Source organism: Nocardia sp. CC227C, from assembly GCF_030767025.1.
Taxonomy (GTDB): domain Bacteria; phylum Actinomycetota; class Actinomycetes; order Mycobacteriales; family Mycobacteriaceae; genus Nocardia.
This window is the reverse complement of record NZ_JASITE010000001.1, coordinates 629,835-687,092: the sequence shown is the minus strand read 5'-3', so window position 1 is coordinate 687,092 and position 57,258 is coordinate 629,835. Positions and strand designations below refer to the sequence as shown.

Annotated in this window: 54 protein-coding genes and 1 pseudogene (2 of these 55 running past the window's edge); 19 read left to right on the top strand and 36 right to left on the bottom strand. The window is 68.4% G+C overall.

What is annotated here, in order from left to right; all coding sequences use genetic code 11:
• The 5 genes in view from QMO76_RS03080 to QMO76_RS03060 are tightly spaced (at most 20 nt apart) and all read right to left on the bottom strand, a layout consistent with a single transcriptional unit that may run on beyond the window.
• Positions 1–51, bottom strand: the start of a protein-coding gene (locus tag QMO76_RS03080; protein WP_306359582.1) for a transposase. The gene continues 1,107 nt to the left of window position 1, outside the view; only the first 51 of its 1,158 coding nucleotides appear in the window; it begins with the start codon at positions 49–51; the stop codon falls past the left edge of the window.
• 20 nt (positions 52–71) lie between these two features.
• Positions 72–206, bottom strand: a complete 135-nt coding sequence (locus QMO76_RS03075; protein ID WP_306359581.1) for a hypothetical protein — start codon at positions 204–206, stop codon at positions 72–74.
• Positions 207–214: 8 nt separating this feature from the next.
• A complete protein-coding gene (locus QMO76_RS03070) occupies positions 215–835 on the bottom strand; it encodes a bifunctional 4-hydroxy-2-oxoglutarate aldolase/2-dehydro-3-deoxy-phosphogluconate aldolase (protein ID WP_306359580.1) in 621 nt (206 codons plus the stop codon).
• Positions 832–2,493, bottom strand: coding sequence for an amidohydrolase family protein (locus QMO76_RS03065; RefSeq protein ID WP_372341873.1), 1,662 nt, complete (start codon positions 2,491–2,493; stop codon positions 832–834). Before QMO76_RS03065 ends, QMO76_RS03070 begins: the two co-directional genes overlap by 4 nt.
• Complete coding sequence (locus QMO76_RS03060; protein WP_306359578.1) at positions 2,447–3,751, bottom strand: amino acid deaminase; 1,305 nt, start codon at positions 3,749–3,751, stop codon at positions 2,447–2,449. The genes QMO76_RS03065 and QMO76_RS03060 overlap by 47 nt, the downstream gene beginning before the upstream one ends.
• Before the next feature lie 149 nt (positions 3,752–3,900).
• On the opposite strand from QMO76_RS03060, the gene QMO76_RS03055 reads away from it, so the two are divergent.
• The 3 genes from QMO76_RS03055 to QMO76_RS03045 are packed head-to-tail and all read left to right on the top strand — an operon-like array spanning position 3,901 to position 6,124.
• Entirely contained in the window at positions 3,901–4,941 is a 1,041-nt protein-coding gene (locus QMO76_RS03055) for a sugar kinase (protein ID WP_306359577.1), read from the top strand.
• On the top strand, positions 4,938–5,687 hold the full coding sequence (locus tag QMO76_RS03050; RefSeq protein ID WP_306359576.1) for an IclR family transcriptional regulator: 750 nt from the start codon (positions 4,938–4,940) through the stop codon (positions 5,685–5,687). The genes QMO76_RS03055 and QMO76_RS03050 overlap by 4 nt, the downstream gene beginning before the upstream one ends.
• Before the next feature lie 29 nt (positions 5,688–5,716).
• Positions 5,717–6,124: a RidA family protein gene (locus QMO76_RS03045; protein WP_306359575.1), complete on the top strand. Its 408-nt coding sequence runs from the start codon at positions 5,717–5,719 to the stop codon at positions 6,122–6,124.
• Here QMO76_RS03045 and QMO76_RS03040 read toward each other — a convergent pair.
• The 5 genes from QMO76_RS03040 to QMO76_RS03020 all read right to left on the bottom strand — a co-directional run bounded on the left by QMO76_RS03040 (position 6,114) and on the right by QMO76_RS03020 (position 12,525).
• Positions 6,114–6,887 (bottom strand): alpha/beta hydrolase, encoded by a 774-nt coding sequence (locus tag QMO76_RS03040; RefSeq protein ID WP_306359574.1) that lies wholly within the window; start codon positions 6,885–6,887, stop codon positions 6,114–6,116. The genes QMO76_RS03045 and QMO76_RS03040 overlap by 11 nt on opposite strands.
• 130 nt (positions 6,888–7,017) lie before the next feature.
• Positions 7,018–9,519: a phenylalanine--tRNA ligase subunit beta gene (gene pheT / locus QMO76_RS03035; RefSeq protein ID WP_306359573.1), complete on the bottom strand. Its 2,502-nt coding sequence runs from the start codon at positions 9,517–9,519 to the stop codon at positions 7,018–7,020.
• Positions 9,520–9,547: 28 nt separating this feature from the next.
• On the bottom strand, positions 9,548–10,609 hold the full coding sequence (gene pheS, locus QMO76_RS03030; RefSeq protein ID WP_306359572.1) for a phenylalanine--tRNA ligase subunit alpha: 1,062 nt from the start codon (positions 10,607–10,609) through the stop codon (positions 9,548–9,550).
• 188 nt (positions 10,610–10,797) lie between these two features.
• Positions 10,798–11,760 carry a ferritin-like domain-containing protein gene (locus QMO76_RS03025; RefSeq protein ID WP_306359571.1) on the bottom strand — a complete coding sequence of 321 codons (963 nt, stop codon included), beginning with the start codon at positions 11,758–11,760 and terminating at the stop codon, positions 10,798–10,800.
• A 108-nt stretch (positions 11,761–11,868) separates the two neighbouring features.
• Positions 11,869–12,525, bottom strand: coding sequence for a nitroreductase family protein (locus QMO76_RS03020; RefSeq protein ID WP_306359570.1), 657 nt, complete (start codon positions 12,523–12,525; stop codon positions 11,869–11,871).
• A 69-nt stretch (positions 12,526–12,594) separates the two neighbouring features.
• Between QMO76_RS03020 and QMO76_RS03015 the strand changes: the two genes are divergently transcribed.
• Positions 12,595–12,981, top strand: a complete 387-nt coding sequence (locus tag QMO76_RS03015; RefSeq protein ID WP_306359569.1) for a helix-turn-helix domain-containing protein — start codon at positions 12,595–12,597, stop codon at positions 12,979–12,981.
• Between the two features lie 78 nt (positions 12,982–13,059).
• Here QMO76_RS03015 and QMO76_RS03010 read toward each other — a convergent pair whose 3' ends face one another.
• Positions 13,060–13,338 (bottom strand): hypothetical protein, encoded by a 279-nt coding sequence (locus QMO76_RS03010; RefSeq protein ID WP_306359568.1) that lies wholly within the window; start codon positions 13,336–13,338, stop codon positions 13,060–13,062.
• Between the two features lie 92 nt (positions 13,339–13,430).
• On the opposite strand from QMO76_RS03010, the gene QMO76_RS03005 reads away from it, so the two are divergent.
• A complete protein-coding gene (locus QMO76_RS03005) occupies positions 13,431–13,688 on the top strand; it encodes a hypothetical protein (protein ID WP_306359567.1) in 258 nt (85 codons plus the stop codon).
• Positions 13,689–13,925: 237 nt separating this feature from the next.
• Here the strand turns inward: QMO76_RS03005 and QMO76_RS03000 are convergent, their stop codons facing one another.
• The 4 genes from QMO76_RS03000 to infC form a co-directional block, all read right to left on the bottom strand.
• Positions 13,926–14,729, bottom strand: a complete 804-nt coding sequence (locus tag QMO76_RS03000; RefSeq protein WP_306359566.1) for an RNA methyltransferase — start codon at positions 14,727–14,729, stop codon at positions 13,926–13,928.
• Positions 14,730–14,949: 220 nt separating this feature from the next.
• Complete coding sequence (gene rplT, locus QMO76_RS02995) at positions 14,950–15,330, bottom strand: 50S ribosomal protein L20 (RefSeq protein WP_029928952.1); 381 nt, start codon at positions 15,328–15,330, stop codon at positions 14,950–14,952.
• A gap of 100 nt (positions 15,331–15,430) precedes the next feature.
• Positions 15,431–15,625, bottom strand: a complete 195-nt coding sequence (rpmI, locus tag QMO76_RS02990; protein WP_029928954.1) for a 50S ribosomal protein L35 — start codon at positions 15,623–15,625, stop codon at positions 15,431–15,433.
• Positions 15,626–15,694: 69 nt separating this feature from the next.
• Positions 15,695–16,366 (bottom strand): translation initiation factor IF-3, encoded by a 672-nt coding sequence (infC, locus tag QMO76_RS02985; protein ID WP_306359565.1) that lies wholly within the window; start codon positions 16,364–16,366, stop codon positions 15,695–15,697.
• Positions 16,367–16,777: 411 nt separating this feature from the next.
• On the opposite strand from infC, the gene QMO76_RS02980 reads away from it, so the two are divergent.
• The 5 genes from QMO76_RS02980 to QMO76_RS02960 all read left to right on the top strand — a co-directional run bounded on the left by QMO76_RS02980 (position 16,778) and on the right by QMO76_RS02960 (position 23,622).
• Complete coding sequence (locus tag QMO76_RS02980; RefSeq protein ID WP_306359564.1) at positions 16,778–17,149, top strand: DUF1844 domain-containing protein; 372 nt, start codon at positions 16,778–16,780, stop codon at positions 17,147–17,149.
• Between the two features lie 639 nt (positions 17,150–17,788).
• The gene (locus QMO76_RS02975; protein ID WP_306359563.1) at positions 17,789–18,616 is read left to right on the top strand and encodes an LppX_LprAFG lipoprotein; all 828 of its coding nucleotides are present in this window, start codon (positions 17,789–17,791) and stop codon (positions 18,614–18,616) included.
• A gap of 234 nt (positions 18,617–18,850) precedes the next feature.
• Positions 18,851–20,311 (top strand): fatty acid desaturase, encoded by a 1,461-nt coding sequence (locus tag QMO76_RS02970; protein WP_306359562.1) that lies wholly within the window; start codon positions 18,851–18,853, stop codon positions 20,309–20,311.
• Positions 20,312–20,401: 90 nt separating this feature from the next.
• Positions 20,402–21,601: a type III polyketide synthase gene (locus QMO76_RS02965; RefSeq protein WP_372341887.1), complete on the top strand. Its 1,200-nt coding sequence runs from the start codon at positions 20,402–20,404 to the stop codon at positions 21,599–21,601.
• A gap of 35 nt (positions 21,602–21,636) precedes the next feature.
• On the top strand, positions 21,637–23,622 hold the full coding sequence (locus tag QMO76_RS02960) for an ATP-binding cassette domain-containing protein (protein ID WP_306359561.1): 1,986 nt from the start codon (positions 21,637–21,639) through the stop codon (positions 23,620–23,622).
• A 111-nt stretch (positions 23,623–23,733) separates the two neighbouring features.
• On the opposite strand, the gene QMO76_RS02955 is transcribed toward QMO76_RS02960, so the two are convergent.
• The 3 genes from QMO76_RS02955 to QMO76_RS02945 form a co-directional block, all read right to left on the bottom strand.
• Entirely contained in the window at positions 23,734–24,603 is an 870-nt protein-coding gene (locus tag QMO76_RS02955) for a helix-turn-helix transcriptional regulator (protein ID WP_306359560.1), read from the bottom strand.
• 97 nt (positions 24,604–24,700) lie between these two features.
• Positions 24,701–24,967, bottom strand: a complete 267-nt coding sequence (locus QMO76_RS02950) for a hypothetical protein (RefSeq protein WP_306359559.1) — start codon at positions 24,965–24,967, stop codon at positions 24,701–24,703.
• Positions 24,954–25,283 carry a hypothetical protein gene (locus QMO76_RS02945; protein WP_306359558.1) on the bottom strand — a complete coding sequence of 110 codons (330 nt, stop codon included), beginning with the start codon at positions 25,281–25,283 and terminating at the stop codon, positions 24,954–24,956. The genes QMO76_RS02950 and QMO76_RS02945 overlap by 14 nt, the downstream gene beginning before the upstream one ends.
• Positions 25,284–25,461: 178 nt before the next feature.
• Between QMO76_RS02945 and QMO76_RS02940 the strand changes: the two genes are divergently transcribed.
• The 3 genes from QMO76_RS02940 to QMO76_RS02930 all read left to right on the top strand — a co-directional run bounded on the left by QMO76_RS02940 (position 25,462) and on the right by QMO76_RS02930 (position 28,666).
• Complete coding sequence (locus tag QMO76_RS02940; protein WP_306359557.1) at positions 25,462–26,802, top strand: helix-turn-helix transcriptional regulator; 1,341 nt, start codon at positions 25,462–25,464, stop codon at positions 26,800–26,802.
• Entirely contained in the window at positions 26,799–27,695 is an 897-nt protein-coding gene (locus QMO76_RS02935) for an aminoglycoside phosphotransferase family protein (protein ID WP_306359556.1), read from the top strand. The genes QMO76_RS02940 and QMO76_RS02935 overlap by 4 nt, the downstream gene beginning before the upstream one ends.
• A 185-nt stretch (positions 27,696–27,880) precedes the next feature.
• The gene (locus QMO76_RS02930) at positions 27,881–28,666 is read left to right on the top strand and encodes a glucose 1-dehydrogenase (protein ID WP_306359555.1); all 786 of its coding nucleotides are present in this window, start codon (positions 27,881–27,883) and stop codon (positions 28,664–28,666) included.
• 330 nt (positions 28,667–28,996) lie between these two features.
• Here the strand turns inward: QMO76_RS02930 and uvrA are convergent, their stop codons facing one another.
• Both uvrA and QMO76_RS02920 read right to left on the bottom strand, forming a co-directional pair.
• Entirely contained in the window at positions 28,997–32,074 is a 3,078-nt protein-coding gene (uvrA, locus tag QMO76_RS02925) for an excinuclease ABC subunit UvrA (protein WP_306359554.1), read from the bottom strand.
• Between the two features lie 110 nt (positions 32,075–32,184).
• A complete protein-coding gene (locus QMO76_RS02920) occupies positions 32,185–33,030 on the bottom strand; it encodes a hypothetical protein (RefSeq protein ID WP_306359553.1) in 846 nt (281 codons plus the stop codon).
• A gap of 191 nt (positions 33,031–33,221) precedes the next feature.
• Here QMO76_RS02920 and QMO76_RS02915 point away from each other — a divergent pair, with 191 nt between their 5' ends.
• Positions 33,222–34,952, top strand: a complete 1,731-nt coding sequence (locus tag QMO76_RS02915; RefSeq protein ID WP_306359552.1) for a GAF domain-containing sensor histidine kinase — start codon at positions 33,222–33,224, stop codon at positions 34,950–34,952.
• A gap of 263 nt (positions 34,953–35,215) precedes the next feature.
• On the opposite strand, the gene QMO76_RS02910 is transcribed toward QMO76_RS02915, so the two are convergent.
• Complete coding sequence (locus QMO76_RS02910; protein WP_306359551.1) at positions 35,216–36,406, bottom strand: beta-ketoacyl synthase N-terminal-like domain-containing protein; 1,191 nt, start codon at positions 36,404–36,406, stop codon at positions 35,216–35,218.
• Positions 36,407–36,602: 196 nt separating this feature from the next.
• On the opposite strand from QMO76_RS02910, the gene QMO76_RS02905 reads away from it, so the two are divergent.
• Both QMO76_RS02905 and QMO76_RS02900 read left to right on the top strand, forming a co-directional pair.
• The gene (locus QMO76_RS02905) at positions 36,603–37,937 is read left to right on the top strand and encodes a diguanylate cyclase domain-containing protein (protein WP_306359550.1); all 1,335 of its coding nucleotides are present in this window, start codon (positions 36,603–36,605) and stop codon (positions 37,935–37,937) included.
• A 156-nt stretch (positions 37,938–38,093) separates the two neighbouring features.
• Complete coding sequence (locus QMO76_RS02900) at positions 38,094–40,391, top strand: ATP-binding domain-containing protein (protein WP_306359549.1); 2,298 nt, start codon at positions 38,094–38,096, stop codon at positions 40,389–40,391.
• 110 nt (positions 40,392–40,501) lie between these two features.
• On the opposite strand, the gene QMO76_RS02895 is transcribed toward QMO76_RS02900, so the two are convergent.
• The 5 genes from QMO76_RS02895 to QMO76_RS02875 form a co-directional block, all read right to left on the bottom strand.
• Positions 40,502–40,954, bottom strand: a complete 453-nt coding sequence (locus QMO76_RS02895) for a universal stress protein (RefSeq protein ID WP_029928987.1) — start codon at positions 40,952–40,954, stop codon at positions 40,502–40,504.
• Between the two features lie 447 nt (positions 40,955–41,401).
• The gene (locus QMO76_RS02890) at positions 41,402–41,818 is read right to left on the bottom strand and encodes a DoxX family protein (RefSeq protein ID WP_306359548.1); all 417 of its coding nucleotides are present in this window, start codon (positions 41,816–41,818) and stop codon (positions 41,402–41,404) included.
• A 57-nt stretch (positions 41,819–41,875) separates the two neighbouring features.
• Positions 41,876–42,742 carry a helix-turn-helix domain-containing protein gene (locus tag QMO76_RS02885; RefSeq protein WP_306359547.1) on the bottom strand — a complete coding sequence of 289 codons (867 nt, stop codon included), beginning with the start codon at positions 42,740–42,742 and terminating at the stop codon, positions 41,876–41,878.
• Positions 42,739–44,904, bottom strand: coding sequence for an excinuclease ABC subunit UvrB (gene uvrB / locus QMO76_RS02880; RefSeq protein WP_306359546.1), 2,166 nt, complete (start codon positions 44,902–44,904; stop codon positions 42,739–42,741). Before uvrB ends, QMO76_RS02885 begins: the two co-directional genes overlap by 4 nt.
• Positions 44,905–45,042: 138 nt before the next feature.
• Positions 45,043–45,483 carry a hypothetical protein gene (locus QMO76_RS02875; RefSeq protein ID WP_306359545.1) on the bottom strand — a complete coding sequence of 147 codons (441 nt, stop codon included), beginning with the start codon at positions 45,481–45,483 and terminating at the stop codon, positions 45,043–45,045.
• A 171-nt stretch (positions 45,484–45,654) separates the two neighbouring features.
• Between QMO76_RS02875 and QMO76_RS02870 the strand changes: the two genes are divergently transcribed.
• On the top strand, positions 45,655–46,179 hold the full coding sequence (locus QMO76_RS02870) for a DUF402 domain-containing protein (protein WP_306359544.1): 525 nt from the start codon (positions 45,655–45,657) through the stop codon (positions 46,177–46,179).
• Positions 46,180–46,204: 25 nt separating this feature from the next.
• Here the strand turns inward: QMO76_RS02870 and coaE are convergent.
• A pseudogene (gene coaE / locus QMO76_RS02865) lies at positions 46,205–47,146 on the bottom strand (dephospho-CoA kinase); the annotation flags it as partial.
• 290 nt (positions 47,147–47,436) lie between these two features.
• Between coaE and QMO76_RS02860 the strand changes: the two are divergent.
• Positions 47,437–47,649 (top strand): hypothetical protein, encoded by a 213-nt coding sequence (locus tag QMO76_RS02860; RefSeq protein ID WP_306359543.1) that lies wholly within the window; start codon positions 47,437–47,439, stop codon positions 47,647–47,649.
• Between the two features lie 7 nt (positions 47,650–47,656).
• Here the strand turns inward: QMO76_RS02860 and QMO76_RS02855 are convergent, their stop codons facing one another.
• The 3 genes from QMO76_RS02855 to rpsA form a co-directional block, all read right to left on the bottom strand.
• Positions 47,657–47,962, bottom strand: coding sequence for a hypothetical protein (locus QMO76_RS02855; RefSeq protein ID WP_306359542.1), 306 nt, complete (start codon positions 47,960–47,962; stop codon positions 47,657–47,659).
• Complete coding sequence (locus QMO76_RS02850) at positions 47,959–48,183, bottom strand: hypothetical protein (protein ID WP_306359541.1); 225 nt, start codon at positions 48,181–48,183, stop codon at positions 47,959–47,961. Before QMO76_RS02850 ends, QMO76_RS02855 begins: the two co-directional genes overlap by 4 nt.
• 506 nt (positions 48,184–48,689) lie before the next feature.
• Entirely contained in the window at positions 48,690–50,150 is a 1,461-nt protein-coding gene (rpsA, locus tag QMO76_RS02845) for a 30S ribosomal protein S1 (RefSeq protein ID WP_143980399.1), read from the bottom strand.
• A gap of 283 nt (positions 50,151–50,433) precedes the next feature.
• Between rpsA and QMO76_RS02840 the strand changes: the two genes are divergently transcribed.
• Positions 50,434–51,306: a class I SAM-dependent methyltransferase gene (locus QMO76_RS02840; protein WP_306359540.1), complete on the top strand. Its 873-nt coding sequence runs from the start codon at positions 50,434–50,436 to the stop codon at positions 51,304–51,306.
• A 292-nt stretch (positions 51,307–51,598) separates the two neighbouring features.
• Here QMO76_RS02840 and QMO76_RS02835 read toward each other — a convergent pair whose 3' ends face one another.
• The 6 genes from QMO76_RS02835 to QMO76_RS02810 form a co-directional block, all read right to left on the bottom strand.
• Positions 51,599–51,763 carry a toxin-antitoxin system HicB family antitoxin gene (locus QMO76_RS02835; RefSeq protein WP_306359539.1) on the bottom strand — a complete coding sequence of 55 codons (165 nt, stop codon included), beginning with the start codon at positions 51,761–51,763 and terminating at the stop codon, positions 51,599–51,601.
• Positions 51,764–51,765: 2 nt separating this feature from the next.
• A complete protein-coding gene (locus QMO76_RS02830) occupies positions 51,766–52,650 on the bottom strand; it encodes an SPFH domain-containing protein (RefSeq protein ID WP_306359538.1) in 885 nt (294 codons plus the stop codon).
• A 212-nt stretch (positions 52,651–52,862) separates the two neighbouring features.
• Positions 52,863–54,587, bottom strand: a complete 1,725-nt coding sequence (locus QMO76_RS02825; protein WP_306359537.1) for an ABC transporter ATP-binding protein — start codon at positions 54,585–54,587, stop codon at positions 52,863–52,865.
• Positions 54,584–55,549 carry an ABC transporter permease gene (locus tag QMO76_RS02820; protein ID WP_306359667.1) on the bottom strand — a complete coding sequence of 322 codons (966 nt, stop codon included), beginning with the start codon at positions 55,547–55,549 and terminating at the stop codon, positions 54,584–54,586. The genes QMO76_RS02825 and QMO76_RS02820 overlap by 4 nt, the downstream gene beginning before the upstream one ends.
• A 53-nt stretch (positions 55,550–55,602) precedes the next feature.
• Positions 55,603–56,616, bottom strand: a complete 1,014-nt coding sequence (locus QMO76_RS02815) for an ABC transporter permease (protein WP_306359666.1) — start codon at positions 56,614–56,616, stop codon at positions 55,603–55,605.
• Between the two features lie 83 nt (positions 56,617–56,699).
• A protein-coding gene (locus QMO76_RS02810) for an ABC transporter substrate-binding protein (RefSeq protein WP_306359536.1) crosses the window boundary here: on the bottom strand, positions 56,700–57,258 show its 3' end. The gene runs 995 nt beyond the window's last position; only the last 559 of its 1,554 coding nucleotides appear in the window; its start codon lies beyond the right edge, outside the window; its stop codon occupies positions 56,700–56,702.

Sequence of the window (57,258 nt, the reverse complement as noted above, 5' to 3'; positions counted from 1 at the left end):
GACGGCTTGCTCCGGAGTAGGCAGGAGCTTCACTGACACGACCAACTTCACCCAGACACAATAGCCTCTACCTATTGCACCCGATGGGGATTTCCACTCCCGGCGTCCGCCGATATCGAGGCGCTGCTATGAAATTCGATGGCGAGCCCGCACAGCACCAGCAGCCCGGGGGTGGTGCTGCGCAGCCAGTCGACGGTGGCGCCCATGGGTTACCTCACTTCAGGGATCGAACGAACGAGGCCGCGCGCGCGGCGATGGCGGACCATCGACCCGCGGCGACATCGGCGGGTGCGACGACATCGGTTCCGGCCGCGACGGCCACCGCGCCGTGCGCGAGGAAATCGGCGGCATTGGCCGCGTTGACGCCACCGGAGGGAATGAGATCCACCGCCGGGAAGGGACCGCGCAGATCACGGAGGTAGCCCGGCCCGAGAGCGCGGGCGGGGAAGATCTTCACCGCCGCCGCGCCCAGGTCGAGCGCGGCCATGACCTCGCTGGGCGTGAAAGCGCCCATGACGACCGGGATATCGCGACGCAGCGCCACGTCGGCGACGGCGGGGCGCAGTCCGGGGGTGACCAGGAAGTGCGCGCCGCTGTCGATGGCGGCTTCGGCCTGTTCGGCGGTGAGCACCGTGCCAGCACCCACCACCGCGCTCGTCGAGGCGGCGGCCTTGCGCAGGCAGTCCAGCACGTCGGGGGTGGTGAAGGTGAGTTCCAATGCTCGAATCCCGGCCCCGGCCAGGGCATCCGCGAGCGCGAGCGGGTCGGGGATCTCGGGTGCCCGCACCACCGTCAGCGCGCGGTCGGTGCGGATCACCTCCAGGGCGGTGGTCACCGGGTCTCCTTCCGCTCGGAATCCATGCGCAGCGCGCGACCGGCCAGCGCGCCGGTTGGTTCGCCGGCGTCGAGGGCGAACACGCCGTTGACGAGCACGTGGGAAATGCCGCGCGCCTGCTGTTTCGGCTGTTCGAAGGTCGCGGTGTCGGCGATGGTCGCCGGATCGAAGATCACCAGATCGGCGGCGTAGCCCTCCCGGATGAGCCCGCGGTCGCGCAGTCGCAACCGCTCGGCGGGCCGACCGGTGAGGTGGTTGACGCAGTCCTCCAGTCCCAGGTGCCCGAGTTCGCGCACGTAGTGCCCGAGGTAGCGCGGAAAGGTGCCCCACGCCCGGGGGTGCGGCCGGTCCCCGACGAGCAAGCCGTCGCTACCGCCCATGTGGCGGGCGTGACGCATGATGGCGCGCACATTCTCCTCGTGGCCGACGTGCTGAAGAATGGTGGTGCCCAACTGGTCTCGGGTGAGCAGGTCGAAGAACACCGCCACCGGTGGCAGGTCGCGGTCGGCCGCGATCTCGCTGACGGTGCGGCCGACGTACTGCCCTAGCGCGGGATCGCGCACGCCGCTGAGCTGAATGGTGTCCCAGTCGACGGTCACGCCGTGGCAGCCGTCGGAGCCGTTCACGGTGACATCGGCGGCGATCCGCACCCGCTGTACCGGGTCGGCGATGCGCGCCAGCGCCGCATCCGGCCCACCCGACATGACCCAGCTCGGCAGCAGCGCCGACAGCGTGGTGGAGCCGGGCAGATACGGATAGCTGTCGAGGCTGATATCGCAGCCGTCGGCCAGTGCCGCGTCGATCATGGCGAGCAGTTCCGGTGCGCGCCCGCGGTTCTCGCCGAGGTTCATGGTGGCGTGGGTGAGGTGCACCGCACAGCCGGTGCGCCGGGCCAGCCCGATCATCTCCGCGTAGGCGTCGAGCGCGCCCTTGCCGTAGGAGCGGGTGTGCGGAGCGTAGAAGCCGCCCGCATCCGCGACCACCTCGCACAGGGCGGCCAATTCGTCGGTGTCGGCGTACATTCCGGGCGTGTAGGTGAGGCCGCTGGACATGCCGACCGCACCCTCGGCCAGGCTCCGCGCGAGCAGTTCGCGCATGAGGTCGATCTCGGTGGGTGTGGCGGACCGCTGCTCCGGGCCGACGACGAGCAGCCGCAGCGTGCCCTGCGGCACCAGGTAGGCGGCATTGGGGGTGATGCCCCGGTCCAGCCGGTCCAGATACTCCCCCACCGTGCGCCAGTCGAAGTCGAGGTCCGGATCACCGTTCCACCCGGCGATCTGGCGGCGCACGATGTCGAGGGCGCGGCCGTCGACGGGCGCGTAGGACAGCCCGTCCTGGCCGATGACCTCGGTGGTCACCCCTTGGCTGAGCTTGGGAAAATGCTCCGGCTCGGCGAGCAGGTGCAGATCCGAGTGGGCATGCATGTCGATGAAACCCGGTGCCAGCACCAGGGATTCGCCCTCCACCACGCGGTCGGCTCCGGCGAGCGTGCCGGGGTCGGCCAGGGCGGCGATGCGGCCGCCGTCGACCAGGACGTCACCGCGGCGGCGCGGCGCACCCGTCCCGTCGATGATGTCGATATCGCGAATGAGTAGTTCGGTCACGGTCGCCTCAGAAGAAGGTGTGCAGCAGGTCGACCACGCGCGGCCGGTCGGCATCGGCATTGTCGATCACGGGGATGAGCCGCCATTTGTCGAAGGCGGTGCAGGGATGCGACAGCCCCAGCCGCACCACGCTGCCGACCGGCACGTCCTCCGGTCCGCCGCCGGGCAGCCGCAGGAAGGCGTGCTGGTCGTTGAGCGCCGACACCAGTGCCCGGCCGGGCGGTTCGCCCGCTGCCGGTCCCGCGATACGCTGCGGGACCGGCAGCCCCTCATCGAACGGGAGATCGCGCTTACCGGCATCGAGCAGCGCCAACTCCGGTTCCGGCCGGGAGACGGTGCGCGCCCACCCGTGCATGGCCGAGCGCAGCGGACGCTCGGCGTGACCCGCGCCGAGCGGGGAGATTCCGGCGTAGAAGCCGTCGTCGTGGATCAGGTACGCGCCCGAGCGCAGCACCACCGTGGTCGCGACGCCACGCGCGGCGTCCTCGTCCGCGAGTCCGGCGAGATGCTCGACCACCAACTCCGGGTAGGCGCTGCCGCCCGCGGTGACCACCGCCGCGCCGGGATACAGTCCGGCCGCGGCGATCTCGCGGTGCAGCCGGGCCAGATCGTCGAGGTAGTCGTGCACCGCGGCCAGCGCGTCGTCGGTTCGATCGTGGGCGAGCGCGCCCTCGTACCCGCCGACACCGCCGAGGCGCAGCCGCCCCGACGCGCTGATCGCCGCCGCGATCTCTAGCCCCCGCTGCACCGAGCGCGCACCGGTGCGGCCGTGCGGCCCGCCCAGTTCGACCAGGACGGTGAGCCGGTCGGTGTCCGGGGCGGATCGCAGGGCGCGATCCATGAGTTCGACCGTGGCGACGCTGTCGGCCCAGCACAGGAATTCGAACTCCGGGTGGACCGCCAGTTCCGCCGCCACCCAGCACAGGGCGACCGGATCGACCAGGGCATTGGCCAGCAGCACGCGGTGTACGCCGAAGGAGCGGGCCACCTGCGCCTGCCATCCGGTGGCCAGGGTGATTCCCCAGGCCCCGGCGGCGAGCTGCCGCTCCCACAGGCGCGGGGCCATGGTGGTCTTGCCGTGCGGAGCCAGCCGCACCCCGGCGGCGCGGGTCCAGTCCGCCATGACGGTGAGATTCGACTCCATGGCCGCGGCGTCCACCGTCAGCACGGGGGTGGCGAGGTCGTCGAGATGTGGTGCGGTGTCCAGGTATTCGCGCACGGTCAGCCCCCACGCGGCGGGTGGGAGGGACTTGTGTTCCGGCCCCAGCCTGCGCTCGTCCAGCGCGGCGACGGCGTCGGAGTCGATGGCCACGGAACTCCCTTCGGATATTCACGGTCAGGACAGTGCAATGCGATAGCCATATTGCATTGCATATTTTGCAACCATTGTTGCGTAATGCGTAAGTGGTGGTTAGTCTGCACGGCATGGCCGAAAGCCGCAAGGGTTCGAAGGGAGTTCGTGTGATCTGGCCGATGCCGACCCGTCCGCAGGCGGTCACCGTGGGCGAGGGACTGGCCGTCCTGGTGGCCGAGCCGGGACCGCTGGAGGATTCCCCCGTCTTCGAGCGCGCCGCGGGCGGCGCCGAGGCGAATGTGGCGGCCGTGCTGACCCAGCTCGGGGTGGCGACGGCCTGGATCTCCCGGGTCGGCGACGACGGCTTCGGCCGGTATCTGATACGGCATCTGGCCGAGCGCGGCGTGGACGTCTCCGCCGTGGCCGTCGACGCCGAGCGACCCACCGCCGTGTACGTCAAGGAGCGCGGCGGCGGCTCGGACACGCCCGGCGATCTGGCGGCGGGTGCGAGCCGAATGCTGTACTACCGCACCGGTTCCGCCGCCAGCGCGCTGTCGGCTGCCGATCACGACGCGGCCGCCGACCTGATCGGCGGCTGCGACCTCGTCCACTTCACGGGTATCACCACGGCACTGTCGGACTCCGCCACCGCACTCACCGACACCCTGCTCACCCGCCCCCGTGGCGACCGACTGCTCAGCTTCGATCTGAATTACCGTCCGGCACTGTGGCATCGCCGCACCGTCGACGCCGCCGAGGTGCTGGCCCGCCATGTGCGCGGGGCCGATGTGGTGTTCCTCGGCTCCGATGAGGCCGAGGCGGTCTTCGGCACCGGCGATCCGGATCGGCTGCGCGCGCTGTTCCCGCAGCCACGGCATCTGGTGGTCAAGAACGACGCGCACGCGGTCATCGGATTCCTCGGTGAGCGGCGGCTCGAGGTGCCCGCCCTCGCCTTGAACGTGACCGAACGCATCGGCGCCGGAGACGCTTTCGCGGGCGGCTACCTGGGCGCGCTGCTCCGAGGCCGGCCGCACGAGCAGCTGTTGCGCTTCGGACATCTGTGCGCGGCGGCGGCGCTCACGGCGGTGGGCGACGGCGCCGAACTGCCGCCACTCGCACGCATGGAGACACTGGCCGCGCTCGATGCCGCGGAATGGGCCCGACTGCGCTACCCCGACGCCGTCGTGACCGAGAATGTGGCCTCATGAGCCAGAGTCTGCAGCGCGCGCTGACCATCCTCACCGAACTGGGCGAGGATTCGAAATCCCTGGACGAGTTGGCCGCTCGGCTGGGCGTGCACAAATCGACGGTGCTGCGGCTGTTGCAGACCATGGAGGGCGAGCGCTTCGTCACCCATGACGCCGGACACCGCTACCGCCTGGGATCACGGCTGTTCGAGCTGGCCAACCGGGCACTGGAGAGCCGCGATATCCGCACGGTGGCGCGGGGGCATCTCACCGACCTCAATGCCGCCACGGGGCAGACCATCCACCTCGCGGTCTACGAGTCCGGTGAGGCCGTCTACATCGACAAACTCGATGCGACACAGAGTGTTCGGATGTACTCGCGCGTGGGCCGTCCCGCCCCGCTGCACTGCACGGCGGTCGGGAAGGTGCTCGTCGCCGCGCAGCCGCGGGCGCGGTGGCGGGACATTGCCGAAGGCATCGAGTACACGCGGTTCACCGATCGCACCATCGCCGACCCGGACGCCTACCTCGCGGAGCTGGAACTCGTTGCCGCACAGGGCTATGCGGAGGACCACGAGGAGCACGAGAGCTTCGTCAACTGCATCGGCGTTCCGGTCCGCGACGGCACCGGGGCGGTGGTGGCCGCGCTGTCCATGTCGGTGCCGGACATGCTCCTCGATCACGATCAGGTGCTCGCCCGGTTGCCCCGGGTGCGCGCCGCCGCCGACGCCGTCTCCGCCGAACTCGGCTGGAGCCCGAGTCCTTGACCTCACCATCGACACCCGAAAGGTTCACCATGAGCGAGAAGATCGCCATCCGCACCACCGCCGCGCCCGCGCCCGCGCACACCTTCTCGCAGGGGGTGCGCAAGGGTCCGTTCGTGCAGGTGTCCGGGCAGGGGCCGGTCGATCCGGTCACCGGCGAATACCTGTACCCGGGCGATGTCGCCGCCCAGACCACGCGCACCCTGGAGAATGTGAAGGCCATCGTGGAGGCCGGGGGCGCGAGCTTCGACGATGTGGTGATGCTGCGCGTATACCTCACCAAGCGCGAGGATTTCGCGGTCATGAACGACGCCTACGGTGCCTTCGTCACCGCGCACACCACCGGCGACGTGCTGCCCGCTCGCACCACGGTGTTCACCGGACTGCCGCGGGAGGAGATGCTGGTGGAGATCGACGCGGTGGCGATCGTCAGCGCGTGATGCCGAGACTGGCCGTGACCCACGCGGAGAGGGTCGCGTCCCACTCCGGATCCGCCACCACCTCGTTGTGGCCCGCACCGGGGAACACCACGAACTTCTTCGGTTCCGGTGCCGCCGCGTACAGCCGCTCCCCCATCCACAGCGGCAGCAGTTCGTCGTTGTCGCCGTGCATGATCAGTACCGGCGCGCGCAGGTTCCGGATGCGGCGCAGGCTCGGGTAGGCGTCGGGGACGAAGATCTTCGGCAGGATCGGATAGACCGCGGCGGCCGCGTCCCGCAGGCCGGTGAAGGTGGAAATGAGTACCAGGGCGGCGGGTGGGTAGCCCGTCGCCAGTTCCAAAAGCACCGCGCCGCCGAGCGACTTCCCCAGGTAGACAATCCGATTCGGATCCACTCCGGGCCGCTCCAGCAGGGCCGTCCGAGCGGCCCGCGCGTCCAGGTACGTGCCCTGTTCGCTCGGCCTGCCGGTGCTGCGCCCGTACCCGCGGTAGTCGAAGATCAGCACATCGAACCCGGCCCGCGACAGCAGCGCCAGGATCGGCGAACGGTCCCCGATATTCCCCGCGTTTCCGTGCGCGAACAGTATGTGCGCCACCGGTTCTCCCCGCGCGGGCACCCACCACGCGTCGATGGTCTCGCCGTCCCCGGTCCGCGGCCGCAGCTCCTCGTAGTCCGTCCCGTACACGTCGGGCGTCAGCTCGATCCGCCGCTGCTGCGGCATGAACGTGAGCAGATTGAGCACGGGCCGGGCGGGATGCTGCATGGTCCCTTCCTACCAGGAGGATGGTGCCTGCGATTCCGCTGCCCGCCGGAGTGTCCACCGAACAGTGCAGGTCACCGCGATGACGACGGCCCGACTCCCTGCGTACCCCGGGCCGTCGTGCACCTATGTGTCAGCCGCGCAGGACCGCTCCCACCGCACCGGCCGCCGCGGCGACGGCGGCGTCCCGGGCGGCGCTGGCCTCGTCCTCGGTCAGAGTCCGGTCCGGGGCGCGGAAGCGCAGAGCGTAGGTGAGGGATTTGCGGCCCTCGCCGGCCTGCGCGCCCTCGTAGACGTCGAACAGCGCGATGTCCTCGAGCAGATCGCCCGCGCCGGTGCGCAGGGCCGATTCCACGGCGGCGGCCGGGGTCGACTTCTCGACGCTGACCGAGACGTCCTGCAGCACCGCCGGGAAGGCGGAAACCACGGGGGCGGGCCGGTTCTCGCGCAGCGGCAGCGCGTCCAGGTCCAGTTCCAGGGCGCAGGTGCGCGGCGGCAGTCCCGAGCGCTCCAGCACCGCGGGGTGCAGTTCGCCCGCGTGGCCGACGACCGTGCCGTCCACCACCAGTTCCGCGCAGCGGCCCGGATGCCAGGGCAGGTACGCGGCGGTGCGGCGCTCGATCACCACACCGGCGGCGTCGGCGATGGCCTCGACCAGGGCGAAGGCGTCGGCGGCCTCGACCTGGCGGCCCTGGCCCCACGGGCCGCGCGGCTCACGCTTGCCGGTGAGCACGGCGGCGACGTGCACCGGCTGTTCCGGCAGCGAGCGCAGCAGGGTGCCGATCTCGTCCTCGGTGGGGCGGCGGTCCACGGGCAGCGGATCCACGGCTCCGGTCTCGGTGCCCGGCAGCACCACCTGGGCGATGCCGTAGACGGCGATATCCCGCGCCCCGCGCGAGATATTGCGGCCCGCCACCTCCAGCAGTCCGGGCAGCAGGGTGGAGGCGAGGTCGGGGCGCTCCGCGTCCAGCGGGTTGAGCACCTTCAGCGTCTTCCGGCGCGGGTCGTCGGCGTCCAGTCCCCAGGTGTCGAACACGGTGGCGGACATGAAGACCGGCGCGGGCACCTCCACGGCCCCGGAGAAGGCCAGCGCCTTGCCCACGGCGCGGCGGCGTCGCTGGTCGGCGGTGAGACCGCGCCCGGCGGGGGCGGTGGGCAGCACCGACGGGATCTTGTCCAGACCCTCGAGGCGCAGCACCTCCTCCACCAGATCGGCGGGCTGCACCAGATCCGGTCGCCAGCTCGGCGGGGTGACCACCAGCTGACCGTGGCCGGACTCGCTGACATCGACGTCCACGGCGCAGCCGACCTGCTGGAGGCGGCGCGCGGAGGTGCCGGGCTCGTAGGTGACGCCGGCGGTGCGGTCGGCCAGATCCAGATCCATGGCGATCGGGGCGGGGGCCGGGGTCGGCACTCGCACGTCGGTGAGCACGGGTTCCACGGTGCCACCGGCGATTTCGGCCAGCAGCGTGGCGGCGCGGTCCAGCGCGGCGAGATTCAGCTCCGGGTCCACCACCCGTTCGAAGCGGCGGCTCGCCTCCGAGCCCAGCTTGTGACGGCGCGCGGTGCGGGCGATGGCGACCGGATTCCAGGTCGCCGCCTCCAGGAGCACGTCGGTGGTGTCGTCGCCGACCTCGGTGCTGGCCCCGCCCATGATGCCCGCGAGCGAGACGACGCCCGAATCATCGGCGATCACCACGTCTTCGGCGTCGAGCACCCGCTCGGCCTCGTCCAGGGTGCGCAGCGTCTCGCCCTTGTTGGCGCGGCGCACCACGAAGCCGCCGGTGACCTTGGCGGCATCGAAGGCGTGCAGCGGCTGGCCGAGTTCCAGCATGACGTAGTTGGTGACGTCGACCGCCGGGGAGATGGGCCGCACGCCCGAGAGCAGCAGTCGCCGCTGCAGCCACCACGGGCTGACGGCCTTCGGATCCACCCCGGTGACCCGGCGCACCGCGAAACGCGTGCACAGCGAGTCGGGTTCGATCTTCACCGACCAGGCCGGTTCCTCGGTGTCGGGCAGCAGCCGCACGGCGGGATCGGCGTATTCCAGATCGAAGCCGCAGGCCAGTTCGCGCGCCAGGCCGCGCGCCGAGAAGGCGTAGCCGCGGTCGGGGGTGATGGCCAGTTCGATGACGGTGTCGTCCAGGCCCAGCAGTTCATTGGCGTCGGTGCCCGGTTCGGCGGTGCCCGGTTCGAGCACCAGGATGCCGCTGTGGTCTTTGCCGATGCCCAGTTCGGCGACCGAGCAGATCATGCCATTGCTGGTGTGCCCGTAGGTCTTCCGCGACGTGATCTTGAATCCGCCGGGCAGCACGCCACCCGGCAGCACCACCACGACCAGATCGCCGACGGCGAAATTCCGCGCGCCGCAGATGATCTCCTGCAGCTCCGGATTGCCGACATCGACCTTGCAGAAGCGGATCGGCTTCTTGAACTCGGTCAGTTCGGTGATCTCGGCGACCCGGCCCACGACCAGGGGCTTGTCGATCTCACCGCCGACCGGCTCCAGCCGGTCGACCTCTTCGACCTCCAGCCCGACCCGGACGAAACCGGCGTCGAGCTCCTCCGGCGTCACGGACCACTCCGGGGTGGTGCGCCGCAGGATTTCCGTCAGCCACGACTGCGCTACTCGCACTTTTTCGCTTTCCTCGTTGGATCGGGTCTCAGGACTGGATGCCGAACGGCAGCGTGAATCGCACGTCGCCCTCGACGATGTCGCGCATATCGGGCAGGCCGTTGCGGAACTGCAGCGTCCGCTCCAGGCCCATGCCGAAGGCGAAACCGGAGTACACGTCGGGATCGATGCCGGAGGCGATGAGCACCTTCGGGTTCACCATGCCGCAGCCGCCCCACTCGACCCAGCCGGGCCCGCCCTTCTTGTCCGGGAACCACACGTCCACCTCGGCGGACGGCTCGGTGAACGGGAAGAAGCTCGGCCGCATACGAGTGGTGGTGTCCGGGCCGAACAGCGCCCGCGCGAAGGCGTCCAGGGTGCCCTTGAGATGCGCCATGGTCAGACCCTTGTCCACGGCCAGGCCCTCGACCTGCGAGAACACCGGGGTATGGGTGGCGTCGAGCTCATCGGTGCGGAAGGTGCGCCCCGGGCACACCACGTAGATGGGCAGCTCCCGCGACAGCATGGACCGCACCTGCACCGGCGAGGTGTGCGTGCGCAGCACCTGCCGCGAACCCTCCGGCGCGATGTGGAAGGTGTCCTGCATGGTGCGCGCCGGATGATCCGGCAGGAAGTTCAGCGCGTCGAAATTGAAGTGCTCGGTCTCGACCTCCGGGCCCTCGGCGACCTCCCAGCCCATCCCGACGAAGACATCGGCCACGCGCTCGGACAGCACGGTGATGGGATGGCGCGCGCCGACCGCGGCGCGCCGCGCGGGCAGCGTCACGTCGATGGTCTCGGCGACCAGCACCGCGGCGTCCCGCTCGGCCAGCAGCTCCCGCTGCCGCGCCTCGAACGCCTGCGACACCCGCTGCCGGGCGACATTGACGCGCTTGCCCGCGTCGGCCTTCTCCTCCTTGGGCAGGGCGCCCAGCGACCGCTGTGCCAGTGCGATGGGCGATTTGCCGCCCATGTACTCGGTTTTCGCGGCCGCCAGTGCCTCCAGGTCGGCGGCCGCGGCAAACGCCTTCTCGGCTGCTTCCGCGGCGGCGGCGAGCGATTCCTCGCTCAATGCCGCGGTCTGCTCGGCACGGTCGATATCGTCGGCCACGATGTCCGTCTCTCCCCTGGCTGGTACGAGTAGGGCGGATGCCCACCAAACATTCTTGCTGGTGGAATCCTAGGCGACGCACGCAGCCCATCTCACCCGCGTTTGCCCGCGCCACGGCCGACGTGGCGCGGACCACCTACCGCGCGGGCCAACGCGGTGGTCGAGAGACGGTGGACGACACCGGGAGCTCAGTTGCGGCCGGTGACATCCTGCGCGATCGCCGCGAGCCGGGTCTGGGCCGCGGAGACCACGCCGTGGCGGTTCTTGTGCGCCTCCTCGTAGGCCACCACGGCGCGGACGTCGGCGGGATCGGTCAGCCCCTTGACCGCGGCGACGGCCTGCGAGACGTTCAGCTCCTCGTAGTCGTCGATCGGCAGTTCGTCGGGCTCGAGCACGCCGGTGGAGGTGCGCAGCGCGTGCAGGGCGTCGGCGGCGCTGTCGGCCCCCTCTCGGCGGGCGACCCGCTCGGCCGTCTCCAGGGCGGCGTCCCGGGAGGCCGAGAGCGTCCTGACCGCGACGTCACCGGCGTGCACGCCACGCTCGAGCAGGTCACCCAGCGCGGGCGGGGTGGTGCGGAAGGCGTCCAGCGCCCGGTCGATGCCGCGGGTGGACCAGATGACCGGGATATTGACCAGCTTCACCGTGGCCCCGGTGGCGGCCTGCAGCGGGGTGCGACGCAGTGCCGCCGGGCCGCCCAGCGCCTCCTCGGCGAGAACGGTGGTCAGCCACTCCACGGTGGCCGAGTGCGCGGTGATCAGCCGATCCGCCAGCGCCACCACATCGGGGCGCTGCGCGGCGGTCGCCAGCGCCTTGATGTAGCGGGCCCGGTCGAGGAGCTGGTGCTCCAGGGTGAGGTCGCCGAGCAGCGCCTCGTCGAACGGCTGCGCCTGTTCGACCAGCGCCTTCACCGCGGCGGCCAGCCGACCCAGGAAGGGGCCGACCAGCTGCGGCACGCCACCGAGCTCGCGAATGGCGGACTCGATGGCCTCGACCCGACGGCGGCCGTTGTCGGCGTTCTCGGACAGCTCGCGGCGCACCGCCTCCGTCCGGGCCTGCGCGACACGGGTTTCGGCGATCTGAATCTCGGTGTCGGTCAGGTCGCGGACGGTCCGCAGCTGTGCCAGCAGGGTCGTGATGTCGCGTGTGCTCATGGTTTTCGTCCTTAGTCGCGTAGACATCGCATCGGCGCACCATTGCACCGCTGTGATGACTACCCCGCTGTGGCGTCCGAAACGTCGCGCCGCGACGCGAATCCGGCCTCATCGGCCGCCGCGCGCCGGATAGCGGTCGCGGAACACCGTCGCGGTCACCGGACGGCGGCCGGGATGGGCGCGCTGCTCCGCGGGCCGCCCCACGGACATGAGCAGGGCGATGGCGAGGTCGTCGCGATCCTCGATGCCGATGGCCTTCTTGACCCGGCCTTCGTCCCAGCCGTTCATGGGCGAGGTGGCCAGGCCGAGTTCGGTGGCGGCGAGCATGGTGTAGGTCGCGGCGATCATCGCGTCCTTGACCGCGTACTCGCGCAGCAAGTCGCGCTCGTCCAGTGACTTCTGGAATTCGGTTGCCGCCGTGGCGAATCCGGCGATGAACTCATCGGACCAGGCGTGATTGCGGCGCGCCCGGTCGAAGATGTCTGCCCGGTCGGCGCGCCACGCCTGCGGTTCGGCGACGAAGACCAGCATGACGGGGGCCTCCCGCGGCTGCGGCTGTCCGTCGGTGGCCCAGGCCAGTTCCGCCCGGACCGCCGGATCGGTGACGACGACGAGCGAGCGGTCCTGCAGGTTCCAGCTGGAGGGGGCTTCCATGGCCAGTTCGGCCAGGGTGTCGAGGGCGGCGGCGGGCACCGGGTCCGGCCGGTAGTGGCGGATGGTGCGGCGGGTGCGGATGGCGGTGGCGACGGACATCATGTTGGTCATGGCACTCACTATTGGAGAGTTACCGCCCGCTGGGAAGTAGGCACTAATTGGTGCGTTACCCTCCTCGAGGTGACAACCCTGGTGGAATCGTCGGGACTGATCGCCGACTGCTACTCCGAGAAGTGCCCGACCCGACAGGTCCTCGACCACATCGCGGGCAAATGGACCGTGCTCATCGTGGACGCGCTCATGGCGGACGGCACCATGCGCTACACCGACCTCAGCCGCCGCGTCGGCGGAGTCTCACAGAAGATGCTCACCCAGACGCTGCGCATGCTCGAGGCGGACGGATTCGTCACCCGCACCGTCCACCCCACCGTTCCCCCGCGCGTCGAGTACGAGCTGACCGAACTCGGCCGCAGCCTCGCGGAACCGATCGCGGCACTGCGAGACTGGGCCGAGCGGAATATCAACGAGATAGAGCGGGCGCGGCGCACGCACGCCGCACGCGGCTGAGCGGGACACTCACCCCGGCCGCCCGGAGCGCGATCGCGATGGAGACGATCGGCTCGGGCAGCCGGAACCACAGCGGGGTCAGGTCGCGAATTCCGCGGCGGGAGTGCGCTCTTCGACGGGGACGGGGCGGGGACGGCCCGGCAGCAGCAGGGCGATGAGGCCGCCGCCCGCGACAGTGGCCGCGCCGACCCGCACGGCGGGCACCAGCCCGTCGGTGTACTCGGCGGGGCTCAGATACGAGCCGTAGGAGGAGAACACCGACGCCAGCACCGCGATGCCCATGGCCACGCCGACCTCGCGAATGGTGTTGTTCGTGCCGGAGGCCATGCCCTGATCCGCGGGATCGGCGCTGGCCATCACTGGGAATCTGGACCCGCGAGCCGACACTGGACGAGGGCGAGACCGTCAGCTGGCGGCGGCCCGCCAATCGCAGCCAGGGCGGCCGCGCCGTGGGCGGAACGCTCTATCTGACCTCAGCCCGACTGTGCTTCGAGCCGAACCGGCTGGACGCGCTCATGAGCGGCCGCTCCTGGTCGGCCGCACGCGCATCCGTCATCGCGGTGGGCACCGAGGCGCGCAGCGGCGGCCTGTTCGACGGAGGTCTGCGCGCCCGGCTGCGCATCGACCTGCGCGAGGGCGCGCCGGAACTGTTCGTCGTCGGCAAGCTCGACGAGACGGTCGCCACCCTGCGCACCGCGCTCGGGTAGCGACCACCGGCGAGGGTTCGCGACGGCTCGGGCTCACGACCGCTCGGGCTCGCTGACGACTCAGCCACGCGACGACTCAGCCACGCGACGACTCAGCCACGCGACGACTCAGCCACGCGACGGCTCGGGCTCGCAACGGCAAGTGTTGGTGCGCCGGCCCGAGCGCCACCCCACCGCCGCGACCGGACTTCGGCGACCGTGCCCGAACGCTCGGCCTCCGGCCGACGCCCCGGACCGTCACCGACCGTGCTGGACCCGGGCGCTCGCGTAGAGGCAGATGGCCGCCGCGGCGGCCAGATTCAGGCTTTCGGCGCGGCCGTGGATGGGAATGCGCACGCGGTGGGTGGCGCGGGCGGCGACGGCGCGGTCCAGGCCGTGCGCCTCGTTGCCGAACAGCCAGGCGACCGGGCCGCGCAGGATGCCGTCGGCCTCGTCGAGGTCCACCTCGCCCCGGGCGGTGGTCGCCAGGACGGCGATTCCGGCCGCCTCCAGCGCGTCGAGGGTGGCGTCGATATCGCGTTCACGGGTGAGGGGTACGTGGAAAAGGCTTCCGGCGCAGGCGCGGACGCATTTGCCGTTGTGCGGGTCCACCGAATCACCGGCCAGCACCACGCCATCCGCGCCGACCGCGTCGGCGACCCGGATGAGGGTGCCCGCATTACCGGGATCGGCCATCGCCACCGGTACCGCCAGCATGCGCGGCGACGCGTCCAGCACCGTGCGCAGCGGCACGTCCACCTGACGGCAGACGGCGACCAGGCCCGGCGGGGTCACCGTCTCCCCCAGCGTTTCCGCCGCCCGATCGCTCACCAGCGTGGTGCGCACGCCCATGGCGGCCGCACCGGCGACCAGTTCGTGCTCACGCCCGGCGGCCTTGGCGGAGTAGAAGAGTTCCTCGACGCGCCCGGTATCCAGCGCCGCCGCAACCGAATTGGCGCCCTCGGCGAGGAAGAGTCCGCTCTTGCGTCGGGTGTGGGCGCGGTGCAGCTTCACCGCGGCGACGACCCGGGGATTGCGCCAGTCGATCGCTTCGGCGTTCACGACGGCCCGATCCTTGCCACGGGGCCACACCCGGCGCCGGGGCCGGAGCCACGCCGGGCACCGGCGCGCAGGCCCGGATACCCGGCGCGCGAACCGGGAACCGCGGACCGGCCCGTCGCACGACCGCGCACCGGCTTCGACAGAGCGACGACCCGCGGAATGCGCTCGGGGAGCGCGTCCACGGGTCGTCGCGAGTACTCGGTTGTCACGCAGCCGCGAATCAGGCGGCGGGGGCGTTGACATCCTCCGGCAGCGCGGCCTTGGCCACGGCCACCAGACCGGCGAACGCCTCGGCGTCCGAGACCGCGATCTCGGCGAGGTTCTTGCGGTCCACCTCGACACCGGCGGCCTTCAGGCCCTGGATGAAACGGTTGTAGGTGATGTCGTTCAGACGCGCGGCGGCGTTGATACGAGCGATCCACAGCTTGCGGAAGTCACCCTTGCGCGCGCGGCGGTCGCGGTAGGCGTAGGTGAGCGAGTGCAGCTGCTGTTCCTTGGCCTTGCGGTACAGCCGCGAGCGCTGGCCGCGGTAGCCCTTGCTGGCCTCGAGGATGGAACGGCGCTTCTTCTGAGCGTTGACGGCCCTTTTGACGCGTGCCACTTGTCAGTCCTTGTTCGAATCGTGGGCGCTGCGGTCGCGCCCGGAGTTGGTCGGTGAAAGCGTCCGTAAACGGATCGCGGACGGCTGCCTCAGCCGGAGATCAGAGGCCGAGCAGCTTCTTGACGCGAGCGACGTCCGCCTTGGCGACGACCTCCACGCCGTCCAGACGACGAGTCCGACGGGTGGGCTTGTGCTCGAGCAGGTGGCGGCGGTTCGCCTGCTGACGCAGCAGCTTGCCCTTGCCCGACAGCTTGAAACGCTTCGACGCGCCGCTGTGGCTCTTCATCTTCGGCATGGAATCCTCGTATCTGTCTCATACCGGTGGGACACAGTCGTGTCCCACCGGTGCTACCTGAATCGTTCGTTACTGCGGTTTGTCCGCCTGCGCCGGAGCCGGCGCGTCGGCGGAGGCCGCAGGGCTGGAGCTCGGCGCGCTGCCGGCCTGAGCCGTCTTCTGCGCCTGCACCCGCGTCTTCGCACCCTTGTGCGGCGCGAGGACCATCGTCATATTCCGGCCGTCCTGCTTGGCCGAGGTCTCGACGTAACCGAACTCGGCGACGTCGGAGGCCAGCCGCTGGAGCAACCGGTACCCGAGTTCCGGACGCGACTGCTCGCGGCCGCGGAACATGATCGTCACTTTGACCTTCGAACCCGCCTGCAGGAACCGAAGGACGTGACCCTTCTTGGTCTCGTAGTCGTGATCGTCGATCTTGGGCCGGAGCTTCTGCTCCTTGATCACGGTCTGCTGCTGGTTCTTCCGCGACTCGCGCGCCTTCTGCGCGGTCTCGTACTTGAACTTGCCGTAGTCCATGATCTTGCAGACCGGCGGGCGCGCGTCCGGTGCGACCTCGACGAGGTCGAGGTCCGCCTCCATGGCGACGCGAAGTGCATCTTCAACACGCACGATCCCAACCTGCTCACCCCCCGGTCCGATGAGTCGGACCTCCGGGACACGGATGCGATCGTTGATGCGGGTCTCAGTGCTGATGGGGCCTCCTAGGTCAAGCGGTGTCGTCCAACGACCGCAAACGCTCAAACTGCAACCCCAATTTCAACACGAAAGCCCCGTGCCGGTATTTCTCCAACACGGGGCCCGAGTCGACCGGTCCGCGACGCAAACAGCTCGCATCGCACCTGTGCAGGGCGAACCCACACGAGGAACCCATCAGAAAAAGATGGGCGACCGGACCGTCGAGCCTGGTAGTGACCGGCTGACGGTGGGAGTCGGGCTCCACTTGAAGCCCCGGGTCGGTCGCAGGAACCGGTCCGGGACGGTCGTCGCAGGTCAGTCTAACAGCCACGCCGCGATCCACCGAATCGGTCCCCCCGAGACCATTGACAAGCCGCTCGGTGCCATGCTCATAGCTATGAGCGAGCGAAGCGCGCGACCAGAGAACACAGCCGAGCTCTCGCTCGTGACGCCGCCGAGCGCCAGCGAGGCAGCGGCATGAGCGAGGCGACCACGAATCCGGATACGGACCTCATCGACGGCGAGTTGAGCGTACGCGAGCTGGCCGAGATCCCGGCCGTCGAGGTCATCAGCCGTGCCGCCGTCATGCTGATGAGCTCCGCCGCGGAGAAGCTGGGGCTCGGCGAGGCCGATCCCGCCGCCAGCCCGCACCTCGATCTGGACGAGGCCCGCCGCGTCATCACCGCCCTGGCGGGCCTGGTGACCGCCTCGGTCGAATACCTGGGCCCGCATGCCGGTCCCATCCGTGATGGTCTCCAGTCGCTGCAACGCGCCTTCCGCGAAGCCTCCGAACATCCGGACGCCCCGGGCGCGGGTCCGGGCGAGAAGTACACCGGCCCGGTCTACTGACCGCGACCGCGGACATCCGGGCGCGGCCGGAAGCGATACGACGTTCTCGACGAGGCGGCGCTGACTCGCTTCCGGGAGCGCGCGGTGCCCGGAACCCGCTCGCCCGGTGTCGGTGCCGGTGACACTCGGCGAACGCCCGCGACGGTTCGCTGTCCCCTCGACCATGATCCGCAACCGCTGCACCGCCGAGGTAGCGCAGCGGTTGCGAGGTGCCCCGGAGGTCAGCCTCTTCGAACGAGCTGGCGCATACCGACGCCGACTATGCCGCCCTGCCCACGGGTCACTGGCCCATGTTCTCGCGGCCGCAGGAGCTGGTGGAGCTGCTACATGCGATTGCCAACCGCTGACCGGGCATTAACACTGTCGCATCTCGAACCGATTGTCGAACAGCGCTGCCGACGTGGCCGCGCTCGAATATTGCTCGAGATTAGCTATTCGACGACGCGAAGTGAAACGGCAACTATGAACAAAGTTGCCTGGGAATAATTCTCGCTGCGTGGCCGACTCGATGTGCGTAATGTCTTGCGCGGCCTACGATCATGCCCAGCATATGCCGGGCCGGACATAGGCCACAAACCGTTCCGGGCAGCCCACTGCCCGCCAACCGGGTCGTACGAGAACTCTCAACGGGGGTTGAACATGATTGAACTGTTGACGCGCCAGCGGACTTCGCGCCGCTCGCGCACACGGGCCGGGCTCGCCCCGGTAGTGCTGGCGGCATCGGTCGTCGCCGCACTGGTCTCGGGCTGCTCCGGCGGCTCCGATGATCCCGCCACCACCGCGGCCGCCCCGCCGCCGACCGAACTGCCCGACGGCGCGCAGATCGTGCAGGAATCCGCCCGCACCACTCAGACGCTGCAGTCGGTGCACCTCACCCTGAACGTGAACAACATCCCGAACCTCCCGGTGGAGATGGTGGACGCGGACGTCACCAACCAACCCGAGGGCTCGGGCCAGGCCATGGGTGAGGCCAAGGTCCGCACCGCGGAGAACGAGCCCTTCATCGAGACCAAGTTCCTGGTCGTCGACAAGACGCTGTACGCGGCGCAGGACGGCGTCAAGTACGCCCCCGTCGGCCCCGCCGAGAAGATGTACGACCCGGGCGTCATCCTCGACAAGGACAAGGGTCTGGCCAATGCCATTGCGCAGGTGCAGAATCCGCAGGTCGAGAAGCGGGAGACGATCAACGGCGTCGAAACCGTGAAGGTCACCGGCACCATCAGCGGGTCGGTCATCGACCCGATCGTGCCGCGCGTCGGCGACGGCATCGGCGAACTGCCGATCACCCTCTGGATCCAGGACGTCGCGCCGCCCACCACCTCCGCCGCCCCGCTGCCGTCCAGCGCCGCTTCGCCGGGCACCGGCCCGAATCTGATCAAGGCCGAGGTCACCAAGGACCAGGGCAGCGTCGAGCTGGAGCTCTCGGACCACGGCAAGCCCGTCACCGTCGCCAAGCCCGCGGGCTGACGACAGTCCCGAGCCCCCGCGCTCGTGGATCGGAACCGGTCCGGGAAAGCGCCAGGGCGGCAGCGATTGCCGCCCCGCGCCCCGGACCGGCCGTCGTTCCCGGGCGGCGATAACCGTGCGAACCGCACGTCCCGCCCGGCCGTTCTGTAAGAGATTGTTCAGTGGAATGCAAGGCGCGGCAAGGACGATACGGTCCGAAGGCTATCGACTTGCTGGCGCTCGTGGAGGAATGACATGACCGACCGCCCAGACGTAGAGGAGCGGGAATTCCGTCGTCCTCCCCGTCCCGAGGGCCCGCCGCCGGTCTCCAATGTGTGGGTGTACAACGGTCGAGCCTACGACCTCAGCGACTGGATTTCCAAGCATCCGGGCGGCGAGTTCTTCATCGGCCGCACCAAGAATCGGGATATCACGTCCATTGTCGGTTCCTATCACAAGAATCCGGAAGGAATCGCCAAACTCATCGAGCGCTACGCACTCGACCGCGAGGCGCTGCCCGAGGACATCCACCCCAAGGCCAACGCACCCGACTTCCTGTTCACAGAGGGCTTCGACAGCTGGCGGGACACCCCGAAATACCGCTTCGACAACAAAGACGATCTGCTGCACAAAGTGAAGGCGCGGCTCAAGGATCCGGAGCTGGCGGCGCGCATCAAACGGATGGACCGCTACTTCGACATCGTCGTCGCGATCCTGGCCGTCGCCTATTTCGCGGTGCAGGGGCTACGACTGTGGGACACGAGCTGGATGCCGTTGCCGCTGTTCGTCGTGCTCATGGTGCTGCTGCGCAGTTCACTGGCGGGCTTCGGCCACTACGCCATCCACCGTGCCCAGAAGGGCATGAACAAGATCTACACGAACGCCTTCGACCTCAACTATGTCGCGCTGGCCTTCGTGACCGCGGACGGGCACGCACTGCTGCACCACCCGCACACCCAGAGTGAAGTCGATATCAAGAAGAACGTCTTCACGATGATGATGCAGGTCCCGCGCCTGTACCGGGTGCCGGTGCACACCGTGCACAAGTTCGGGCACACCGTGACCGGCATGATCATGCGCCTGCTCGACGTCTGCCGCCTCACCCGCAAGGTGGGCATCAAGGACATGTACGGCACCTGGGGCGGCGCACTGCCGCACTTCATCGGATCGTTCGGGGTGCGCTTCCTGCTGGTCGGCGAGCTGGTGGTGTTCACCCTGGCGGGCGACTTCTGGGCCTGGGCACTGCAATTCGTGATCACGCTGTGGATCAGCACCTTCCTGGTGGTGGCCAGCCACGACTTCGAGGTGGAGACCGAGGAGATCGAGTCGAACACCGAGGACTGGGGTATCAACCAGCTCGAGCAGGCATACGACCTGAAGGTGGTCGGAAACCGCTATGTCGACTGTTTCCTGTCCGCGGGGCTGAGTTCGCATCGAGTGCATCACGTACTGCCCTATCAGCGCAGCGGATTCGCCAATATCGCGACCGAAGACGTGTTGCGGGAAGAGGCGGCGAAATTCGGGGTCGAATGGCTGCCCGCCAAGAGTTTCTTCACCGATCGTTTTCCGAAGCAGATTCGCACGTACATCCTCGCGCCCTCGGACGAGGCGAAGGACAAGAACTGGGGCATGGTTCGCGAGCACTGCTCGCCGTCGGCCTTCACAACGTGCGGCATCTACATGGTTCAAGGATTCACCGGGATCGGGACGGTCTGAGCCGATTCCGTTGCGGGCGACCGCGCCAGCCGTCCGGAACGGCGGCCGGTCACCCGATTGATATCGAAAGAAGGGGAGAATTTCGTGTCCATCGCCATTGATGAGGGGGGCATCGAACCCACGGGGGCCGCTTCCCGCCGTGCCGAGGGCGAAGGCTTCGCCTACGACCTCGTCGAATTGCTGCCCGCTCCGCCCACCACGGTCGGCGTGATCGAGGGCATCGCGACCGGATCGCCGAGCGGGGTCTTCGATCAGGCCGAGGCGGCCGACCGGGTGGCCGGACTGTTCACCGATCCCGCCCAGCGAGCTCGCATTCCACGGGTCTACCAGAAGACCCGCATCGACACCCGCCACCTGGTGGTCGATCCGCTGGACGACCGGTTCCTGCCCTTCAGCCGCCGACCCGGCACCATCCGGGAGCGCATGGACCTGTTCTACGAGCACGCGGTGCCGCTGGCCGTCGACGTGGCCCGGCGCGCGCTGGCCGGGGTCGCGGATCCCGCCGCCGAGGTCGGCCAGCTCATCTTCGTGACCAGCACCGGGTTCATCGCCCCGGGCGTGGATGTGGCGGTGGTCAAGCAGCTGGGACTGTCGCCGGCGGTCGGACGCATCGTGGTGAACTTCATGGGCTGCGCGGCCGCCATGAACGGCATCCGCACCGCCACCGACTACGTTCGGGCGCATCCGGACAAGAAGTCGCTGGTCATCTGTATCGAACTCAGTTCGGTGAACGCGGTCTTCGACGACGACGTCAACGATGTGATCATTCACAGCCTCTTCGGCGACGGCTGCGGGGCGGTGGTCATCGGCGCGAGCCAGGTGCATCAGCCGCTCGCGCCCGGCCGGGTCGTCATCCGGGACAGCTTCAGTCGGTTGTTCGACGACGCCGAGGACGGCATCGTCCTGCGCGTCAATGACGACGGCATCACCTGCGAGCTGGCCGAGAGCCTGCCGCGGTACATTCTGCGCGGCGTCGATCCGGTGGTCACCGAGGTGCTGCATCGCAATGGACTGCGCAAATCGGATGTCGACCTGTGGGCCATCCATCCGGGTGGGCCCAAGATCATCGAGGAATCCGCGCGCTCGCTGGGCATTCCGGTGGAACGGGCGGCGCTGAGCTGGGATGTGCTCGCCGAGCATGGCAATATGCTGAGTGTTTCGCTGATCTTCGTGCTGGAGCGGATGATTCAGCGGTCCGAGACCGCCGCCCGGATCTCCACCGGTGTGGCCTTCTCCTTCGCGCCGGGTGTCACCCTCGAAGGCTTGATCTTCGACATCATCCGCGGCTGACCGGCGTCGTCGCTTTCGAAAAGAGCGCAATAGCAATGCAACTCATCAGATTCCTGTTCTCGATCTCCCGGATGCGGATCGCGGCCGTCATCGCCGCGGGCCTGATCTGCGGTGTGGCCAACACCTATCTGCTCACCCTGATCCGCGGGGTGGTCTCCCCCGAGCCGCACCCGAACGTCACCCTGCGGGCCTTCGTCCTCACGGCGATGGTCATCCTGGTCAGCGGGGTGGCATCCCAGGTGCTGCTCATCCGGCTGGCCCAGGACGCCATCTACCGGCTGCGCGCCGACCTGAGTTCCGGAATCGTCTCGGCCCCGCTGGAACACCTGGAACGGCTCGGCATGCACCGCCTGATGGCGACGCTCACCGAGGACGTGCGGTCGCTGTCGCAGGCCGTGACCGCCATTCCGAGCATCTGTATCGACGTGGCCACCATCGTGGGCTGCTTCGTTTACCTCGCGGTGGTGTCCGGACCGATCTTCGCGGTCACCGTGGCGGGCACGCTGATCGGCATCGCCTGCGTGGAGATGTTCCTGAAGCGGGTGCGCCGGATCTACCAGGAGGCGCGGGAGAACGACGACGCGCTGCTGCGCTCCTTCCAAGCGGTCACGCTGGGCATCAAGGAACTCAAGCTGCACCGGGGCCGCCGCCGCGACTTCATGCACAAACACCTGGTGGGCACCGCGGAGCGGCTGCGTTCGCAGCATGTCGAGGCCGGGTCGAAATTCGCGCTGGCGCAAGGGCTCGGGCAGATCCTGCAACTGGCGACCATGGCACTCATCCTGTTCGTGCTCGCCGCCGCCATGAACCTGCCCGAGGAGGTCATGGTCGGGTATGTACTGGTGACCACCTTCCTGTCCATGCCCATGCAGAACTTCATGCACCGCATTCCGGACCTGCTGCGCGGCGATGTGGCGCTGGCCAAGATCCGCACCATGAATCTGTCCATGGCGACCATGCACGACGAGGAGCGGCTGCCGTTCAACGACCGGCCGCCGGTCACCGAGGCGCGGCTGGAATTGGTGAATGTCGGCTACAGCTATGTGGCCGAGCGGCCGCCGCTGTTTCCGACGCCGGGGGCCGAGGGGCCGCCGCCCGTGCCGGGCCGAAAGGCGGGGAGTCCGGGTGGGCATCCGGCCCTGCCGGGCGGGCCGCCCCCGCCGGGCGGACGGCCCGGCAGCCCGGCCGGACATCCCGGCGGGCAGGTTGGACCAGGTGGTCATGGGGGTCCGCCGCCAGCAGGTCCGCACGCCGGTGGCCCCGGTCCGCTCGGCGGCGGGCCGGGAGCGCACAACGGGAGGCTGCGACCCGATGTCAATGGCAAGCAGCGAATCGTCCACGGCGGTAGTGACGGTCGGCCCGTTCCGCTGGATGCGCAACCGCCCGAACTCGCTTCCGGGGACGGGGGCGGGTTCCGCCTCGGCCCGATCGACCTGACCTTCGAGCCGGGCCAGATCACCTTCATCGTCGGCGGCAACGGCAGCGGCAAATCCACCCTCGCCAAGCTGATCACCGGGCTCTACGTGCCGCGCACCGGGTTCCTGGAACTCAACGGCGAGCAGATCAACCACGAGAACATCGAGTGGTTCCGGCAGAATTCCTCGGCCATCTTCACCGATTTCCACCTGTTCGACGACTATCTCGGTTTCGACCGCCCCGGTATCGACGACGAGGTCCGGCACTACCTCGAGGAGTTGCAGCTCGCGCACAAGGTGACGGTGCGCGACGGGCAGCTGTCCACCATCGACCTGTCGCAGGGACAGCGCAAACGACTGGCGCTGCTGACCGCGCTGCTCGAGGATCGAGCCGTCTACCTGTTCGACGAATGGGCCGCGGATCAGGAACCCCGCTTCCGCGACGTGTTCTACCGCGAGATCCTCACCAAGCTGAAGGAGCGCGGGAAGACGGTCATCGTGATCACCCACGACGACCGGTACTTCGATCTCGCCGATCAGCTCGTGAAGCTGGATTACGGGCGGCTGGAGGAGATGTCGACCCCGGCGGCGGTAGCGGCGGAATAGGAAGCGGCCATTCGAACGGCGCTCGGACCGGAGGTCGAGCGGGCGGGCGGGCGACCGTCCGGGCCGAGCGCAGCGCTGTCATCGGGTCCGCAGGCGTGTCGGTGGCGACCCTCAGACCGTGGTGAGTTCCGCCCCACGCAGCAGTGCCCCGAGCCGCTCGGCGGTCTCGGTTCCGGGCCTCGGATTGTAGAGCTCCAGGTACCAGTCCGGGTGGTCGATGACCGCCAGGGTGGTCTTGTCGAAGATCAGCTCACCGGCCTCCGGATGTTGGGCCGCCTTCACCGACCGGGTGGGGGCGGCCACATCGTGACGCTCCCACAGCCGCGCGAATTCCGCGCTGACCGTGAGCAATTCGTCGATCACGCGGGCGAAGGAGGGATCGCCCGGGGCATGCGCGGCGTCCGCGCGGTAGGCGGCCACCACCTCCGGGGCGATGGCCGCCCACTCGATGTGCCGATCGCGGTAGCGCGGATTGGTGAAGAACGAGATCAGGCAGTTGTGGTCGCCGTCGTCGTAGCCGAACACCGCGGTCGATCCCGCGTTGACGGCCAGGATGTTCCAGTAGCGGTCACGCAGGATCGCCGGTCGCGGCGACCAGGCATCGAGCAGCTGCCGCAGTTCGGGCTCGATCGCGGTGGTGGTCCCGCGCGGTAGCGGCGGACGCAGTCCGGCCAGCACGAACAGATGCGCGCGCTCGGGTTCGGACAGCCGCAGCGCCCGACTCACCGCATGCAGGATCTCGTCGGACACATTGATATCGCGCCCCTGCTCAAGCCACGTGTACCAGGACACGCCGACCCCGGCCAACTGCGCCACCTCCTCGCGCCGAAGCCCAGGAGTCCGCCGCCGCCCCGAGTACACCAGACCTACATCGCCGGGTGTGAGCCGCGCCCGCCGAGTACGCAGAAACTCCCGCATCTGCGCACGCCGCTGCTCTTTCGCTGCCGAGGATTCGCTGACCATGCCCAGAGACAACACCATCACCCCCTCCGCTACTCCCGGCCCGGGGATACACAGTCTTCCGTACCCGCTCCGGAGCCGCGGCCGTCCAACCACACCGAACTCGGTCAGCACGCACTCAGCCCTCTTTCTGGAATGGCGGCCAGTCCTCACGGTTCTCCGTATCGAGAACGTCGACCGGCTCGACATCGATCACGACGCTGGCGACTCCGCCACCACCGAGCATTGCGACGTCCGCGCCAGCGAGCCGGATCAGCTCGGCGATCGTGAACGGAGGGCCCACAAGCCCGTCCCGCCAGACGGGAGCCCACGACCCATCGTGGTACTGAACCCAGCCGCCGGGGCGATCTTCCCCGATCAGCACCACCGCGTCATCGATGTCCATCGGAACCGGTCCGCGGGTAGAGGTTATCGGGGCTCACGGTCACCACGTCCACCACCCGACGCAGGCCCGACGGCACCGTGCCGCCCTCGAAATGTGTTGCGCTCGGAACGAATACGGCTGCGACGTCGATTCGGGCGATCGTGGCCTTCAGCCCCGCGAGGAGTGGTTTCCCGGTTCGGCCGTCGATGACGATCATCTTGGCGAAGTCGAAGCCACGCAGCGCCGCCGCACTACGGACCTCGGCTTCGTCCCACGCCTGCCGTGCGCCACTGATGTCGGATCGGACGTAGCCGATCGCGGTCGGCCGAAATTTCATACTGCGTATCCGTTCTGCTGAGTACCGGGAACGCCGTAGCGGGTCGGTGTGGTCACGCCTCATGCCTCCTGATTCGCGGTCGTCCACCGAGCAAACCGCTGCGACTGGGAGGCAAGGAAGGTGGCAAGTAGCCCGAAAGATGGCTTGCCATACCCGTGTGGTAGGCCAGAATGAACCCATGAGCAGGGGGCCGATCGACAACCTGAACACGGACGACGAACGGCAGCCAGCCACGGTCGCCGATCAGTTGGCTCGCGAGATCAAGCGCCTCCGGAACGCGGCCGACCTGTCGCAGCGCGAACTAGCGTCCAGGGTCGGCTACTCACGCCAGTACGTAACGATGACCGAATGGGAGGATTCCAATCTCCCGTCACGGGACATGGTCATGGCGATCGACAGCGCTCTCGGTGCAAACGGCGCCCTGATCGCCCTTCGCGACCAGGCGGATAACGACCGTAAGGCGAAACGACGCAGCCGCACGACGTCGCCCGACACCACACACGAGCCCGGCGGATCGCTTTCGGCCAACGTGTTCAGCCCCTTCGATCTGGCGTCTGTGTCCTCCAGCTACGCGCCGGATTCCCCGTCTGCCTACCGAGTTGGAACATCCGACGTCGAAGAGGTGAGGGAAGCAACCCGCCGTGCCGCGAATACGGAGAACCTTCGCGGCGGCGGGTCGGCCAATACCATCGCCAGTCAATATCTTTACTCGTTCGCGCCGCTCTTGAGAGGAAAGGCCACACCCGGAACCCGCCGGGCGTTATTCGAGGCGGTCGGAAATCTCAGTGGCGTCGCTGCCTTTACCGCCTTCGACATCGCTGATTTCGCCACCGCAGAGCAGCACTCCCGGTTCGCTCTCTGGTGCGCGGAATCCGCCGAGTCCTGGGAGCTGCGAGCGAGCACGCTCGCGGACCTGGCGCGAATGACGGCTTACACCGATGGCGCTGACAACGCGCTGTCATTGATCGAACTCGCTCAGGTGCGTTCCGACCGGGTCTCGGCCACCACCCGCGCCATGCTCAGTGCGTTACGCGCCCAGTTCCTCGGAACTCTCGGCCGCACCGACGATACCTTGAACGAAGTCGCACGCTCCGATGAGCATTTCGCCAATAGCACACGCGGCGAAGGTCCTCCTTGGATGTGCTTCTACGACGAAGCCGAACATCTGGGCAGTACCGGTAAGGCCCTCATTCCAGTCTCACTGGCACGACATCAGATCGGGCTGGCCGCACTCCGGATCGCACAGGCCATCCGGCAACAAGGCGAGGGCTATCCTCGGTCCCGGACGTTCTCCCTGACACGACTCGCCACGCTGACCATGCGCATCGGCGACCCGCGCGAAGCAGCCGAGATCGGCGCACGGGCAGCCAGCAGGGCGAAAGAATTTCACTCCCAACGCATCCGCGATGAATTGCAGACGCTGACACGCGTCTCCATCAAACACTTGGAAATTCCTGAGGTGAAGGAACTGTACGCGACCCTCACGGACGATCAGGAAACGTTCGAGGTGCCAGTATGAACCACCACTCCGGACTGCACCACAATGCCTACGAGATTCTTTCTCGCGCAGCGAAGCTCAGTGGCATCGACACCCATGGCGCTGTGATGATTCGCGACGGCTCCCATGCTGTCATCGAGTTGCCCAACGGGATCGTGGCCCGGATAGGCGAACCTCACAGCTACCAGACCGCACAACGGGAACTCTGCATTTCCCAATGGCTCAATCGAAACCGAATTGCGACAGTGCAGGCGGTGGACTCGATCCCCCAACCTGCGGTGGTCGACGAAAGACCGGTGACCTGGTGGAAACTGATCCCCGAACACAGACCGTCCACCCCCGAAGAGCTGGGCAACGTGCTACGACGGCTGCATGCTCTGGCACCACCAACCGATTTCCAGCTACCGAGCTACACGCCATTCGACGGATTGCGAGAACGCATCGAGTCCGCGATCACCATCGATGCGGGCGATCGTTCATGGCTCTTGGACCATTGCACGCGACTTCGACAGCAGTACAACGAAATCGACTACCCGGCAACGGAATGCGTGATACACGGCGACGCATGGCAAGCGAACCTCGTGGTGCCCTTCTCCGGCGAGCCCACCGTACTAGACCTCGACAAGGTCTCCGTGGGCTGGCGTGAGTGGGATCTTGTCCAGCTGGCCGTCGACTACACCGATTTCCGGCGGATCACCGATAGTCAGTATCACAGCTTCGTCACCGCTTACGGCGGCTACGACGTGACCCGATGGCCCAGCTATCGAGTGCTCGCCGACATCCAAGAACTTCGATGGGTTGGCTTCGCGATCAGCCGATCGGATGCGAGGCACACAGCCGCAATCGAATCCGATCACCGCATCGCGTGCCTCCGGGGACTTGTGCCGAGGCCCTGGACATGGACAGCTCTCTGAGCCACGTACAAGCTGCGGACCAGGGGGCTCGTCGTCGCGACCATCACGACCTGTCTCGTCATCACGGTGACGGCCTGCCTAGTTGTCCTTCTCGACCGAGACGTGCGCAGCCGCAGCCTGGTGGTGGCAAACCCAGGTTGTATGGGCACTGTTTGCCCCGCCGTGACATCGGCAGAGTCGACACCATGACGCACAGCACTTCCCGATTCGAGAACAAGGTCGCGCTGGTTACCGGCGGCACCAGCGGTATGGGGCTGGCCGCCGCGCGGCGGCTGCTGGCGGAGGGCGCGATGGTTGTCATCACCGGACGCGACAAGGCCCGCTTGGACGCCGCCGTCGCCGAGCTGCGTTCCGTGGCGGGTGGGTCCGGGGACCATCTGCTCGCGGTGCGGGGCGATGTGGCCGAACTAGCGGAGATCGACGCGCTGGTGGACGCGATCCGCGAGCGCTACGGGCGGCTCGACGCGGTCTTCGCCAATGCGGGCGTGGCCTCGTTCCAGCCCAGCGGCGAGATCTCCGAAGCCGAATTCGACCGTGTGGTGGACGTCAACTTCAAGGGCGTGTTCTTCACCATCCAGAAGACGCTGCCGCTGCTGGCCGATGGCGGCGCGATCGTGATCAACGCCTCCTGGACCCTGCACCGCGGGATGCCCGGCGGCGCGCTGTACGCGGCCACCAAGGCCGCCGTCCACAATCTGGCCCGCACCCTCGCGGCGGACCTGGCCCCCAGGGGAATTCGGGTGAACTCGGTGAGCCCCGGCTACATCGAAACCCCCATGTTCCACGACAACGTCTCCCCCGACGCCGCCACCGAGGTGGTGGCCGCGGTCGCCGCGGGCCGCACCGGAACCGCGGACGAAGTGGCGGCAGCGGTCGCCTTCCTCGCCTCCGACGAGGCCGCCTACATCAACGGCCAGGACCTGGTCATCGACGGCGGCCTGGTCGCGGCCATTCCGGGCGCGATGGTCTGATACGGCCTGTCGCGCAATCCAGGTCGACAGACAATTCGCCCGCCAGGACACTCGTCGACTGCGCCGATCCGGCCAAGGGATGCGAACGGCGGGATTCGAACGCGGCGATCGACTTCGTGCGATGGCCGCCCCCGCCGGGGCATTCGTGCGATGGCCGACCACAGCCGGGGCGCACCGAGGCCGGGCACGGCGACCAATCGTGGGGTGTCGCCGTCACCCGAAGAAGCGGGCCGAGGCCCCCGGCGGCTGAGCGGCCCGGGGCCGAAAGGCTCCGGGCCGCTCGCCGTTCGCGGCACCGATCGTCGCGGCGGCGCACTCCACGTGTGCTGGCTAGCGCAGGGCGGCGGCCTTGCGGCGGGCGGCGGCGGCCTTCTTGGCGGCGGCCTGTTGTTCCGGGGTGGTCTCGGACTTCGTGGTGGCCCGCTTGGTGGTCGACTTCTTGGCCGCCGGGGCGGCTTTGGCCTTGGCCGGGGCAGGTTTGGTCGCGGTCGTCTTGGTCGCGGTCGCCTTCTTCGCGGGCGCGCCGTTGGTGGTTGCCTTGGTGGCGGCGGTGCTCTTGGCCAGCACCTCGCGCAGGAACTGGCCGGTGTAGCTGTCGGGAACCGCCGCGACATCCTCGGGGGTGCCCTGGGCCACCACCATGCCGCCGCCGGAGCCGCCTTCAGGACCCATGTCGATCAACCAGTCGGAGGTCTTGATGACATCCAGGTTGTGTTCGATGACGATGACCGTATTGCCCTTGTCCACCAGGCCGTTGATGACCGCGAGCAGTTTGCGGATGTCCTCGAAGTGCAGACCCGTGGTGGGCTCGTCGAGAATGTAGACGGTGCGGCCGGTGGAGCGCTTCTGGAGTTCGGCGGCGAGCTTGACGCGCTGCGCCTCACCACCGGACAGCGTGGGCGCGGACTGGCCCAGGCGCACATAGCCGAGGCCGACGTCGACCAGGGTCTTGAGGTAGCGGTGGATGGAGGTGACCGGTTCGAAGAACTCCGCCGCCTCCTCGATGGGCATGTCGAGCACCTCGGCGATGGTCTTGCCCTTGTAGTGCACCTCGAGGGTTTCCCGGTTGTAGCGCGCGCCGTGGCAGACCTCGCACGGCACGTACACGTCCGGCAGGAAGTTCATCTCGATCTTCAGCGTGCCGTCACCCGAGCACGCCTCGCAGCGGCCGCCCTTCACATTGAAGGAGAACCGGCCGGGCTGATAGCCGCGCACCTTGGCCTCGGTGGTGGCCGCGAACAGGGTGCGGATCTTGTCGAACACCCCGGTGTAGGTGGCCGGATTCGAGCGCGGAGTGCGGCCGATGGGCGACTGATCCACCTGCACCAGCTTGTCCAGATTGTCGAGCCCGTTCACCCGCTGATGACGGCCCGGCACCTGCCGCGCGCCATTGAGCTTATTGGCCAGCACGGTCGCCAGAATGTCGTTGACCAGCGTGGACTTACCGGAACCCGAGACGCCGGTGACCGAGGTCAGCACACCCAACGGGAAGCTCACGTCGATGCCGCGCAGATTGTGCTCGTGCGCGCCGACCACGGTGAGCTGTTTCTTCCTGTCGATCGGCCGCCGCACCAGCGGCACCTCGATCCGCTCCCGCCCCGACAGGTACGCACCGGTCAGCGAGGTCTTGTCCGCCAGCAGCCCCGGATACGGTCCCGAGTACACCACCTGGCCGCCGTGCTCACCGGCCATCGGGCCGATGTCGACCACCCAGTCCGAGGAGTGGATGGTGTCCTCGTCGTGTTCGACCACGATCAGCGTATTGCCGAGATCCCGCAGCCGCGTGAGGGTTTCGATGAGGCGGCGGTTGTCGCGCTGGTGCAGGCCGATGGACGGCTCGTCCAGCACATACAGCACGCCCACCAGACCGGAGCCGATCTGGGTGGCCAACCGGATGCGCTGTGCCTCACCGCCGGACAGTGTGGCGGCGGCCCGCGACAGCGTCAGATACTCGAGACCCACGTCGAGCAGGAAGCCCAGTCGCGCCTGGATCTCCTTGAGCACCTGCGCGGCGATGGCGGCCTGGCGCTCGTCCAGGGTCAGCGCGTTGAGGAAGCCCGCCGCCTCGCCGATGGACAGGTCCGACAGGTCCGCGATGGATTTGCGCTCCGCGCCGGTCTTCAGCGTGACGGCGAGGATTTCCGGCCGCAGGCGCGCGCCGTTGCACACCGGGCACGGCACATCGCGCATGTACCCGTCGTAGTGCTCCTTCATCTGTTCCGATTCGGTGTTCTCCATGCGCCGCTGCAGGAACGGCATCACACCTTCGAAATCGGCGTAGTACGAACGCTTGCGGCCGTAGCGGTTGGTGTAGGAGACGTGCACCTGATCGGAGCTGCCCTCCAGCACCGCCTTGCGCGCCTTGGCCGGCAGGTCCTGCCAGGGGGTGTCCATGGAGAAGCCGATGGCCTCGGCCAGGCCCGACAGCAGCCGGGTGAAGTATTCGGCGGTCTGCCCGCGCGACCACGGGGCGACCGCGCCTTCGGCCAGGCTCAGCTCCGGATCGGGCACCACCAGTTCGGGATCGACCTCCTTGCGGATGCCGAGGCCGGTGCAGTCCGGGCACGCGCCGTAGGGCGAGTTGAAGGAGAACGAGCGGGGTTCCAGATCCTCGATATCGAGCGGGTGGCCGTTGGGGCAGGCCAGCTTCTCGGAGAAGCGGCGCTCCCGGTCGTGCGCGTGCTCGTCGCGGTCCACGAAGTCCAGCACCACGATGCCGTCGGCCAGCCGCAGCGCGGTCTCGATCGAATCCGTCAGGCGCTGCTTGGAACTCGGCTTCACGGCGAGGCGGTCGACGACCACCTCCACATCGTGTTTCTCCTGCTTCTTCAGCTTGGGCGGATCGGTGAGCGGGTACACCACGCCGTCCACCCGGACGCGCGAATAGCCCTGGGTGTTCAGCGATTCGAACAGGTCCACGAACTCGCCCTTGCGGGTGCGCACCACCGGCGCGAGCACCTGGAACCTGATGCCCTCCGGCATGGCGAGCACCTGGTCGACGATCTGCTGCGGCGTCTGCTTCTGGATGTGCTCACCGCAGACCGGGCAGTGCGGGGTGCCGGCGCGGGCATAGAGCAGCCGCAGGTAGTCGTAGACCTCGGTGATGGTGCCGACGGTGGAGCGCGGATTGCGGTTGGTCGACTTCTGGTCGATGGACACCGCCGGGGACAGCCCCTCGATGAAGTCCACATCGGGCTTGTCCATCTGGCCGAGGAATTGCCGGGCGTACGCCGACAGCGATTCCACGTACCGGCGCTGTCCCTCCGCGAAGATGGTGTCGAAGGCCAGCGAGGACTTGCCCGAGCCCGACAAACCGGTGAACACGATCAGGCTGTCGCGGGGTAGGTCGAGATCGACCCCTTTGAGGTTGTGCTCCCTCGCACCGCGCACAGTCAGGCGTTCCGCCACAGGGCTGTCCTTCCAACGTTTCGGCATCCAGAGTTACCCCCGACGCCATGCTATGCGCGCCCACCGACAAGTTTCGCGACGCGCACTGCGACGCTGGTCAACGACGTAATTCAGTCGAGGATGGGGAGGCGCCGCACCGCGGTCGCGCTCTGCACCGTGGGTCGGAAGCAGGCGCTGCCCACGATACGTGACTGCGCGGCCCGGTCGCCGCAGCCGCGTTCGTCGGTGGCGGGCGTCACCAGTCCGAGATCGCCGTCGAAGCGGCGGTACAGCAGCCGCCCCCGGTCGGTGTCGGGAAGGCCGTAGAACAGGTACGGGAGTCCACGACGGCAGAGCCGTTCGGCGGCCTCGTCATCGGTGAGGACCGGTATGCCGTCCCGCTGCCGCAGTGTCCGCACGCCGAGCGGCCCGGTCCAGCACACCATCGCGTCCGATCCGGACTCGGCGTCGGTGAACAGGTGCGCGTCGTAGTCCATGGCGTCCAGGACGCGGGCGGCGTGCGCCGCCGAGATCACCTGGAGTCGGCGGTCCTTGCGCCGCACGATCGGTCGCGGCTCGCTGACCACGGCGAGTGTGGGCCGGGCAGGGTCGGGCCATGGTCGGGATGGCTCCTCCGGCCCACACTCTAGGCGCAGATCGAGGCGTTCCAGCGCGAATGTCACCGCGAACCGCCCCGGTCCGGCGACCTGCACCCGGTATTCCGTGCCCACCGCGCGGCCCACCCAGCGCAGCACCACCTGCACCAGGGTGGGTGCGTCGGTCGTGGACCACTCCAGCCGCGCCCGCACCGCGCCCTCGACGCCATGCCTGCGCAGGATTCGGCCCACGCCGCGCACCACCCTGGTGACCTCGGTGGCGGGCGCCGGACCGCGGGTGGCGACTACGAAATCGGGATCGATACCGCTCGACCACACGTCGTATGCGCCCATCGCCGTCCCCGCTTTCTTGTCGATCACGACTGTTGATCTCGATCCGGCAACCCTCGTCTATGGCAGCACTCCGACCGCGGAGCGTGACAGGGCCTAAAGTCCTCACTCGGTCATATTTCAGCAAAATTTTCCTGCAAAACCATGGCGAACCACCGATGGACCCCCGCGACCGCTCGTAGGATTCCGGTACCGAGTGCGTCACCGCCGGAGGACCGCCCATGGCCGACCATTCCCGCACCGGCTCCTACCGGGTACGGGAAACCTTGTCGCAGTTGCGATTACGAGAACTACTCACCGAGGTCAAGGACCGGGTCGAGCAGATCATCGACGCCCGCGACCGCATCGACGGACTGGTCGAGGCGATGCTCACGGTCACCGCCGGGCTCGATCTGGACGACACCCTGCGCACCTTCGTCGGCGCGGCGACCGAACTGGTCGACGCCCGCTACGGCGCGCTGGGCGTGCGCGGACACGGCGAACGGATCACCCGCTTCATCGTGCACGGCATCGACGAGCGCACCCGCGCCCGCATCGGCGCGCTGCCCGACGGACACGGCGTCCTGGGCGTGCCGCTGCGCCGACCGGAATCGCTGCGGCTCGAGGACCTGGCCCGCCACCCCGCCTCGGTCGGCTTCCCGCGACACCATCCGCCCATGCACAGCTTCCTCGGCGTCCCGGTGACCATTCGCGGGGAGACGTTCGGAAATCTGTACCTCACCGAGAAGTTCGGCGGCCACCCGTTCACCGAGGACGACGAGGTGCTGGTGCGGGCGCTGGCGGCGGCGGCCGGCATCGCCGTGGACAATGCCCGGCTCTACGAATCGGCCCGCACCCGGCAGGCGTGGATCGAGGCCACCCGCGATATCGCCACCGACTTCCTGGCCGGCACCGAACCGGGCCGGGTGCTGGCCCAGATCGTGTCGCACGCACGGGAACTCACCGGCTCGGACCGCGCCGTCCTGGCCATCGTCGCCGACCCGGAAGCACCACCCGAGGAGGACACCGAGGTGGTGGTGGCGCAGTGGTCCGGTCCGGGGGCCGGGTATCGCGGCCGCACCGCGCGCACCACCGGCACCGTTCTCGGCGAGGTGCTCACCGATCGGATCCCCGTACGCTGCGACGACACCCGCCGAGTCGATCTCGGTATCCCGCACGGCGATGCCGGGCCCGCCCTGGTACTGCCGCTGCACACCGCCGATTCCACCCTGGGCGTGCTGATCACGGTGCGCACGGCCGGATCCGCGCCGTACTCCGACGAGGTGACCGACCTCATCGCCGCCTTCGCCGATCAGGCCGCACTCGCCATGCGACTGGCGGTGGCGCAGCGGCGCGTGCGCGAACTCGACATCCTCACCGACCGCGACCGCATCGCCCGCGATATGCACGACCACGTGATCGGGCGGCTCTTCGCCATCGGCCTGTCCCTGCAGGGCATCGTGCCGCGCGCCCGGGAAGCCGCGGTGCGACAGCGGCTTTCGGATGCCGTCGGCGATCTGCAGGAGGTGGTGGAGGAGATCCGCACCGCCATCTTCGACCTGCACGGCGGCGCCGAGCACAGCACCCGACTGCGCCGACACCTCGAACGCGCGGTGCGGCAGTTGACCGCCGCCACCGGGATCCGCGCCGAATTGCACGTGAGCGGACCGCTGTCGGTGCTCGAGCCCGGCCTCGCCGAGCACGCCGAGGCCGTGGTGCGGGAGGCGCTCGGCAATGCCGTCCGGCATTCCGGCGGCGACCGCGTCACCATCGACATCGGCGTCGCGGACGATCTCACCATCGTGGTGGCCGACAACGGCCGCGGCATCGCCGAGCAGATCGCTCCCCGCGGCCTCACCGATCTCGCGCGGCGGGCCGAGAAGTCGGGCGGCCGCCTGGCCGTCTATCCGCGCCGCGATGCCGACGGAATCCGCACCGGCACCAAACTGCACTGGTCGGCGCCACTGCACTGAGCCCCGCCACCGCACTGAGACCACCACCGATGGGCACACCCGGGGCTGAGTGGCAGCGCGAGCCCGCGGTCGGCACCTCCGCACCGCCCGTACGGCCCGCCCAGGAAACAGGCCGCCGCCACACACGAGGGGCAAGCCGCCCGGCGCTCAACCCGGCGTGGACGGGGCTCACGTCGTGCTCGACAGGGCCGCACCCCAGCGGACCGCGACGGACCGGTGTTCGGCGCTCTCGCCGACGGTGCGGCGCAGCCGGTGCCGCGGCCTCAGCGTGCCGGGCCGAGCACCACCGCGGAATTGTGCCCGCCCATCCCGAGCGCGGTCTTGAGCGTGATACCGCCGCTCATGGGGGTCGGGCCGTCGAGTAGTCGGGCGTGCGCGGCCGCCACGATCGGGGCGGCGGCCACGATGCCCCGGTCGTAGCCGATGGCCGCGGCCGCGACCTCGACGCCCGCCGACGCGGCCTGGCAGTGTCCGGCCAGCGGCTTGAGCGCGGTGACCCGGGGCCGGCCCCCCAGGATCCGCTCCAGCACCGCGGTCTCGGCGTCGTCGCACTGCTTGGTGCCGGAGCCGTGGGTGTTGAAGTAGTCCACCTGCTCCGGGCGGATTCCGGCATGCTCGAGGGCACGGTGCACGCAGTCGAAGATCTGCTCGTGCGAGGGCTCCACCGAGAGCACGTGGTAGGCGTCATTGGACATGGCGCCGCCCAGCACGCTCGCGTACGGCCGTTCGGCGGTCCGGGTGAGGACGAAGCCGACCGACGCCTCGCCGAAGCCGAAGCCGCGACTGCCCGCCTGGAAGGGGCGGCACGCCTGCAGCGGTTCGGCGTCCACCACCGCCGCGCCCAGCTGCACGAACGGCTCGACCATATCCGGCGTGGCGGACAGGTCACTGGCCACCACCAGCACGTCGTCGGCGAAACCGCTGTCCAGCCACAGCTGGGCGGTGATCAGGGCGACATTGCTGGAGCTGCACGCCGCGGTGACGTTCATGGACGGGCCGTGAAATCCGAACTCCCGCATGAGCATCGCGATGGGCGTGGAGGGCAGCAGGCGCAGATAGTCGCGATTGCGGCGGCGAGCACCGTCGACGACGTAGAAGTCGCGCCATTCGTAGACGTCGCCGAGCACGATGGCGTGCAGCAGTCCCACCCGGCGGCCGGGCCGCCAGCCGCGCTCGGTGGCGTCGGCGACGGCCTCGCGCGCCGCCTGCTGCACAGCACGCCCGTAGCGACTCGGGCTCACCTCCGGATCGCCGCCGTCGGGGACACGCGCCACCCATCCTTGGCGATCGCGATCCGGCCCGTACCCTGGAAAGAGTCGGGCGGCGGGCTTACCGCTCAGCAAACCTTCCCAGAGGGTCTCGCGGCCCCAGCCGTAACCGGTGACCGCGCCTATCCCGGCAATGGTCATATGATCTTGGTGCTGTGCCGCGGACTTCGACGTACTACTGGTCATGCATCGCTCCTTCGCGAGCTGGTGCCTGTAATGATCGCCAATCGGGTCCCGATGCAGTGCGGGATTGTGATTCATTCAATACCGCCGGGACCGTGCACCGCCGCCACCCGGCACACAGTGATCCCGTGCTCCAAGGACAATGATCCCGTGCTCCACCGACGTGAGTCGACGACGATCAGGGGGTACACACGTGGAAGTGGGTAACGATCGGGCAAATGACCCGACCGATGCCGAACAACTGGCTCAGCGGTACCGATCCCTGGTCGAGCACAGCCCCGACGGGGTGGTGGTGCACGAGCGGGGCATCCTCGTCTACGCCAATCCGGCAATCGTCCGGTTACTAGGCGCGGACAGTACCGAAGATCTCGTCGGCCAGCCGGTGACCCGCTTCGTCGATCCCGCCTCGGTCCCCGGCATGCTGGCGCGCATCGGCCGCCTCACCGAGGCCGGGGCCGCCTCCGAACCCGCCGAGATGACCCTGGTCCGCGCCGACGGCACGCTGCTGGACGTGGAGACCGTCTCGGTGCTCACCGCCTGGCACAACCGGCTCGCCTACCAGGTGGTCATTCACGACCTGACCGCCCAACGGGCCGCCGAGGCCGCGCAGCGCCGGGCCGAGCAGCACTTCACCACCGTGGTCTCGCAACTCGAGGAGGGCGTGGTGGTGATAGACCGGCGGGGCCGCATCGAATCCATCAATCCGGCGGCGCTGCGCATCTTCGGCCACGAGGGCGAGGATCTGGTCGGCACCCCGATCTACGCGCTGCCGCTGACCCTGCTCGACGCCAACGCCATGACGCTGCCGCCCACCCGCCATCCGGTGGCGCGCACCCTGGCCACCGGGGAGACCGTGGTCGGCTACGTGTTCGGCGTGGACCGGCCGGACGGGCAGCGCCGCTGGCTGTCCGGATCGAGCCGCCTGCTCAATCCCGGCGACCCACAGTCCTCGGCGGTGTCGTCGTTCAACGACATCACCGAATTCCGGGCCAGCCGAAGGCAATTGGAGTACCAGGCCACCCACGACCCGCTCACCGGGCTGGCCAACCGGGCGCTGGTGCTCTCCCGCCTGGCGGCGGCGCTGGGCACCACCGAGGATCTGCCGGTGTCCACCGTGCTGTTCATCGACCTGGACGGCTTCAAAACCATCAACGACACCCTCGGCCACGCCATCGGCGACACCGTGCTGCAGATCGTGGCCCAGCGCTTGCAGCGCGGCCTGCGCACCGACGACATCGTGGGGCGGATCGGCGGCGACGAATTCCTGGTGCTGCTGTCCGGCCGCACCCTCGGCGAGGATCTGGAGGCGCTGGTGTCCCGCCTGCGCCAGGCCATGGCCGAACCGATCATCGCGCGCGGTCACCGCATCCAGGTGGACGCCTCCATCGGCATCACCCCGCTGCACCCCGGCGACTCCCGCACCCCCGAGGCCGTCCTGCACGACGCCGATGTGGCGATGTACCGTGCCAAGCCACCGGGCCACCGCGACAGCTCCCCCGTGACCCGGCGCCCCAACAGCACCCACGCCTCCTGAGAGCCGTGTTCGAACTCACCGCCGACGTCTCACCTGCGGATACGGCGGGGTCGGCCGAGGGGAACTAGACTCGACTGCTCTGTTCTCGAACGTTGCGCGTGTATCCGCGCGGTGACAAGGAGTTCCGCTTTGCCCGACCTCACCGAGGAGCGTCCTGTGTCCGCGACCGACTCCGATACCGCGGAGCTGGAGCGGGAACAGCGGCATCTGACGCTGCTGTACGAGCGGCTGGACGGGATGCGCCGCTACGCGCAGCGCCGACTACGCACCGTACTGCTGGAAACCGGCGGCACCCCGCAGGCCCGCAGCGAGCGCGAATCGTTCACCCAGCTGTACCACGAGGACCTGGCCAAATACGATGCCGCCGAACACGGCCTGTGCTTCGGGCGCATCGACCTGGCGGCCACCGCGGACGGTGAGCCGAGCGGCGACGGCGACGGCGAACACCGCTATATCGGCCGCATCGGCATCCTCGACGAGGACGCCGACTACGAGACCCTGCTGCTGGATTGGCGCGCGCCCCTGGCCCGGCCGTTCTATCTGGCCACCACCGCCGCACCGGACGGGGTGACCCGGCGGCGGCACATCCGCTCGCGCAATCGCAAGGTCACCGCCGTCACCGACGAATACCTGGATCTGGAGGCCGCCCAGCGCGCGGGGGCCATCGACTCCGACGGCGGCGTCGGCAGCGAGAGCGCCCTGCTGGCCGCGCTCAATGCCGCCCGCACCGGGCATATGAACGACATCGTCGAGACCATTCAGGGCGAGCAGGACGCCATCATCCGGTCCGAGCACAAGAGCGTGCTGGTGGTGCAGGGCGGGCCGGGCACCGGCAAGACCGCCGTGGCGCTGCACCGCGCCGCCTATCTGCTGTACACCTACCGCCAGCAGCTGGACAAGGCGGGCGTGCTCATCATCGGGCCGAACTCCACCTTCCTGGACTACATCGGCCAGGTGCTGCCCTCGCTCGGCGAGACCGGCGTGCTGCTGTCCACCATCGGCGATCTGTATCCGGGAGTCCGTGCGACGCTGGAGGATTCGCTGCGCGCGGGGGAGCTCAAGGGCTCGCTCGACATGCTCGACGTCTTGAAGAAGGCGGTGCGGGACCGGCAGGAGGTGCCCGGGGAGCCGATCCGGCTGCACTTCGACGGCCACGATCTGATCCTGGACCGCAAGATCGTCACCAAGGCGCGCGGGCGGGCGCGGTCCTCGCGGCGGCCGCACAATCTGGCCCGGCCGGTGTTCGCCGCCTCGGTGGTGGACGCGCTGACCGACCAGCTGGCCGAACTCATCGGCACGAATCCGCTGGGTGGGCGCAACCTGCTGTCGCAGACCGACCTCACCGAGATCCGCGACGAGATGCGGGCCGATCCGGAGATCCAGCGGGCCATCGCGCGGCTGTGGCCCATCCTCACACCGCAGGAGGTGCTGGGCGGGCTGTGGGCCGATCCCAAGCGCCTGGCCCGGGCCGCCGGAAAGCTCTCCGAGCAGGACCGCCGGGAACTGCTGCGCGGTGACAGCGGCGAGTTCTCCCCCGCCGACGCGCCGCTGCTGGACGAACTGGCCGAACTGCTCGGCGTGGACGATACCGAGGAGCGCGAGCGCGCCCGCCGCCGCTGGCGCGCCCAACTGGCCGAAGCGCAGGACGCCCTCGACATCCTCACCGGTTCCGCACCGCAGGATCTCGAGGACGAATTGGATCCCGAGATCCTGATGGCCTACGACCTGATCGACGCCGGCCAGCTGGCCGAACGCCAGCGGGTGGGACGCCGCGAGACCACCGCCGAACGCGCCGCCGGTGACCGCACCTGGACCTACGGCCACGTCATTGTCGATGAGGCGCAGGAACTTTCGGAGATGGCGTGGCGAATGGTCATGCGCCGCATCCCGAATCGCTGGATCACCGCGGTCGGCGATGTGGCGCAGACCGGCGATCCGGCCGGGGCATCGTCGTGGCAGCAGGTGCTGGAACCGTATGTGGCGCGGCGGTGGAAGCTCACCGAACTCACCGTCAACTACCGCACCCCGGCCGAGATCATGGCGGTGGCGGCGGATGTGCTGGCCGAGATCGACCCCGGGGCCAGTGTGCCGCGCTCGGTGCGCGACTCCGGATTCGCCCCCCACGCCCAGCGCGTGGAGCCGTCCGGGCTGGCCGATGAGGTGAAGCGGCTCGTCGCCGCGGAGGCCGAACATCCGGGCACCACGGCGGTGATCGCGCCGCACGACCTGGTGGCGGACCTGTCGGAGGTGGCCGACGACTCGGTGCGGGTGCTCACCGTGCACGATGTGAAGGGCCTGGAATTCGACGCGGTCATCCTGGTCGAGCCCGGTCGGCTGCTCGGCGAATCGCCGCGCGGACTGAACGATCTCTACGTGGCCCTGACCCGCGCGACGCAGCGACTGGCCGTGGTGCACACCGAGGACCTGCCCCCGGTGCTGCAGCGACTCGCCTGAGTGCGCCGGTGCGGACAGCGCCGCGGCCCGTACCGGTCCGGTACGGGCCGCTCGCGTGATCGGTGAACCGGGTTCGGCGACCTCGACGGTACCGAGACGCCTCGGCCGACTCAGCGCACGGTGTGCACGATCAGCACGTCGGTGCGGGACTTGCGCGCCACATCCGACGGGACCGAACCGAGCAGGCGGCCGGTGATGGTGTTGAGGCCGCGGTTGCCGACGACCAGCAGATCGGCCTCGACTTCCTTCATCAGCGACAGCAGCGATTCCACCGGCTCGCCGACGACGGCCTTCTCCACCACATTGGCGGCACCGGCGGCGACGGCCTTCTCGCGGGCGATCCGCAGGATCTCGCTGGTGGGCGCGGAGCCGCGCACCTGGTAGGCCTCGTCCTTGAGCACATCGGCGGCCGCGGCCACGTCCCGGTCGTCGGTCGGGTAGTACGCGCACGCGATGTACAGGGTGGCGCCCTCGTCACCGGCCAGTGCCGCGGCCCGCTCGACGGCGACGTACGACGAGTTCGAGCCATCGGTACCGACGACAATGCTCCGGTAGGCGGTCATTCTCTCCTCCAACGTGAGTCGGGTGCGGACACCGATACGTGGTGTCACGGCAACTTCGCCTGACAATAGCGGCATATCCGGCGGAACTTTTCAATATCGCAGCACATCACACTTGTGTGCCGTCACAGCATCAGCGCACATTTCGCTGTGTCGCATCGACACGACCCGCGCTACCAGCGGTTGCCGCGCGACTCCCGACGCCGCCGTACATATCCGAACGTTATTGCGGCCGTGGGATATTCATCACAAATGGCAATCGGACCCGGATAAGGACCGGCCCGTCCGCCGGGGGGTTCCGGATCGGACGGGCCGGGTGATCAGCTCGTGGATCAGGGCCACGGGCGGTGATCGGCCCAGAACAGCCCCAGAATCCAGCCGATGAGATCCATGCGTTTTCACTCCCTGTCGAACCCGATAGTGCGGTGCGATACTAGCGCGCCGCCACGCTCAGCCGAGGTGGAAAAGAGGCTCGGTCACCGTGATTCCGAGTTCGGGAGTGTGGGCGAAGAAGGCGAACAGCATGAGCGCCGCACCCGCCAGCGCGATGTCCTTGTTGAACTGGATCATCTCGGTCTGCTTGGCCGTGGCATCCGTTTCTTTCCAGAAGGCGTGCATGAGGAAGGCCGTCGGCACCAGGAACAGCACCAGCAGCAGCGCACCCAGGTCCGCGAAGACGCCGAACAGCACCATGAGCGCGCCGACCAGCATCAGCACTCCCGAGCCCGCCACCGCGAGCTTGGGCGACGGGATTCCTTTCGCTTGCGCGTATCCGGCCATGGCGTCGGCCTGCGTGAGATGCCCGATGCCCGAGCCGAGGAAGAGAACGACGAACAGGACCCGTCCGATCAACACCACAACGTCCATTGCCACTCCTCTGTCGGGTTGACTGCCGAGTACCCGTTCGGGTGATATGGCAACCAACTAGCCGTGGGATGTGTTCTCCTGCGAGGAGGCTAGCGAGGCGCGGGCGTATTCCAGCGGAGGCATACCGATCTCCGCGGTGAACTCCTTGCAGAAGTGGGCCTGATCGAAATAGCCCAGCTCCACGGCCAGTGCGGCGAGGTCGGTGGTGCTCCCCCGGGCGAGCAGATGCGCCCCGTCCTGCAACCGGTAGCGGCGCAGCACCCATTTCGGGCCCGCGCCGACATAGCGGCGGAACAGGCGCTGCAGGGTGCGGATCGGGACGTCGAAGCGGTCGGTGACCTGGTCCACCCGGGTGAGCTCCGGGTCGTGCTCCATGGCGTCGACAATGCGCAGGACGAGTCGGTAGGCGGTATCGTCGGCGATCGCCCGGCGCTGGGACACCTCGAGAAAGAAGTCCTCCACGAGCAGGCGGCGGTCGTCGAGGGTGGTGGCGGCGAGCACCTTGTCGGCGAGCCCGACCGCCTCCGGCAGTACCGCGGTCAACTCGACGGTCGCGTCCCGGATAGACCCGACATCCATTCCGGTGAACGCGCCGAACCCGCCGGCCCGGAACTTCACCCCGAACGTCTCCCCCTCGCCCGCCAACTCGCGGACATACTTGCTGGTGGTGACGCCGGTGACGAACCCGCCGCGATGGCCGGGCTCGCGCTCAAAGGTCATATTGACGGCCGGATAGGAAAGGATCTCGGCGTGGTAGGGCGGCAGCCCGCGCCGATCCCACCGCACCGCCCAGTACCACTCGACATACCGGCTCACCCGCGGCCCAGCCGCCAGCCGCTCATGGCGGTATACCCGCAGTTGCTCCCGCGGCCGCAGGATGCCCTTCGCCGTCTCGGGCGGCGGCGGGGTCGCCCGGCCGCTCACGACAATCCGGCGGCGTCCATACCGCGTAGTTCCTTCTTGAGGTCGGCGATCTCGTCGCGGAGGCGGCCCGCGAGTTCGAACTGCAGTTCGCGGGCGGCGTTCATCATCTGGTCGGTGAGCTCCTTGACCAGGTCGGCGAGTTCGGCACGCGGCATGTTCTTCACATCGCGACCCTCGTAGACGCCCGCCGAGACGGCGCGACCGGGTTCGCCCTGGGCGCGGCGGCCGCGCGAGGCATTGCGGCCCGAGCCGCCGACCTCGACCTCGGTCTCCTCTGCCTCGCGGTAGACCTGGTCGAGGATGTCGGCGATCTTCTTGCGCAACGGCATCGGGTCGATGCCGTTCTCCTCGTTGTAGGCGACCTGCTTGGCGCGGCGGCGTTCGGTCTCGTCGATGGCCTGACGCATGGAGTCGGTGATCTTGTCGGCGTACATGTGCACCTCACCCGAGACATTGCGGGCGGCGCGGCCGATGGTCTGGATGAGCGAGGTGCTCGACCGCAGGAAGCCCTCCTTGTCCGCGTCCAGAATGGCGACCAGCGACACCTCGGGCAAGTCCAGACCCTCGCGCAGCAGGTTGATGCCGACCAGCACGTCGTATTCGCCGAGCCGCAGCTGTCGCAGCAGCTCCACGCGGCGCAGCGTGTCGATCTCGGAGTGCAGGTAACGCACCCGGACACCGAGGCCGAGCAGGTAATCGGTGAGGTCCTCGGCCATCTTCTTGGTCAGCGTGGTGACCAGGACGCGCTCGTCGCGTTCGGTGCGCAGCCGGATCTCGTGCACCAGGTCGTCGATCTGCCCCTTGGTCGGCTTCACCACCACCTGCGGATCCACCAGTCCGGTGGGGCGGATCACCTGTTCCACGAATTCACCGCCGGTGCGGCCCAATTCGTACGGACCGGGAGTGGCCGACAGGTAGACGGTCTGGCCGATGCGGTCGGCGAACTCCTCCCAGGTGAGCGGCCGGTTGTCGATGGCGGACGGCAGCCGGAAACCGTATTCGACGAGATTGCGCTTGCGCGACATATCGCCCTCGTACATGCCGCCGATCTGGGGCACGGTGACGTGGGATTCGTCGATGACGAGCAGGAAGTCGTCCGGGAAGTAGTCGAGCAGGGTGGCGGGCGCGGATCCGGCGGGGCGGCCGTCGATATGGCGGGAGTAGTTCTCGATACCCGAGCAGAAGCCGACCTGTTTGATCATCTCCAGGTCGTACTGGGTGCGCATGCGCAGCCGCTGCGCCTCCAGCAGTTTGCCCTGCTTCTCCAGATCGGCCAGCCGTTCGTCGAGTTCGGCCTCGATCTCGCGCACCGCGCGCTCCATGCGATCGGGCCCGGCGACGTAGTGGGTGGCCGGGAAGATGCGCACCACGTCCACCTGCCGCACCACATCCCCGGTGAGCGGGTGCAGGTAGTACAGCGCCTCGATCTCGTCGCCGAAGAACTCGATGCGCACCGCGAGTTCCTCGTAGGAGGGGATGATCTCCACCGTATCCCCGCGCACCCGGAAGGTGCCGCGGGTGAAGGACATGTCGTTGCGGGTGTACTGCACGTCCACCAGCAGCCGCAGCAATCGGTCGCGGTCCACCTCGGTGCCCACCTCGAGCTGGATGGACCGGTCCAGGTACGACTGGGGCGTGCCGAGACCGTAGATACACGACACCGACGCCACCACCACGACATCGCGCCGCGACAGCAGGCTGGACGTGGCCGAATGCCGCAGCCGCTCCACGTCGTCGTTGATGGAGCTGTCCTTCTCGATATAGGTGTCGGTCTGCGCGATGTACGCCTCGGGCTGGTAGTAGTCGTAGTACGACACGAAGTACTCGACCGCGTTGTTCGGGAGCATGTCCCGCAGCTCATTGGCCAGCTGCGCGGCGAGTGTCTTGTTCGGGGCCATCACCAGTGTCGGCCGTTGCAGCCGCTCGATGAGCCACGCGGTGGTCGCCGACTTGCCGGTGCCCGTGGCGCCCAGCAGCACCACATCGCGCTCCCCCGAGTTGATCCGCCGCTCCAACTCCTCGATGGCCGCGGGCTGATCACCGGCGGGCCGATGCTCGCTGACCACCTGAAACCGGCCGTCGGCCCGCTCGATCTCACCGATGGGCCGGAACTCCGAATGCGCCAGCGGCAGATCATCGGGGATCTCGGTTGCGAAAGCCATGCTCACCAGCCTAGAACCAGCCACCGACAAAGTCCGCCGGAGCGGTCCGCGACCGGCCCGCCGACACCGGGAAGCCACCCGGCCCGAGTCGGACTCGGACCGGGTGGCTCTCTCGTTCCCGGACTGCCAGACCTCCGACTAACCGGACAGGCTCGGGAGCAGGCCGCCCAGACCGCCGCCACAGGCGCTGCCCGAGGCGCTGCCGGAACCGCCGCTGGATTCGGCCACCTGCACGGTGATCGAATCACTGATCAGGATCTGGCGGGCCTCCAGTCGGTGACTGCCCGCGGTCTGCGGGGTCCACCGGAGGCTGACCTTGTTGCTGAGCAGTGACGGGCTGACCGGGCTGCCCGGGATCTCCTTGCCGTTGTCGGTGAACTTCACCGTGCTCACCCGATCCACCTCGACCGAGGCGGTGAGGGTGTAGGTGCAGCCGACCCTGTGGTCCTTGCCGGACACCTCGAGATTGCCGACCCATGCGCCGGCCTGGGGCGCGGCCAGCACGATGGCCGCGGCCACGGCGCCGAAGGTGGTCAGTCCCATGCCTACCCGCCGCGCGCGGGTCCCCTGTGCGTTCATACTCTGCTTCCCTTGTCGTACCGCTCACCGGCGTGAGCTAGGCGCACAGTATCGAAACAGCCATGTTTCAGATCGAGTTTTCCGGGAAATCGCTGCGCGAAATCTCACGCCGCGAGCGACGCGACCCACACTCCCCTGGACGATCTCCACGCGAGCAGCGATGCTGAGTGCATGACCCAGGCGCCCACGGTGGACCTGCACCGACCGAAGGTGGAGTACTTCAACGTCGACGAACTCACCAATATCGACCCCAAAGGCTTCGTGCGGAGCGTCGAGCGTTACCACGTGGAGCCCTGGGGGCTGTACATGGCCCGCACGTCCGACCATCCCGAGTTCCACTACATCGAATCCTGGCTGCTGCCGAAGCTGTCCCTGCGCGCCACGGTGTTCCACTTCACCCCGGCCCATCTGCGCGACCAGGACTTCTACGTCGACATCGGCGAATTCGGTCAGGTGGAGCCGACGAAGTGGAAGTCGGTGGACCACTACCTCGATCTGGTGGTGCGCACCGGACGCGAGGTGGAACTGCTCGACGTGGACGAACTGCTCGCCGCACACGCCGCCGGCTACCTGGACCTGGACCAGGCACAGCGGGCCGTCGCGATCGCCACCTCCACCATCGACGGAATCGCCAGGCACGGACATGATTTCGAAGCCTGGCTGGGCACACACGGCATCAAGCTCAGCTGGCTGTAACCCCGGATCACCCGGCCGAGATCAGCACCCGCGCCGGACGACCCGGATCCGCATTCGCGTGCAAGCGTTCCCCTTCCGCCACCTGGGCTCCGGTGGAGGCTCCGGTGACCGCGGGGAACCCGATGTCCGCCAGGCGATCCCGCAGCCCATCCGCCACCCCCGGACCCGCCACGGTGATCCGGATGTCGATGACGTCCTCGGCGGGTTCGCCGGGCACGGCGGTCGGGCCGACATGCTCGATGGCCGACGCGTCGGCGGCGCAGGCGACGGCGAGGCGGGCGATGATGCGCCGCGCCTGCGCACCCCACTCCGGATCCGCCTCCACCACCGGCGGATCCATCGGCAGCGCCGGTGTCCGCGCGCGCAGGTTGCGTTCGAACGGCACCAGACGCTCCTCCCAGAGGCGGTGCACTTCGGCGATCACGTCCTCCTCCGCGCCATTGTTGTCCAGCAGCACATCGGCGGTGGCCCGGCGCTGCTCGTCGGTGGCCTGAGCGGCGATACGGGCGCGGGCGTCGGCCTCGTCCACCCCGCGGAACTCCACCAGTCGGCGCACCCGGGTCTCCTCGGCCGCGTCCACGATCAGCACCAGATTCATGAACGGCGCCAGGCCGTTCTCCACCAGTAGCGGAATATCCTGCACCACAATGGCATCCGCCGGTGCGGCAGCGATGAGTTCGGCGGTGCGGCGGCCCACCAGCGGATGGGTGATGGAATTGAGCGTGGTCCGGGCCGCATCGTCGGCGAATGCCTTGGCCGCCAAGGCCGGGCGGTCGAGACTGCCGTCGGCGGCGAGGATATCGGAACCGAAGGCCCGCACCAGGGCGGCCAGCCCCTCGGTGCCCGGCGCGACCACCTCCCGGGCGATCACGTCGCTGTCCACCAGTACCGCACCCCGTTCGACGAGGCTGCGCGCCACCGTGGACTTGCCCGCTCCCATGCCTCCGGTGAGACCGATTCGCAACATTCGACCAGTCTCGCATCCGGCATACGATCGGTGCGCAGCGGGCCTTTACCAGCCGAAAAAGGGGATTACCCACCGGGCCCGGCAATTCCACTTCACCGCACCTATTTTTCCCATTCCGTGATAATTACGAGACCGGCCCGCAACTATTTCCACCAATCCCGACCCCCCGTCGGCAACATTCCGACACGCCAGGGAGAATGTCACGGAAAATCCGGTACAGCACACTTTTGTTCCGCTAAGGTTCGCCGGAGGCGATACCCGGCCGGTAACACGCAAGCAAAGGAAGTTCAGTGGGCACCAAAAACATCCAGACGGGTCGCCACCGTCTGGGCCTGGCGGGCACAGTGCATTGCATCGAGATCCCCGCCGTCGCAGCCGCTCTCGCCGAGCATCGCCGTTCGTGGCTGACCGCGCTGATCAGCCCCGCCCGTCACAGCTTCGCGGCCATGCGCAAGCGCTCCGCCGCGGCCGCCGCGCACTGGGTGCCCGCCACCGCCAGCTGAAATCACTTCAGTCGTGCAATTCGAATACGGTCAGCAGTACCGACTTCACATCGGCCATCTGCTCGGTCGTCGCCACCCCCAGCCGTTCCACGAACCGTTCGGAGGGTGCGACACCAATGATATGGCCGTAGCCATAACCGAATTCGCCGAGGCTCACGCTCACCATGCCCCGCCGACCCGGCGGCTCGATATCGAGGATGTCGATCACCAGTACACGCCCGTCGTCATTGAGCGGATCGCAGGAAACGACAAGCACCGTGCGCTCCCGCATGATCGCCTGATACCGCCAGATTTCGCCCCGGCGGACCGTCACCGACCGAGTTCCGACAGGTAGGCGTCCACGGCGGCATCGTGCTCGTCGGCGATCTCGGACTCCACAGCGGCCAGGCGCGGATCGGCGCGCATCTCGGCCAATTCCTCCCGTAGCAGCTCATGCCGAAGTGCCCGGGTGACGTAGGCGCTGAGGTTGCCATGCCCGGCTTCCTTGGCCTTCGCGGCCAGTTCATCGTCCAGCCGCAGGGAAATCTTCGCCATAGGGCCAGGATACGTGCCGTCGGGCATGCTGTCCGACAATCGCCGGGACATAGGGCCATACCGCCTCGGCGACGCGAGGACCGGCCACGTCGTCGACGAACTCCACGATCCGCTGCGCAACCAGCCGTTCCCCGCGCCCTGCACCACAGGCGGCGTCAGCAACGGTCCCGGACCGCGCGGACACCACGGACAGCGTCAACCGCGGACAACGAGCACTGCGGAGCGCCACCAATCCCGGACGACGCAGACCGCCCCGGCAGCGCCACCAACCCCAGACCGTACAGGCAACCCGGCAGCGCCGAAGCACCCCGCGGGTAACCCGGGCGGCCGCGCGCCGCGAACAGGCGGTGCGGACGGCGTATAGGTGTCAGCGCGGACGAACGCGCCCGGCGGTGCGCCGACTGTGCCGAGTTGCCCGGAAACGCGATGTCCCCCGGATCCGTCCGGATCCGGGGGACATTCGGCTCGGTTCACGCCATCAGGCGCGAATCAGGCTCACGCGTGAATCAGGCGTTGCCCGACAGCTTCTCGCGCAGCGCGGCCAGCTGGGCATCGCTCGCCAGCGAGCCACCGGCGGACTCGTTGGTCTGCGCGGCCTGAGCGCCGCTCTCGGAGGAGTAGTTGGACGAACCACCGTTGGCGGCCTCGGCGGCGGCGTCGGCGGCCATCTTCTCCATCTGAGCGGTGTGCATCTTGTGGCGACGCTCCGCCTCGGCGTAGCGGGACTCCCACTCCTCGCGCTGCTTGTCGTAGCCCTCGAGCCATTCGTTGGTCTCGGGGTCGAAGCCCTCGGGGAAGATGTAGTTGCCCTGCTCGTCGTAGCTGTCGGCCATGCCGTACTTCGACGGATCGAACTCGGCGGAGTAGTCCTCGTTGGCCTGCTTCAGCGACAGCGAGATGCGGCGACGCTCCAGGTCGATGTCGATGACCTTGACCATGGCGTCGTCGCCGACGGCCACGACCTGGTCCGGCACCTCGACGTGGCGCTCGGCCAGCTCGGAGATGTGCACCAGGCCCTCGATGCCCTCTTCGACGCGGACGAAGGCGCCGAACGGAACCAGCTTGGTGACCTTGCCGGGCACGATCTGGCCGATGGCGTGGGTGCGGGCGAACTGACGCCACGGATCTTCCTGAGTCGCCTTGAGCGACAGGGAGACACGCTCGCGGTCCAGATCGACGTCGAGCACCTCGACGGTGACCTCGTTGCCGACCTCGACGACCTCGGACGGGTGGTCGATGTGCTTCCAGGACAGCTCGGAGACGTGCACCAGACCGTCCACGCCACCCAGATCCACGAAGGCGCCGAAGTTGACGATGGAGGACACGACGCCCTTGCGGACCTGGCCCTTCTGCAGCTGGTGCAGGAACTCGGAGCGGACCTCGGACTGGGTCTGCTCCAGCCAGGCGCGACGCGACAGCACCACGTTGTTGCGGTTCTTGTCGAGCTCGATGATCTTGGCCTCGATCTCCTTGCCGACGTACGGCTGGAGGTCGCGGACACGGCGCATCTCGACCAGCGACGCCGGGAGGAAGCCGCGCAGACCGATGTCCAGGATCAGGCCGCCCTTGACGACCTCGATGACGGTGCCCTTGACGGCCTCGTCACGCTCCTTGAGCTCCTCGATCGTGCCCCAAGCCCGCTCGTACTGAGCACGCTTCTTCGACAGGATCAGGCGGCCTTCCTTGTCCTCCTTGGTGAGAACGAGGGCCTCGACCTCATCGCCCACGGAAACGACCTCGGCCGGGTCGACATCGTGCTTGATGGACAGTTCGCGGGAAGGGATGACGCCTTCGGTCTTGTAACCGATGTCGAGAAGGACCTCGTCGCGGTCGACCTTGACGATGGTGCCTTCGACGATATCGCCGTCGTTGAAGTACTTGATCGTCTTGTCGATAGCGGCGAGGAAGTCCTCGGCAGAGCCGATGTCGTTGACGGCTACCTGCGGCGAGGTGACAGTGGTGGGCATGTGTTGGGAGGCTCCGGACGGATTGTGGTCGGTAGTGGACATGTGGGCTTTCGGTATTGCTGCGGACACACAGCGATGAACTAACGTTGGCTCATGCCACAGCGCGTCGCTGTGGCGGAGCACAACGCTGCACTCAAAGCATGCGGACTCACAGCACGAACATCTGTCGGCACCCGGGTCCTGCGATCCGAGTACAGTAGACACTCGCGGAAAACAGCGTACGCGACGTCAGTTGCACCAAGCAAACACGGGTCCACCCCGCGCGGGTCGATAGGGTGCTGCCATGTCCGAAGATCATCGCGTGCTGCCCGACGACGCCCGCCACGCCGAGGCCAATGCCCTGCTCGGGACCACGGGGGTGGCCCGCGCCAAGATCGGTTCGGCGGACAGCCAGCGCGCCAGCCGCCGCTGGTGGGACGCCGATGCCGGACAGTACCACGATACCCACGCGGACTTCCTCGGCGTGGACTCGCCGACCGGGGAATTCGTGTGGTGTCCGGAGGGCCTGCACGAGGGCGACTGGCGACTGCTCGGCGAGATCACCGACAAACGCGTGCTGGAGATCGGCTGCGGCTCCGCGCCGTGCGCGCGCTGGCTGGCCGCGCACGGCGCGCATCCGGTGGGCCTCGACCTGTCGCGCGGCATGCTGGAGCGCGGGCTCGCGGCCATGGCGGCGGGCGGGCCGCGAGTGCCGCTGGTCCAGGCGGGTGCCGAGGAGTTGCCCTTCGCCGACGAGTCCTTCGATATCGCCTGCTCGGCCTTCGGCGCGGTACCCTTCGTGGCCGACTCCGCCCGGGTGATGCGCGAGGTGGCGCGGGTGCTGAAGCCCGGCGGTCGCTGGGTGTTCTCGGTCAACCACCCGATGCGCTGGATATTTCCCGACGACCCCGGACCGGACGGACTGCGGGCGGCCATCCCCTACTTCGACCGCACTCCTTATGTAGAGGTGGACACCGCTGGCGAACCCACCTACGTCGAACACCACCGCACCATGGGCGACCGCGTCCGCGAGATCGTCGCCGCGGGCCTGACCCTCCTCGACGTCATCGAACCCGACTGGCCGGAATGGCTGGACCGCGAATGGGGCCAGTGGAGCCCGCTGCGCGGCCAGATCTTCCCCGGCACCGCCATCTTCGTCACCGAGAAGCCCGCCTGACGCGAGCCGATCTCACCACATCGGCGCGACGGCCGTACCCGGGGCCGCGACGGGCACGGCCCCGGACCCGATAACCCGACGAACACGGCCCCATGCCGACCCTGGACGCACCGGCCAGGGCGGCACGAGGCGACCGTGTCCGCTCTCACCACGCGCACCACCGCTCCCCCACAACGCCCGCGTGCCCCACCCGCTCGCGGCGACCATGTCCACTCCCGCCGAGCGCACCCGCTCCCCCCACAACGGCCCCGTGCCCCCTCCCGCTCGCGGGAGGGGGCACGTTTCCCTTGTGCTAGTTCGGTTCTCGACCGGCCTGTTTGAGCGCCAGGCGTAGGGCGTATTCGATTTGGGCGTTGATGCTGCGGAGGTCGTCGGCGGCCCACTGGGCGATGGCCTCGTGGACCGACGGGTCCAGGCGCAGCAGCACCTTCTTCGGCTCGCGCTTGCCCTGGGCCATGGTCAGTTGTAGAGGGTGCCGGTGTTGACGACGGGCTGGGTGGGCCGGTCACCGCAGAGCACGACCAGCAGATTGGAGACCATGGCGGCTTTGCGCTCCTCATCGAGTTCGACCATGCCCTGGTCGGCGAGGCGTTCCAGGGCGAGCCCGACCATACCGACCGCGCCCTCCACGATGCGGGTGCGGGCGGCCACCACCTGGGCGGCCTGCTGGCGAACCAGCATGGCCTGGGCGATCTCCGGGGCGTAGGCCAGGTGCGTGATGCGCGCCTCCAGGACTTCGATTCCGGCCATCTCGGTGCGGTCGCGCAGTTCGGCGGTGAGTTCCTCGGCGATCTCCTTGCCGTCGCGCAGGCTGGTGCGGTCGTCGTCGTGCGCGTCGTAGGGGTGGATGGTCGCGAGGTGGCGCACGGCGGCCTCGGACTGGGTTTCCACGTACTGCTCGTAGTCGTCCACGGCGAAGGCGGCCTTGAAGCTGTCGACGGCCTTGTAGACGACCACGGCCGCGATCTCGACCGGATTGCCGTCGGCGTCATTGACCTTCAGCTTCTGGGTCTCGAAGTTGCGCACCCGCAACGAGATTCGCCGCCGGTCGGTGAGCGGCACGGTCCAGAAGAAGCCGGGTTCGCTGACCGACCCGATGTAGCGGCCGAAGAACTGGATGACCCGCGCCTCATTCGGGTTGACGATCACCAGGCCGCTCAGCGCCAGCAGCGCGGAGATGCCGATCAGCGCTGCCACCCCGGCGACCGCGAAGGCCCCCGCATTGCCCTGGTCGGCGCCCGTGCCGACGCAGACCGCCGACACCGCGCTCGCCGCCGCGACGGCGGCGACCAGTACCAGCAGCATGAGGAACCCGTTCATCCGAAATGCCGGACGAAGCTCCATGTCACACCCTCCCAATATTGAAGTGATATCACTAAGATAGCGCATCGCTAGCACCGTGCCAAGTCCGACGGAGGATCGGCACCCACGGCGCAGGGCGGAAGCGCCCGTGAGATCGCCGAGGCATGCGGTACCACCCGGAAACGGCAGCGCCCGCGATCGTGCGATCGCGGGCGCTCACCGTGGGCGTGTCATCCCTTGCGGGGCAACCGGGTTCAGCCGCCGTGGTCGGTGGCGAACAACTCGGCGGTGGCCGTGCGGCGACGACGCTGCTCGACCGGGTCCGGGACGGGCACCGCCGCGACCAGCCGCCGGGTGTACTCCCGCGTCGGGTGCCGCAGAATGTCGTCGCGGCCACCCGCCTCGACCACGGCGCCGTTGCACAACACCATGATCCGGTCGGCGAGCTGGTCCACAACCGCCAGGTCGTGGCTGATGAACAAGCAGGCCCAGCCGAATTCGACCTGGAGTTGCACGAACAGCTCCAGCACCGTGGCCTGGACGGAGACGTCCAGGGCGCTGGTCGGCTCGTCGGCCACCAGGATGTCCGGATTGAGCACCAGGGCTCGCGCCAGACTGGCCCGCTGCCGCTGCCCGCCGGACAATTCATGCGGATACCGGTTCTCGGTCCCGGCGGGCAGTTGCACATCGTCGAGCAGGAATCGCACGCGATCACGCAACGCCTGCCCCTTGGCCGCCTTGTGCACGATGAGCGGTTCGGCCACGCAGTCCCCGACCGTCATGCGGGGGTTCAAGGATGTCGCCGGATCCTGGAAGACGAACCCGAGTCGCCGCCGCAGCGGCCGCAGCCGCCGCTCCGACAGTCCGGTGATCTCCTGCCCCAGCATGCGCACCGATCCCGACGAGGGCCGTTGCAGGGCCGCCACGCACCGTCCGATGGTGGACTTCCCGGAGCCGGATTCGCCGACCAGGCCCAGGGTTTCCCCCTCGCCGATGGTGAGGCTCACCCCGTCCACCGCCCGGAATGCCGGACGGCCCAGCGCACCGGGAAACTCGACAACCAGATCGGCGACCTGGAGCACCGGTTCGCCCCGCACCGCCGAGGACGACGCGGGCGGCACCACCTCCGTATCCGTGGGCGCTTCGATCCGCCGTCCGCCCAGGTGCGGTACGGCCGCCAGCAGTGCCCGCGTGTATTCGTGCTTCGGTTCGGCGAACAGTGCGTCCACGGACGCTGTTTCGACGACCCGCCCCTCACGCATGACCACCACCCGATCGGCGAGGTCGGCGACCACGCCCATATTGTGGGTGATGAGCACGATGGCACTGCCGATGCGGGTGCGCAGATCCCGCAGCAGTTCCAGGATTTCGGCCTGCACGGTGACATCCAGGGCGGTGGTCGGCTCGTCGGCGATGATCACCTTGGGCTCGCACGCGATGGCGATGGCGATCATCACCCGCTGCTTCTGCCCGCCCGAGAGTTGGTGCGGGTAGTAGTCCAGGCGGTGATCCGGGTCCGGCAACCCGACCATCCGCAGCAGTTCCACCGCACGGGCCCTGGCCTGTTTGCGCGTCATCTCGGTGTGCGCGCGCAGCACCTCCGCGATCTGATAGCCCACCGTGAACAGTGGATCCAGCGCGGCCCCGGGCTCCTGGAACACCATGGAGACGGCACCACCGCGCAGTGCCGTGAGCTGGCGCTCCGACATGGCCGTAATATCCTTGCCGCCCAACGACACCAGGCCCTCGACATGTGCCGTGGCGGGCAGCAGGCCGATGGCGGTGCGCGAGCTCACCGACTTCCCGGAACCGGATTCGCCGACGATCGCGAGCACCTCCCCCGGCCACACCTCGTAGGACACCTCGCACACCGCCCGCACCGCACCGGCATCGGTGGCGAAGGTGACCGACAGCGAGTCGATGGCCAGCGCGGGCTCCCCGCGGGTGGCCGTGGTCGTATCCTCCGTTCGCTCGCTCATGCGTCCGCCTCCCGTGCCACCGCCGCCTTCTCCACCGAGGTCGGCGCGTTCACCGCCCGGCGGGTGCGCAGCAGCGGATTCAGTACCTCGTTGAGGCTCTCCCCCGCCAGCGTGAGCCCGAGCACCACCAGCACGATGGCCGAACCGGGCAGGATGCACGTCCACCAGATGCCGTTGGACACGTCGACGATCGACTTGTTGAGGTCGTATCCCCATTCGGCCGCCTGGGTCGGTTCGATGCCGAAGCCCAGGAAGCCAAGGCCCGCGAGGGTGAGGATGGCCTCCGCGCCGTTGAGCGTGACGATCACCGGCAGCGACTGGGTGACATTGGCGAGGATGTGCCGGAACAGGATGCGCGGCGTGGACGCGCCGGTGACCCGCGCCGCGTCCACATACGGTTCGTTCTTCACCGCGACCGTGGCGTTGCGCACCACCCGGAAGTACTGCGGCACGAAGATCACGGTGATGGCGATGGCGGCGGACAGAATGCCACCGGCGCCGCTGGATTGGCCGCCCGCCACCATGACCGACACCACGATGGCCAGCAGCAGCGGCGGGAAGGCGTACATGGCGTCCATGAACAGCACCAGCACGCGGTCCACCCAGCGCCCGACATAGCCGGACACCAAACCCAGTGGCACGCCGACGAACAGCGACAGCACCAGGGAGACGGCGATCACCGCGAGTGCGGTGCGCGCGCCGTAGATCACCCGGGAGAAGACATCCTCGCTGCGCACCGAGGTGCCGAACCAGTGTTCGGCCGAGGGCGGCTGCTGTGCCACGAAGGCCACGCCGTCGGCCGACTGGTCGGCGAATCCGTAGGGCGCCAGCCACGGTGCGAACACCGCGACCACGATGAACAGCGCGACCAGCCCCAGCCCGCACAGCAGGGTGACCCGTTGCAGCCCGTGTGTCATGCCGACGAGACGCAGGCCCGGCAGCCCGCGCCGCGGGGGCGTCATGGTCGGCGACGGCACCGGAGTACTCGTCGCGGTGACCGTTTCCGAAGCGGTCATCAGAACCTCACTCTCGGGTCGACCAGGGCGACGACGACATCGATGAGGAAGCTCGTCACCGCCACCAGGACCGCGATGAACGCCACGATGCCCTGCACGGCGATGAAGTCACGGCTGCTCAGATACTCGGCGAGCTGATACCCCAATCCCGGCCAGTTGAAGGTTCTCTCGGTCAGCACCGCTCCGCCGAGCAGCATGGCGACCTGCATGCCCATCACCGTGACGACGGGAATCAGGGCGTTGCGGAAGGCGTGTCGCCCGGTCACGGTGCGCTGTGAGAGCCCACGTGCCCGAGCCGCCTCCACGTAGTCGCTGCGCAGCGTCTGGATCAGATTCACCCGCACCAGGCGCAGGAAGACGCCACCGGTGAGCAGTCCGAGCGAGATCGCGGGCAGCACCGCGTGCTTCAGCACATCGCCGAGATGACCCGGATCGCCGTACAGCACGGCGTCGATCACCAGGATGTTGGTCTTGGGCGAGACGTGCATGAGATCCAGTTCCACTCCGGCACTGGCTCGTCCGGACGCTGGCAGCCAGCCCAGCTGCACGGCGAAGATCAGCTTGAGCACCAGGCCCACGAAGAACACGGGTGCCGCGTAGGCCAGGATGGCGAACAGCCGCAAGCCCACGTCGGAAGACGAGTCCCGATGCGTGGCAGCGTATCTGCCCAGCGGGATGCCGACCGCGAACGCGATCAGCAGCGACCAGAACACCAGTTCCACGGTGGCCGCGCCATAGGTCAGCACCACATCGGTGACCACCCGGTTGTCCTGGGTGCGCCCGAAATCCAGTCGCACCAGATCGGTCAGGTAGTCCCAGTACTGGACCAGGATGGGCCGGTTGAACCCGGCCGCCTCCTTGCGCGCCTCGATCTGGTCGGCGGGCAGCCGTCCGCCCACCGCCGCGGTGATCGGATCACCGATCACCCGCATGAGGAAGAAGACGACGGTCACCAGAATCCACGCGGTGGGCACGATCAGCAGTGCGCGCACCCCGAGGTAGCGCAGCAGCACGCCGTACCGAGAACCGCCGCCGCCCTTGCTGTTCCGGCGGGAAGGAGCCGGGGCGGCCGGCTCCTCCACGTTGGCCGCGGCCGTCACTTGCTCAGCACGCCGAACCGGAATCGGAAGGAGGGATCGAGTGTCTGCTCCAGACCCTGGATATCGTTGCCCGCCACCGCGATCTGCTTACCGGCCAGCAGCGGCACGATGGAGATGTGGTCGCGGGCCAGATCGGCCTGCACCGCCTCGATGATAGCCAGGCGCTTGGTCGTGTCCGGTTCGGTGGACTCGGCGACCAGCTGTGCGGTGATGGCCGGATCCTCGAAGTGGTTCTGCAGGAAGTTGTTCGGTCCGAAGAACGGGGTCAGGTAGTTGTCCGGGTCGGCGAAGTCCGGGAACCAGCCCAGCTGATAGATCGGATAGGCGTCGCGGGCGCGTTCGCGCTGGTAGCTCACCCATTCGGTGGACTGCAGATTCACCCGGAACAGGCCGGTGGACTCGAGCTGGGTCTTGATGGCGGCATACTCCTCGGAGCTGCTGCTGCCGTAGTGATCCGAGTTGTACTGCAGATTCAGATCGACCGGGGTGGCGACCCCGGCGTCGGCCAGGAAGCGCGCCGCCGCATCCTTGTCGGGCTTCGCCCCGTAGATCTCC

What these genes read in the sequence shown, in the direction of transcription:
- QMO76_RS02955 (WP_306359560.1), bottom strand. Translation starts at nt 24,603, where the DNA reads ATGGTGTTGTCTCTGGGCATGGTCAGCGAATCCTCGGCAGCGAAAGAG.
- rpsA (WP_143980399.1), bottom strand. Translation starts at nt 50,150, where the DNA reads ATGCCCACCACTGTCACCTCGCCGCAGGTAGCCGTCAACGACATCGGC.
- QMO76_RS02895 (WP_029928987.1), bottom strand. Translation starts at nt 40,954, where the DNA reads ATGACCGCCTACCGGAGCATTGTCGTCGGTACCGATGGCTCGAACTCG.
- QMO76_RS02825 (WP_306359537.1), bottom strand. Translation starts at nt 54,587, where the DNA reads ATGAGCGAGCGAACGGAGGATACGACCACGGCCACCCGCGGGGAGCCC.
- QMO76_RS02970 (WP_306359562.1), top strand. Translation starts at nt 18,851, where the DNA reads ATGACCGACCGCCCAGACGTAGAGGAGCGGGAATTCCGTCGTCCTCCC.
- QMO76_RS02945 (WP_306359558.1), bottom strand. Translation starts at nt 25,283, where the DNA reads ATGAAATTTCGGCCGACCGCGATCGGCTACGTCCGATCCGACATCAGT.
- QMO76_RS02850 (WP_306359541.1), bottom strand. Translation starts at nt 48,183, where the DNA reads ATGGCGAAGATTTCCCTGCGGCTGGACGATGAACTGGCCGCGAAGGCC.
- QMO76_RS02830 (WP_306359538.1), bottom strand. Translation starts at nt 52,650, where the DNA reads ATGGAGCTTCGTCCGGCATTTCGGATGAACGGGTTCCTCATGCTGCTG.
- QMO76_RS02875 (WP_306359545.1), bottom strand. Translation starts at nt 45,483, where the DNA reads ATGAACGCACAGGGGACCCGCGCGCGGCGGGTAGGCATGGGACTGACC.
- QMO76_RS03020 (WP_306359570.1), bottom strand. Translation starts at nt 12,525, where the DNA reads ATGACCAACATGATGTCCGTCGCCACCGCCATCCGCACCCGCCGCACC.
- QMO76_RS02930 (WP_306359555.1), top strand. Translation starts at nt 27,881, where the DNA reads ATGACGCACAGCACTTCCCGATTCGAGAACAAGGTCGCGCTGGTTACC.
- QMO76_RS02820 (WP_306359667.1), bottom strand. Translation starts at nt 55,549, where the DNA reads ATGACGCCCCCGCGGCGCGGGCTGCCGGGCCTGCGTCTCGTCGGCATG.
- QMO76_RS02975 (WP_306359563.1), top strand. Translation starts at nt 17,789, where the DNA reads ATGATTGAACTGTTGACGCGCCAGCGGACTTCGCGCCGCTCGCGCACA.
- QMO76_RS02870 (WP_306359544.1), top strand. Translation starts at nt 45,655, where the DNA reads ATGACCCAGGCGCCCACGGTGGACCTGCACCGACCGAAGGTGGAGTAC.
- uvrB (WP_306359546.1), bottom strand. Translation starts at nt 44,904, where the DNA reads ATGGCTTTCGCAACCGAGATCCCCGATGATCTGCCGCTGGCGCATTCG.
- QMO76_RS03025 (WP_306359571.1), bottom strand. Translation starts at nt 11,760, where the DNA reads ATGAGCACACGCGACATCACGACCCTGCTGGCACAGCTGCGGACCGTC.
- QMO76_RS02960 (WP_306359561.1), top strand. Translation starts at nt 21,637, where the DNA reads ATGCAACTCATCAGATTCCTGTTCTCGATCTCCCGGATGCGGATCGCG.
- QMO76_RS02935 (WP_306359556.1), top strand. Translation starts at nt 26,799, where the DNA reads ATGAACCACCACTCCGGACTGCACCACAATGCCTACGAGATTCTTTCT.
- QMO76_RS03010 (WP_306359568.1), bottom strand. Translation starts at nt 13,338, where the DNA reads ATGGCCAGCGCCGATCCCGCGGATCAGGGCATGGCCTCCGGCACGAAC.
- QMO76_RS02980 (WP_306359564.1), top strand. Translation starts at nt 16,778, where the DNA reads ATGAGCGAGGCGACCACGAATCCGGATACGGACCTCATCGACGGCGAG.
- QMO76_RS02950 (WP_306359559.1), bottom strand. Translation starts at nt 24,967, where the DNA reads ATGGACATCGATGACGCGGTGGTGCTGATCGGGGAAGATCGCCCCGGC.
- QMO76_RS02840 (WP_306359540.1), top strand. Translation starts at nt 50,434, where the DNA reads ATGTCCGAAGATCATCGCGTGCTGCCCGACGACGCCCGCCACGCCGAG.
- QMO76_RS03050 (WP_306359576.1), top strand. Translation starts at nt 4,938, where the DNA reads ATGAGCCAGAGTCTGCAGCGCGCGCTGACCATCCTCACCGAACTGGGC.
- QMO76_RS03065 (WP_372341873.1), bottom strand. Translation starts at nt 2,493, where the DNA reads ATGCCGACCGGCCGCGCGTGGTCGACCTGCTGCACACCTTCTTCTGAG.
- rpmI (WP_029928954.1), bottom strand. Translation starts at nt 15,625, where the DNA reads ATGCCGAAGATGAAGAGCCACAGCGGCGCGTCGAAGCGTTTCAAGCTG.
- QMO76_RS02835 (WP_306359539.1), bottom strand. Translation starts at nt 51,763, where the DNA reads ATGGCCCAGGGCAAGCGCGAGCCGAAGAAGGTGCTGCTGCGCCTGGAC.
- QMO76_RS02915 (WP_306359552.1), top strand. Translation starts at nt 33,222, where the DNA reads ATGGCCGACCATTCCCGCACCGGCTCCTACCGGGTACGGGAAACCTTG.
- QMO76_RS03075 (WP_306359581.1), bottom strand. Translation starts at nt 206, where the DNA reads ATGGGCGCCACCGTCGACTGGCTGCGCAGCACCACCCCCGGGCTGCTG.
- QMO76_RS02890 (WP_306359548.1), bottom strand. Translation starts at nt 41,818, where the DNA reads ATGGACGTTGTGGTGTTGATCGGACGGGTCCTGTTCGTCGTTCTCTTC.
- QMO76_RS03045 (WP_306359575.1), top strand. Translation starts at nt 5,717, where the DNA reads ATGAGCGAGAAGATCGCCATCCGCACCACCGCCGCGCCCGCGCCCGCG.
- QMO76_RS02910 (WP_306359551.1), bottom strand. Translation starts at nt 36,406, where the DNA reads ATGACCAGTAGTACGTCGAAGTCCGCGGCACAGCACCAAGATCATATG.
- QMO76_RS02940 (WP_306359557.1), top strand. Translation starts at nt 25,462, where the DNA reads ATGAGCAGGGGGCCGATCGACAACCTGAACACGGACGACGAACGGCAG.
- QMO76_RS03040 (WP_306359574.1), bottom strand. Translation starts at nt 6,887, where the DNA reads ATGCAGCATCCCGCCCGGCCCGTGCTCAATCTGCTCACGTTCATGCCG.